Source organism: Citricoccus sp. NR2, from assembly GCF_027594385.1.
Taxonomy (GTDB): Bacteria; Actinomycetota; Actinomycetes; order Actinomycetales; family Micrococcaceae; genus CmP2.
Genome location: NZ_CP115154.1, coordinates 1200718 through 1256832, shown reverse-complemented (window position 1 = coordinate 1256832; position 56115 = coordinate 1200718). Strand labels below are relative to the sequence as shown.

Sequence of the window (56115 nt, the reverse complement as noted above, 5' to 3'; positions counted from 1 at the left end):
ACGATAACGAATAGCGAGACAACCAGCCCATGACGCATCATCACCCCACCTCCACGTCCCAGCCGCGCTTCGCAGTGATTGGCGCAGGCATCAACGGTGCCGCCGTCGCTCGAGAAATCACTCAGCGTTTCCCCCAGGGTTCGGTGACCGTGATCGACAAGGCGGACCACGTTGCCGCCCACCAGACCGGGCACAATTCCGGAGTGGTCCACGCCGGCCTGTACTACGAACCCGGCAGCCTCAAGGCCCGGCTGTGCCGTCGCGGCGTCGAGCTGATCACGGCCTACGCCCGCGAGCGCAACGTTGCCTACGAGGAGTGCGGCAAGCTCGTTGTCGCCCTCACCGAAGAAGAAGAGACCCGGCTCCACGCGATCTATGAACGCGCGGTTGCCAATGGTGTTCCCGACGTCGAACTGGTCGGCCCCGAGCGTATTCGCGACATCGAACCGAACGCCGTCGGACGGCTGGCCCTGCACTCCCCCCACACCGGGATTATCGACTTTGCCGGGGTGGCGCGTGCGCTGATTGAGGATGCACGCGCCGCCGGTGCCACCGTGCGCCTGGGGGCGGAAGTCACCGATATGTCGAACAACGACAACGGTTGCTCCATCACCACGCGCGACGCCGACGGACGGACCAGCACCGAAACGTTTGACTATGTGATTTCCTGCGCTGGACTGCAGTCCGATCGCGTCGCCGCGCTGGCCGGGGGCGCCGCCTACCCCAAGATCGTGCCGTTCTTCGGCCAGTACTCTCAGCTGGATTCCCAGTACCGCACCATCCTCAACGGTCTGGTCTACCCGGTGCCGGATCCGGCCTACCCGTTCTTGGGCGTGCACCTGACCAAACGGGTCGACGGCGAAATGCTCGTGGGGCCCAACGCTTTCCTGTCCTTCGGCCGAGAAAACTACACCGGCTGGAAGATCGGAGTGAAGGACAGCCTGGGCGTGGCCGCCAATCCCGGGTTCTGGAAATTCGCCGCACAGAACGCGAAAGCAGCCGTTCAAGAGTTCAGTGCGGTGATCTCACGCAAGAAATTCCTCGAGGGTGCGGCCGAATACGTGCCCAGCCTCGAGGGAGTACCTTCTCGCCCGATCACCCGCGGCATCCGGGCCCAGGCGATGGATGAGAATGGCGCATTGGTCGATGATTTCGTGATCGAGCACATCGGCCGGGCCACCCTCATCCGCAACGCACCGTCCCCCGGCGCCACCTCATCCCTCGCTATTGCCGAATACATTCTCGACGTCGTCGGCGAAACCCACGGCCTCACCCGGAAGGACGAGAACAACGAATGATACGGGGGTACCGCGCTGGTACGATCCGATCATGAACGAGGAGCGCGTGACGGGCTCTCAGCAGTGGGCCGCGCTATTGGACGAGCTGGCCGGCGATGAGACCATTCTCGAACAGACCGTCCACGACATCCGCGCCACCGTGCCCGGCTACGACAACGTGCCCACCGACGCGCTCAAGGCCTCCGCCTCCCGCAACATCAGCATGAGCGTGCGCACCATCCGCACCGGCCTCTCCCCCAGTCCCATCGACGTCGACGAGGCCGACACCTTGGCCGCCGAACGCTACGACCAGGGGGTGCCGCTGGGGTCCGTGCTCGCCGGATTCCGCGTCTGCCTTTCGATCATCCTGCACCGACTCCTCGAGCGCGCGCCCCGCAACGGCATCCCCACCGAGCAGGTGCTCGCCACCTCCACGTTGCTCTGGGACCTCGGCGATGCCTTTTCCGCCCGCGCCGTCGTCGTCTATCAACACCGCGAGGTGTCCCGTGCCCTGGCCGATAACGCCCACCGCGTGGCCTGGATCGGCAATGCCCTGGCCGGCACACTCCCCCAACGCGACCTGCTGCGCGGCGCCGCCCTGTACCGGGTGCCCACTGCCGAACCGCTACGCGCCATCACCCTGCGACCTGCCCCGGAGTCGTTCGTCGAGGCACGCCAACAGCTTGATTCATGGGTCGACGACGCCGACGTCCAGGTCCTCACCGCGGTCCGGGCGGGGGCGTTGGTGGGCATCCTCATCGGGGATCCCGGCGGCACCCAGCCCGACCTGAATCTTGCCATCGGCGTGGGTCGCCCCGTCCTCATCGACGACCTGCCGAGTTCCTTCGAATCCGCCACCCTGGCCCTGCAGTCGGCCGAGCGCGTCGGCCTCACCGGGTTCGCTGACCTGGAGCGACTCTCCTGGCGCCGCGCCGTCGAGGCCAGCCCCGAAACCACCGAGTACCTCACTGCCCTGCATCTCGGTCCGCTCCAGGGCACCGGCGAGTTCGGCGATCACGTCCTCGAAGCTGTCGAGGCCTACCTCGCCCACCGGCTCAGCATCCCGCTCGCCGCCCGCTCCATACCCGTGCACGTGAACACGCTGCGCTACCGTCTGCACCGCTTCAGCGAACTTACCGGCGCGGATCTTGGCGACGTCGACACCCTCATCGAACTCTCCTGGGTCCTCGCCGCCCGCCGCGGCGACCCGCGCGCCTAGCCGCGGCGCGCTACCCCGCTCACTACACCGGATGACGCGTATCTGTGGATAACCCTGTTCGCGCCCATCTCGGTCGGGCTATATTGGGAAGTCGTTTGACCTGTTGACTGATCTCGACCCGGCCCGACGCTTCACCGTAGAGGGGCCAGGAAGCCTGGACCCATGGCCCGCACTGCCCCCACCGTCAGCACATCCCGCGCGCTCCGCACTGTCCGTCCCGTTCGTCTTGCCGTGGTCGGCGCCGCGCTGAGCATGACCTTCGCCCTCACCAGCTGCAGTGACTCCGGCGGGAACAATGGCGACGACGACGCCGCCAGCCCGACCGCGTCCAGCGCCACCGCGTCCAACACCGAGTTCGTCCCTGCGTCCGCCGACGGCCCCGCCCAGAACGTCCCCGTCCCCGAGTTCCCCGACGCCGCCCGCGAACAAACCACCGAAGGCGCCGAAGCCACCCTCGAATACTGGTGGGAAGCGCTGGAGTACCTATACCTCACCGGAGACCCAGAGCCCTTCCAAAGCGTGTCCGATGAGGGCTGCGTTTTCTGTCAGAATTTCATCGATGTCGTTCCCGAACCGTACACCGACGACGGCTGGTACGTGCTTGAAAACAACTATGAGATCGATGTTCATCAACGTCGATCGTCCGATGACGATAACTCTGTTGAGTTTCAGTACACGGTGACCCAACCAGCTACCCAATCCGTCGACTCTTCCGGCAATGTCCAGGAAGAAGACAGCATCGACGAGACCCTCGTCGACCTCGATACGGTCGTATCCTTTACTCCAGATTCTGCCCAATGGGAAGTCTCACAGATGGTGCTCACCGATGAGTGAAGGTACGAAGCACAGAGACGCAAGACGATTCCCCGCGTTAGTTGCTCTCACATCGATTTACATACTGCTGACTGGGATCCCCTCGGCATCAGCCGACGAAAATTCAAACAAATATGTCGGCAGTATTGGTAAAGATTCATCGCTTCAAGTTGAAGCGAACAAGCTCTATCCGGGTTATGAAGACCGAACGAACGCAAGCGACGTAACCGAGAGCAGCGAACGAACCTCTAGTTCGAAACATCTTGTGAAGAGACCACCTTCCGCCGCGCTTGCCCCTGCGCCAGACAATATTGTGCAGAAACGGCCCGCTGGAGATGGCCAAGTACGACGAAACGCTGCGAGCTATATCGAAGGGATGAACTCGTCCTTGTGCAACACCGGCGAAATCATCCGCAATGTCCCACAGCGCACCCTCATGGAAAACGGGCTCGCTTACTGCCCGGTGAGCACCCCAGACCCCGTCGAGCCAGCCACACCCGCCGCGCAGACACCAGCCCAACCAGCCGCACAACCCGCAGCCCAGCCCGCCGTAGCAGAACCAGCTATGCCCGTGGTCACCCTGAACGATCTACAGACCATGTTCGCCCCGGAATCCGAGATCGTGATGGATCAGAACGGGTTCGGACTCATCAACGCCCACACCAACGTCTACGCCTCCACCTACCGCCCGCAAACCCAGACCCAGACGATGCTGGGCCGGCAAGTCACCCTGCGGATTACACCGGTGCGGTGGGACTGGCGATTCGGCGACGGCGCCACCCTCACCACCGACGTCCCCGGCCACCCACAGGACCGGTTCAATGAGGAGACCCCGACCAGCCACGTGTATACCGAGACCGGCACCTTCCCGGTAGATCTGACCACCACCTACGAAGGTGACTACCAGATCGACGGAGGCGGGTGGATCCCGGTTGACGGGACTATGAGCGTGTCCGCGGAAACCCAACAGGCCGATATCTGGCGGGCCAAGACCCGCAACGTCGCCGAACCCTGCACCCCAGGATCCACCGCCTGGGGCTGCACCGGATAGCAACTCGCTATCATTCACTCCCGCAGCGGTGGTGGCGGGTCGAGGTCGGCATTGCCGGGCCGATGGTAACTATTTCGTTGCGGAGTCGGATCTGGATTGAGCCAGATGGCCGGCGTAAACCATGCAACGCCGTCGACCATCTCCACGCTGTACTTATCGTGATGCACCAGCCGATGACAGCCGGGACAGAGCAGCACCAAGTTATCGAGGTCGGTTTTGCCGCCCTTTGCCCAATGCTTCACGTGGTGGCCCTGGCACCAGGACGCAGGCGCGGTACAGCCAGGGCGCGCGCAACCGCCGTCGCGGGCAATCAGTGCGTTCTTCATGGCTTGTGGCAGCAGCCGATGGTCGCGCCCTTGGGCCAGCACAACCGTCTTCTCAGGGTTCATCACCGTCGGGATGATCTGGGCATCACAACTTAGCGCCAGAATCTCCGTGGGGCTGAACGGCCCCGTGTGAGTAGCTTCAAACAGCGTGCCCCGATCTCGCAGCGGCGGGGGCTTCGAACCGGGTGACTCGCCCTCGACTTGTCGAACCAGTTCCTCGTAGTCAATGACGGCGTTGATGCGTGGAAGCAGCCCGTTGTTTTTCGGCAAATTCCCTTCCCGTGCCAACCCCTGCATTCCCGCGTAAAACGCTGCCATCAGCGCTTCCAGCTGTAGAGCTTCGCGGAGCGGTCGGTTCAGGCGGATCTGTTCGGGCGTAGCCCAGGGGTCCGGCGGTGTGAACTCCGGATCGAGTGGGTCGAGGGCAACGTTGCCCGGCTCGAGGCGGAAACCATCATCTTCCGTTCCGGACTGCGCGTCGGGTTCGGTGTTGGAATCAGCCCCTGTGGTTTCGTCGTTTCCAGCATCGGGCTCCGCCACAGGCTCTGCGGCGCTCGAATCTGCAGCAGAATCCGCGGGGGCGTCGTCGCCGTTCAGCCCTACTTCAGCTTGGTAGCGCTCGAACAGGGCATCGAGTGCTTGGGCGCGCTCCTTGACGGTGAGCGACCGCGGATTCGTGGCGGCCGAGGTCAGGGACGCCAGTAACTCGTGCAGGACATCATTGAGGCGCATCTTCCACTCATGCAACCCGTCGGCGTTGCGCCCCAGGTAGCTCAGACCGTGAGCGGGTGGCTTGCCATTCTCTTCCGGTGGCACGCCGTCCTGGTCCAGCAGGGCCTTGGTGCGCTCGACCCAAGTGGCGCAAAGGTCGCGGAATTCCTCTGCCGTACCAATGCTGACCTGCCCCGCCAGGAACTTATCACCCGAGGCGATGGCCAGATTCACCTTCTCCTGAGGCACTTTACAGCGCCGACCGTAGGTGACCACCTCCTGGAGGGAAGTGGTGATGCGCTGGGCATTCTCCGGCGCGACGGATCCAGACGTGTAGGCGCGGCCGGTGTGGCGATAACGGGGCGCGGCAGAATCGGTGACCTCCGCGAGCGCACCAGGCAGCGGGCGCGGAAGCAGATACCGACCGGCCTTCACCCGTGTCCGGGCGACGCTCTTTGACACCCCGATCAGCTCGGCCAGATACGCCGGGGCGCCGGTGTAGTCGGTTTCCTTCTCCGGAATGCCGAGCCGTTCATAGCGAGTCGCACGCAGGGAGAAGGACCGATCCACGTGAGCGGCGAGCGCGGAATTCACCGCATCGGCACTGCGCCGCAAGTCTTCAGCCACGCGCACTACCGCGGGCAGCCACGGGAGGTCGTCAGACTCGTCGGGGCGGACCCGCTCAGCCCCGGCGGCACAGGGACTTCCCGCGGCCGGGGCATCGTCGCCATCGAATGATCCTGTAGCCCACAGCGTGCCCCAGTCCAGGGGTTGCTCATCGTCGGCATGAGCGTTGAGACTCTCGAACCGCTGAATGGAGGAGGGCTCAACGACGACGTCGCGTACCTCCGCCACGAGGCGCTGGGCGAGAGCCAATTGACGGTGCAGGGGCAAGGCAGAGAGCGCGGCCAGCAACTGAGCATCATTGAGCTGCGTGAGATCGAGGCCAGCCGCGCGATCGGTGAGAGGTGCGTCCGCCAACGCCGTCATACCCTCGCCTCCTCACCCAGTTCACGACCGCATGATCTTCGTTTGCCTGTTCCCGTGATTCTAGCCTACACTTCCACACAAGTTAAGACAAGTGTACGATTTCGCCGTGCGTGAAACTGCCCATCGAGGCTGCGCGGGGCAGTCTTTGTAGCTGACTACGAAAGAACGGAGTGGACGTTGAAGATCGAGATGTAGCGCAGATCACACTACGCCCCACAGTCTGGTGTGAGACGAAAATCGTCACCCGCACCGTCAACTAGGAGACGCTATGCTCTTGGGCATCATCGGCATCATTGTGTCGCTCATTCTGCTCATCACCCTGGCGTATCGCGGCATGCCCGTGATCATTGCCGCACCCATTGCTTCCGCCGTCGCACTGATCTTTTCAGGAGCGCCCATCATGGCGTCCTACACGGAGATCTTCATGCCGGCACTCGCCGGATTCGTCGGTAGCTGGTTCCCCGTGTTCCTCACCGGCGCCATCTTCGGCGTGCTGATGACCGTGACCGGTTACGCCGAATCGATCGCGCGCAGCGTGACCAGCCTGGTCGGCTCGCGCAGCGCCATCGCGGCCACCGTGATCACCTCGGCGCTGATGACATACGGCGGCATCAGCCTGTTCGTCGTCGCGTTCGTGATGTACCCGCTGGCCCGCGAGCTCTTCCGCGTGGCGGACATCCCTCGGCGACTCATTCCGGGCACCATCGCCCTAGGTATCTTCACCTTCACGATGACGGCACTGCCCGGCTCCCCGCAGGTGCAGAACATCATTCCCGGCCAGTTCTTCGGTACCGACTCCTTCGCCGGCCCGGGCATGGGTCTCATGGGTGGCGCACTGATTTTCGGTGGCGGCCTGCTGTGGCTGGAATACCGTCGTCGTCGCCTGATTGCCGCCGGCGAGCACTTCGACAGCCCGGCCAGCGCCGTGATGTCGAGCGGTTCGAGTGAAGACGGCGCTTCTGACACCGCCGTCAAGGTAGTCGCGCCGACCAACCGCGTGGTGCCGTTCCTGCCGCTGCTCACCGTGTTCGTGGTCAACTTCGCCTGCACGCTACTGATCTTCCCGGCCCTGGATTGGTCATACCTGGAGCAGGATCAATTCGGCGGCATCACCATTGATACCCGCGCCGGCCTCTGGGCTGTGTTGCTGGGCATCGTGGCGGCGATCCTGCTGATCGTGGCGCTGAACGCGAAGAACATGAAGTCGTTGCGCACCGGGTTTGTGGACGGCGTGAAGGGTTCCATGTTGCCGATCTTCTCCACCGCATCCGAGGTGGGCTACGGCGCCGTGGTGGCCTCGGTGGCTGCGTTCGCCGTCGTGCGTGATTCGGTGTTCGGCATGGGCGCCTCCGCCCTGTGGACCTCCGTGATGTCGGTGTCGATCACCGCAGGCCTCACCGGTTCCTCCTCGGGCGGCATGACCATCGCGCTGAACGCTCTGGGCGAGGACCTGCGGATGCTGGCCGAGAATGAGGGCATGAGCATGGAGGCGATGCACCGACTGACCGCGATGGCCGCCGGCGGCCTCGACACGCTGCCGCACTCCGGCGCCGTCGTCACCCTGCTCATCGTCTGCGGGCTGACCCATCGTCAGTCCTACAAGGACATCGGTATGGTGACACTCGTGATCCCCGTTCTCGTCGTCGTGGGTATGGTCACCCTGGTGTCCTTCACCGGCGCATTCTGATCCTGACATCCGACCAGCCTGACGACCCAGACTTTCGAAGGAGCATTTGATGACCACCACAGACCTGCAGACCCCCCTCGCCGGCCGGCGGGCACTCATCACCGGCGGCGCCTCGGGCATCGGGGCGGCTTGCGCTCGGGCCTTCGCCGACGCCGGAGCCACCGTGACCGTGTGCGACCGTGACGCCGACGCAGCCCAGGCCCTGGCCGAGGAAATCGGCGGCGACACCTGGGTCGTGGATCTGGCCGAGACGACGGCGCTCGAGGACATCACGATCGACACCGACATCCTCGTTCACAACGCCGGGGTGCAGCGGGTCGCACCGATCCACGAATTCGATCCGGAGGCCTGGCGGTTCATCCACCGGCTCATGGTCGAATCCCCGTTCCTACTCACCCGCGCCGCACTGCCGGGGATGTACGAGCGCGGCTTCGGTCGCGTCATCCACCTCTCCTCCGTGCATGGGATTCGCGCCAGCGCGTTCAAGTCGGCTTATGTTTCGGCGAAGCACGCGCTGGAGGGACTCTCGAAGGTGGTGGCATTGGAGGGCGCGGAGCACGGCGTGACGTCGAACTGCATCAACCCGGCCTATGTACGCACGCCGCTGGTGGAGAAGCAGATCGCCGATCAGGCACGGATCCATGGCATCGGCGAGGACGAGGTGGTCGAGAAGATCATGCTCGCCGAATCCGCTATCAAGCAGCTCACCGACCCCTCCGAGGTGGCATCACTGGCGACCTGGCTCGCCTCGGACGCCTCCCGGATGGTCACGGGCTCGTCCTACTCGATGGACGGCGGCTGGTCCGCCAGCTGATCGCCTCCCCACCATCCCCTCGGTCCGCGTGGGGCAGTATCGTGACCAGTACCGAGAGAAGAGGAATCACACCATGACACTCGACAAGACCGTTGCCTCCGCCGCGGAGGCTGTGGCCGACATTCCCGACGGCGCCTCGCTCGCCGTCTCCGGGTTCGGGCTCTCCGGAAACCCGATCCAGCTCATTGAGGCGCTCCTCGAGCAGGGCGCCGGGAACCTGTCCATCGTTTCGAACAACTGCGGCGTGGACGGCTGGGGCCTGGGCATCCTGCTCAGCGCCGGCCGCATCGCGAAGATGACGTCGTCGTATGTGGGTGAGAACAAGGAGTTCGCACGCCAGTACTTGGAGGGCGAGCTCGAAGTGGAGCTGGTCCCGCAGGGCACCCTCGCGGAGAAGCTGCGCGCCGGCGGTGCGGGCATTCCAGGGTTCTATACCCAGACCGGCGTCGGGACCCAAGTGGCCGACGGCGGCATCCCGATGCGCTACGACACCGAGGGCAACGTGGTGAAAGAGTCTCCGGCGAAAGAGGTGCGTACGTTCAACACCTACGGCACCGAGCAGGAGTTTGCGCTGGAGGAGGCACTGGTGACCGATTTCTCCCTCGTGCACGCCGCGAAGGGAGACCGGCACGGGAACCTGGTGTTCAACAAGGCCTCCCGCCAGTTCGCACCACCGGCTGCCACCGCCGGGCGCATCTGCATCGCCCAGGTGGAGGAGCTGGTAGAGCCCGGGAAGATCGATCCCGACGAGGTACACCTGCCCGGGGTCTACGTTCACCGCGTGGTGGAGGTCGGCACCGACATCGAGAAGCCCATCGAGAAGCGCACCGTGCGAGAGGAGAACTGAAATGACGCAGCAGACCGCGCGCACTGGCTGGACCCGCCAGCAGATGGCGGCCCGCGCCGCACAGGAACTGACCGATGGCGCCTACGTCAACCTCGGCATCGGCATGCCCACGCTGATCCCGAACTACATCCCCGAAGATCGGACTATTATCCTGCAGTCTGAGAACGGGATTCTGGGCACCGGCCCGTACCCCACCGAGGACCAGATCGACCCGGATCTGATCAACGCAGGCAAGGAGACCGTCACCGTGAATCCGGGGGCGTCGTTCTTCGACTCGGCGCAGAGTTTCGCGATGATCCGCGGCGGCAAGATCGATATCGCCGTGCTGGGCGCCATGCAGGTGGCGGCCAATGGCGACCTGGCCAACTGGATGGTCCCGGGCAAGATGGTCAAGGGCATGGGCGGTGCCATGGATCTCGTGCACGGCGCGGCCCAGGTGATCATCCTGATGGACCACACCGCCAAAGACGGCACCCCGAAGATCCTGCCCGAGTGCACCCTGCCGCTGACCGGCAAGGGCGTGGTGGACCGGATCATCACCGATCTTGCGGTGATCGACGTGGTGGGCACCGCCGAGCGCCCGGAGTTGCGCTTGGTGGAGACCGCTCCCGGCGTATCCGAAGAAGAGGTCCGCGCCGCTACCGGCGTCGAACTCAGCTGAACCCGAACCGGCGCTGACCTGTTGGTTTCCGCCTCACGAGCCTCCGGCGCGGTGGTCACGACCACGGCACCGGAGGCTCAGTCGCGTTAGGATGAGGGGCAACGATGCCGCCAACCGGCAGGCACCCACGGCACCCAGCCCACCCCGGGAGATCCATGAACCCTGCAGCACCGCGCCCTCGTCGCCGCGCAGAACGCCGCGTATCCGCGGTCGCCGCCGGATGCGCGTTGTTGCTCACTCTGGCCGGCTGCGCAGAAGAGTCGTCCTCCCCCGGAGACGCCGACCCCACGTCCGCGGCCGACGAGCTCGACCTCGCCCCCGATGACGACGGCTTCGCCCCGCTTCCCCTCTACTTCGTGGCCTTGTCCGGCCAGTACCCCAGCGGTGTGACCGGCGCGCAGATCGGCTGTGAGGATTTGCTCCTCCAGGTCAACACGGTTCCCATGAAGACCGAAGATCCCGTAGAAGACGCACTCAATTTCCTGTTGCAGGACCAGCAGTACCGCCACGGTGACCCTGCGCTGACCAACTCCGTGCTGCTCTCATCTGAATCCCTCACCCTGCAGGACTATGAGATTCAGGGCGACACCGTGGAGGTCAACCTCTCCGGCAGTGTGGTCACCCGCAGCGAGTGCGAGTCCTACCGGATCCGTGCCCAGCTCGAGGCCACCGCCGCCGCGGCCGCCGGCGTCGAGGACGCTCGCATTCTGGTCGACGGCGAAGACCTCGACACCCTTCTCGGCCTAGATCCGTTCGAGCGCGGCGAGCAGATCACGACCGACTAGCCTCCTGGCGCGTCAGCTCCAGCGCAGCCGTGGCCAGCCGGGTAAATTCCGCGGCTGCTTCCGAGCTGATCCCTGCGGGGCCATCCGTGGCTGCCTGAATCACCACCACAACGCGCCGCTCGTCCTGCTCCACCAGTTCTTCGGTGGGCATCTCGGCCCTCTCGCCTTCGGCGGGTGTGCTCTTCTCCGGAGCCGCGCTGGCCGAGCTTTCTGTGTTGGCGGTGTCACTCAGCTCCTCCACGCCGCGGCAGCATTCATATTCTCAGGACCTGGGCTACCGGTTGACGCCAATTTCTCCGCCATTCCAGGGCACCTCGTTCACCAGTGCCGAATGGATGTCGGCCTCCCAGTACCGGCTCACAACTACTCGCGGTCCGATCTTCGGGGGCTCCAAGCGACCCTTCCGCCTGGCGCATACTCGCACCTCACGGCGGCCCACCTTCACAATATTGCGCTGCCTCACCAGTTGCAGGAACGCCCCGAGGTCCACATCACCATCAGGCCCACAACGTCGAGAGCCCTCCGCCAGGGCATCGTGACCCATCGAGTGCAGCTGCCTCAGGAGCAAATCCTGCACCACCACAACATCTCTTTAACGAACATCGAGCGTACCTGAGTGGATCTCGCCACCCTGTCCCACCTCAGCCTCGTGGTCGCGGGCGATTTCATGGTGACCGGCCGCGTCCAACCCGGTCACCGCCGCGCCCATCCCCTCACCACCATCAACAGCCTGAGCCACCCCTTGCCAGCAGAACCACAGATCGTATACGATCCATCGTGAGACGCATCACAGAAGCACTCCACGCACAGCCCTGTCGAGAGGTACCAGATGAGCATGCACGACGACGTCGACTTCCGCGCCCCAGACCACCGCCCAGGCAAGATCATCGCTCTGCATCTCAATTACCCTTCCCGCATCGCCCAGCGCGGCCGCTCGCCGAAGTTCCCCGGCTACTTCCTCAAAGCCACCTCCTCCATCGCCGCCACCGGCGACACCATCGAGCGCCCCGCCGGCACCGAACTGCTCGCCTACGAAGGCGAAATCGCGCTCATTCTCGGCGAAACCGTGCGCCGCGTTTCCCCCGAAGAGGGTTGGTCGAAGATCTCCGGCATCACCGCTGCCAACGACTGGGGCCTCTACGATCTACGCCACGCCGACAAGGGCTCCAACGTGAAGAACAAGTCCGGCGACGGCTACACCCCGCTGGGTCCGGCCATCATCCCGACCACCCTCGACGACGGCACAGCACTCGACCCCACTGCCCTGCGCGTGCGCACCTGGGTCAACGGCACACTGCAGCAGAACGACACCACCGCAGATCTGGTCTTCCCCTTTGGTCAGCTCGTCGCCGATCTCTCCCAGCTGATGACCCTGGAGGCCGGCGACATCATTCTCACAGGCACCCCTGCCGGCTCCTCCGTGGCCCAGCCCGGCGACATCGTCGAGGTCGAGGTCGACGCCCCTACCGCACCCGGCTCACCCACCACCGGCCGCCTCGTCACCCGGGTTGTGGCCTCCGAACACCCGATGGCGGACTACGGCCACGGCCCGCAGGTAGATGACACCCAGCGCGAAGAAGCCTGGGGTTCCCGCGAGGCCGCCGGCCTCGACGCCCCCGCCGCTTCAACAGCCCCGGCCGCGAACACCGACCTCCGCTGGGAGCCCTCGGCCCCCACGGCTGATCGCACCCTGCTCACCGAATCCCTCAAGGCCAAGATCAACGAGACCGCGGTTGCCACCATCACCGCCCAGCTGCAGAAGCGCGGCATCCAGAACGCCACCATCGACGGCCCCCGCCCCATGCACCCCGGGAAGCGCATCCTCGGCTACGCCAAAACCCTGCGCTACGTGCCCAAGCGTGAAGACCTGTTCAAGGAATTCGGCGGCGGCTTCAACGCCCAGAAGCGCGCCATGGATGACGTCAAGCCGGACGACGTCGTCGTCATGGAGGCCCGCGGCGAACCCGGCACCGGCACCCTCGGCGACGTCCTCGCCCTGCGCGCCCAGGTCGCCGGCGCCACCGCGGTCATCACCGACGGCGGAGTCCGCGATTCGGCCGCCGTTGCCGAGGTCGGCATCCCCGTGTACTACAACGCCGCCCACCCCGCCGTGCTCGGCCGCCGCCACATCCCGTGGGAGGTCGGCGGCACCATCGCTTGCGGTGGCACCACCGTGCAGCCGGGCGACATCATCATCGGCGACGACGACGGTGTCGTGGTCGTCCCGCCCGCATTGCTCCACGAGGTCATCGACGCCGCCTGGGAACAGGACCGCCAGGACGGCTGGGTCTACGACCAGGTCAAGGCCGGGCACCCGGTCGATGGCCTCTTCCCGCCGAATGCGGAGTGGAAAGCCAAGTACCAGGAATGGGTGGCCCAGCAGTGACCGCGTCCAAAGCCGACGTCGCCTACCAGGCCATCGTTGCCGGCATCCAGGCGCAGCGTTATGAACCGGGCGACCGGCTGGTGTTGGCCCAGATCGCCGCCGAACTCGACATGTCCGTGGTGCCGGTGCGGGAAGCCATCCGCCGTCTGCAGTCCGAGAACCTGGTGGCCTACGAGCGCAATGTCGGCGCCACTGTCGTGGGGATCGATCCGGTGGAGTATCAGACCACCATGGAAACACTGGCCCTGGTTGAGGGATTCTCGACGGCGCAGTGCGCACCGTTGATCACCGAGGCGGAGCTGGAAACGGCCCGAAAGATCAATGACAAGATGCGTGCCCAGGTCGATGGACGCGAGGAGTTTGATCCGCCGGAGTTCACCCAGCTGAACAAGCAGTTCCACTCCGTGCTGTTCGAGCACCACCAGAACGCCCACATTCACGATCTGGTGCACCGCGGCTGGAACCGCCTGGCCGCGTTGCGCTCCTCCACCTTCGCCTATGTACCCGGACGGGCCGAAGAATCCGTGGCCGAGCACGAGCAGCTATTGAACCTCATCAAATCCGGTGCCGCTTTCGCTGAGATAGAGAATGCCGCCCGCCAGCACCGTCTCAATACCCTGAACGCCTACCTACAGCACACCGAGCACACCACCGAAAGGAACGCCTCGTGAGCAAAGCATTCGTCCCCGCCAACCTGCCCGAGAAAATCCAGCACTACATCGGAGGCCAGCACGTCGACTCGATCGACGGCGAGACCTTCGACGTGCTCAACCCCGTCACGAACGAGCCCTATCTGAAGGCCGCTTCCGGCAAGGTGGCCGATATCGACGCCGCCGTCGCAGCCGCGAAGGACGCCTTCGAGAACGGCCCGTGGCCGGAGATGCTCCCCCGCGAGCGCTCCCGGGTGTTGCACAAGATCGCCGACATCGTCGAGTCTCGCAGCCAGGAGCTCGCCGAGATGGAGTGCTTCGACACCGGGCTGCCCATCAAGCAGGCTCGCGGCCAGGCAAACCGCGCCGCCGAGAACTTCCGCTTCTTCGCGGACCTCATTGTGGCTCAGCACGACGACGCCTTCAAGGTTCCCGGCCGCCAAGCGAACTACGTCAACCGCAAACCCATCGGCGTGGCCGGGCTGATCACCCCCTGGAACACCCCGTTCATGCTGGAGTCCTGGAAGCTGGGACCGGCCATCGCCACCGGCAACACCGTGGTGCTCAAGCCTGCCGAGTTCACTCCGCTGTCTGCTTCGCTGTGGCCCGGCATCTTCGAGGAGGCTGGGCTGCCCGCCGGCGTGTTCAACATGGTGCACGGCTACGGTGAGGAGGGCTTCGCCGGAGATTCGCTGGTCAAGCACCCCGACGTTCCACTGATTTCCTTCACCGGCGAGTCGCGCACCGGGCAGATCATTTTCGCCAATGCGGCCCCGCATCTGAAGGGCCTGTCCATGGAGCTCGGCGGTAAGTCCCCTGCCGTCGTCTTTGACGACGCCGACCTGGACGCCGCCATCGACGCCACCATCTTCGGGGTGTTCTCACTGAACGGTGAGCGCTGCACGGCCGGATCCCGCATCCTGGTCCAGCGCGGCATCTACGACGAGTTCGTGGAGCGCTACTCCGCCCAGGCCTCCCGGGTGAAGGTGGGCCTGCCCGAGGACGAGACCACCGAGGTGGGCGCCCTGGTGCACCCCGAGCACTTCGAGAAGGTCATGAGCTACGTCGAGATCGGCAAGACCGAGGCCCGGCTGACCGCCGGCGGCGGCCGCCCGGAGGAGTTCCCGACCGGCAACTTCGTCTCCCCCACGGTCTTCGCCGACGTCGCCCCGGACGCGCGCATCTTCCAGGAGGAGATCTTCGGCCCCGTCGTCGCCATCACTCCCTTCGATACCGATGAAGAGGCGTTGGAACTGGCGAACAACACCAAGTACGGCCTGGCCGCCTACATCTGGACCAACGACCTGAAGCGCTCGCACAACTTCGCGCAGTCGGTGGAGGCCGGCATGGTGTGGCTGAACTCGAACAACGTGCGCGACCTGCGTACGCCGTTTGGCGGCGTGAAGGCTTCCGGGCTGGGTCACGAGGGCGGCTACCGTTCCATCGATTTCTACACTGACCAGCAGGCCGTGCACATCAACCTCGGCGAGGTCCACAACCCCGTCTTCGGCAAGCAGCAGTAGCCAGCCGGAGCCAGCGTTCCGAGAGTGGTACCCCGTTACCTCCCTGGCGGGGTACCACTCAAACCGAAGCATCAGCGCAGTCGGTTGATCCGCTCCACCGAGGGTGCATCGCACGTACCCAGGTATTCGTGCACCCAAGCGGAAAACTCGGCGGCGCCGTCGAGGACACCCTGGATGAACACGCCGGGATCCACGAGCGTGGTTCTGCGATCGATCGAGAACAGCGCCCCGGCAGGGACTCGGCGTAACGACAACTCAACCGGCTGACCCGACAAGGTTGCTATCCGCGGCTCACCGCTGCGGAACGCTTCGACACAGTTGATGAGCGCCTCCCAGACCCCCGTCACGTCATCCCACCAGGAAGGGCCGATGAGTTCCTGCCCGTAGTAGACGATGCTGACCACCCCGTCGCCTCCGAAGGGATTGCGGCAGAGCCGTTCGGACCACAGCCGGGCCGCCGCAAGCGGCTCTTCGCTCACGCTGCAGAGATACCGTGCTGGATCGGCGACGAACGACTCGAGATCCTCCACCGTCGAGGGAATCAGAATCGCGGTGTCGCATCTGACGGGTTCCACACGCTCTGTCACCTGTGCTCCTTCTCTCAACCCTCGCCACTATTACACCCGAATTATCCCAACTACTACTCCACCCCACACGACGCAGAAACCACTTCCCACGATCCGACAAATCGTATACGATCCTGGTAGTGACTGTGTCCCAGACCACATCGTGGGCCGAACTTCGCGGCACCACGACCACAGCAAAGGAGCACCCATGACTGATTCAACACCCATCCCCACCCCATCGGTCCCGGCACCGGATATTCTGCGCTGCGCCTACATGGAGCTCGTGGTCACCGACCTGGCGAAGTCGCGCGAGTTCTACGTGGACCTGCTCGGACTCACCGTCACGGTCGAGGACGACGAGGCCATCTACCTGCGCTCCACCGATGAGTTCATCCACCACAACCTGGTGTTGCGCAAGGGCCCCGTGGCGGCAGTGGCAGCGTTCTCCTACCGCGTGCGCAGCCCCGAAGAGGTGGACGCCGCGGAGGCCTACTTCAAGGAGCTGGGCTGCGAGACCCGTCGCTCCAAGGACGGATTCGTGCGCGGCATCGGTGACTCGGTGCGCGTCATCGATCCACTGGGCTTCCCCTACGAGTTCTTCTACGAGGTCGAGCACGTGGAGAGGCTGGCCTGGCGCTACGATCTGCACAGCGCCGGTGCCCTGGTCCGCCTGGACCACTTCAACCAGGTGACCCCAGACGTGCCACGTGCTTGCCGTTACATGGAGGGCCTGGGCTTCCGGATCACCGAGGACATCTCGGACTCCGAGGGCACCGAGTATGCCGCCTGGATGCGTCGCAAGCCCACCGTGCACGACACCGCGATGACCGGCGGCAATGGTCCGCGTATGCACCACGTCGCCTTCGCCACCCACGAGAAACACAACATCCTCTACATCTGCGACAAGATGGGTGCGCTGCGGATTTCCGACCGCATCGAGCGCGGCCCCGGCCGTCACGGGGTGTCCAACGCGTTCTACCTGTACATCCTGGATCCGGACGGCCACCGCGTGGAGATCTACACCCAGGACTACTACACCGGCGACCCCGACAACCCGGTGGTGCACTGGGACGTCCACGACAACCAGCGCCGCGACTGGTGGGGCAACCCGGTGGTCCCGTCCTGGTACACGGAAGCCTCGCTGGTGCTGGATCTGGACGGCAACCCGCAGCCGATCCACGACCGCGAGCACAAGTCCGAGCTGGATGTCACCATCGGCGCCGACGGGTTCTCCTACACCCGCGCCGGCGACGACGAAGGTTCGTACCACGGTGAAGCGTCGAAGGGATTCAAGCTGGGCAACCAGCTCTGACCCCACCGGCTGATCGGGCCGGCCGTCAACATGGCAGACAGCACAGAACGGGCCCGGTTCCTGAGCGATTGCTCGGGGACCGGGCCCGTGGTGGTGTAGGCGTCAGCGCCTACCAGAGGTCAGCCTGCGGGGCGGGCCGACGCTCGTGCGCGCTTCAGAGCGGGCGGATGTTGACGGCCTGCAGGCCCTTCTGGCCCTGCTCGACGTCGAACTCGACCTTCTGGTTCTCTTCCAGGTTGCGGTAGTTGTCGCCAACGATGCCGGTGTAGTGAGCGAACAGATCGCCGGAGCCGTCTTCAGCTGCGATGAAGCCGTAGCCCTTTTCGGAGTTGAACCACTTTACGGTGCCAGTTGCCATGTTATTTTTCTTCTTTCTTTCGGGCTAACCACGTGTCTGCGGCTAGATAACCGCCCGCATGTGCGGACAGCAAACTTAAGATGTTCAGGGAGCGGGAGGCCCAGTCAGGTCGTACGGACCGAGGGCAGTGAGAAGCGGAATGCGTGCGGCCGGATGCGGCGCCAGGAGTGTGAAGCGGTGAATCTGGGAGGAATATAAAACTATCTGTGAGGCCGTCTCGAGGACCTGTCACGGTCACGACGGCGATGAATGTCGCACTTGAGAACGCGCGGGGAGCGAACACCCAGCGGCCACCGTCTGCAGAACGGGACACGTCATCGTTTTCAAGCACCTTCAACATACCACGGATCCCTCATGATCCGATATGGTCTGTCTCTGGAAAGATGAGCTCATGGCTTCTCTCCGCAGTAACTTCTGGCTTCGCGACCGGAACCGCGTCGTGACAGCGGTGGTCGTCGGGGCCGCGGTGACCCTGCTCAGCGGGTTCTGGTTCTCCGGTCCGAAGGCGCAGATGTCCTCCCCGTGGCTCACGGCCGCACTCCTCGGCTGGATCGCCTTGGTCGCAACCCATACCCTGTGGGTCACGTGGTCGGTGCGAGGCATGGATGCTGAACAGACGCGGCTGCACGCCCAGCGCGAAGATCCTCGTCGTGCGGTGCGTGATGCTCTTCATGTGGTGGCGGCCGCCGCCGCGGTGGCCGGCATGGCGGCCATGCTGGTCGCGGCGGATTCAACCTCTGTAGCCCGGGTGATCAACGCGGGGCTGGGGCTGGCAGCGGTGCTCGGCGCCTGGACCATCATCCAGATCGTCTACATGCTGCGCTACGCCGCTCTCTACTATGAGGACGCGGAAGACTCATCGCCCGCCATCGATTTCAACAGTGACGACGCACCGACCTACCTCGAGTTCGCGTATTTTGCGTTCACCATCGGGGCGTCCTTCGCTACGTCTGACGCCGCGGTCCGTGCGGCGCCGATCCGCCTGGCGGTGTTGAGGCACAGTCTGCTCAGTTTCTTTTTCGGCAGCGTGGTGCTCGCCTCTGCGACGAGCCTGATGCTGCAGCTCGTCAGCATCAACTGACCGGGGGCCGGGAGTAGACTGAGCGCGAGGTGGATCCGAGGATTCAGGAGAGTTTCCGGGACCGGATCGCCGAGCAGCGTGCCCGGGCCTCCGCCGTCGATGAGCGCCGCAACGCGGAGCTGGAAGAACAGTATCGGCTCATCCGGCACGCCCAGCTCACGGCCGAGCGCAATGTGCTGGAACGGGAGCGGCGTCGCGGGGAGTTCACCCCCGAGTCCATTTCCCGCGCCCAGCGCGTGCTCGACGACCACCAGATACAGCTCGACTCCTCACGCGGCGTGGAGCGAGTCCCCCTACCTCGACTTCTCTATGGCTCTATGGCTCTATGGCGCCGATCACACCATTTCGTATACGATTCGTAATGGACCGCTTCTCCCCCGCTACAAGGAGTGCCATGCTCGACCACGCCACCCACGTCGCCATCGCCGATGAATTGCACCGCGCGAATCTCGACCGCGTGCCCGTTCCGCTCCTCACGGCCCGCTATCCGGACATGGTGATCGAAGACTCCTACGCAGTGCAGGGCATCTGGGCGCAGCGCCAGCTCGAGGCCGGGCGCACCAAGGCCGGGCACAAAATCGGACTGACGTCGAAAGCGATGCAAGACGCCACCGGCATTGACGAGCCCGACTATGGAGTGATCTTCGACGACCAGGTTTTCGAGTCCGGCCACGTCTACGAGTGGGCCCGCTACACGCATCCGCGCATCGAGATGGAGCTGGCCTTCGTGCTGAAGGACGACCTGCGCGGTCCCGGAGTCACGATTTTCGACGTCCTGCGCGCCACCGAATACGTGGTGCCGGCCCTGGAGGTACTGGATTCGCGGATCGAGATGGAGGGACGTAGCATCGTCGACACCATCTCAGATAACGCCGCCCTGGGCTCTATGGTGATCGGCGGCACCCCGGTGGCTCCCGATGCGGTGGACCTGCGCTGGGTGGCGGGCACCCTGTCGCGCAACCAGGAGATCATCGAGACGGGCGTGGCCTCCGGGGTGCTCAATCACCCGGCCAACGGCGTGCACTGGCTGGCCAACCGGATCGCCGGGCACGATGACCAGCTCGACGCCGGAGAGATCATTCTGGCCGGCTCCTTCACCCGCCCGATGTGGGTGTACGCCGGCGACACCGTGTACGCCGACTACGGACCATTAGGAACCATCACATGTCACTTCGCCTGAGCTCCGACCCCTCGCTGAAGGACCTGTTCACCGAGCAGGCGCGCACCGAGCGGAACCGACCCGTGGCCGGCATGTTCGTCTCCGCTGGGGATGCTGGGGTGGCTGAGATTTGCGCCGGCGCCGGTCTGGATTATCTGCTCATCGACGGCGAACATTCGCCCCTGTCGCTAGAGTCGATCCAGGCGCAGCTGCGCGCCATCTCCGCCTACCCCACCCTCTCGGTGGTGCGGGTGCCGGAAAACGACGCGCGACTGATCAAGCAGTACCTCGATCTGGGCGCCCAGTCGCTCATCGTGCCGATGGTGGACACCGCCGATGACGCTCGGGCCGCCGCCCGCGCGGTGGACTATCCGCCGAACGGGGTGCGCGGACTCGGCTCCGCCCTGGCTCGTTCGGCGCGCTGGAACCGCATCCCCGATTACCTGACGACGGCGCGGGACACCATCACCCTGCTGGTACAGATCGAATCGGCCACCGCCGTCGAGAATGCCGCCGAGATTATCAGCACCGACGGCGTCGACGGGATTTTCATCGGGCCCTCGGATCTGTCCGCCTCCATGGGGCTGATCGGGCAGCAGAGTCACCCCGACGTCGTGGCCGCCGCGAAGCAGGTGATCCGGCTTGCACGCGAGGCCGGGAAGATCGTGGGCGTCAACGCCTTCGCTCAGGACCAGGCGCGAGACTACCTGGACGCCGGGGCAGATTTCGTCAACGTCGCCGCCGACGTGGCCCTGCTGGCCCGCGCTACCGAACAGCTCGCTCAGACATGGTGCGCTCCGTCGGATGCTGATGGATCAGGATCCGCCCCGGCATCGTACTGATCCTGACCCTCAGCCCCTGAGATCTCGGCCTGCCCCAAATTCACCAGGTAGGTCGTGAATGACTGCCTCACCTGGTAGGGGACCACGATGCGATAGCGCCGAGGAAAGGTCGGAGCGCCACCGGGTACCCACTGGTTCTCCTGCTCGAATTCCGCAGCCTTCCCCGTCATTGCCCGAACGTCGACCCCAGCAGCACCGAGAAGGGTCCGTTCAACGACATCGCGCATTCTGGTGCGAAACCCGTCGGTATGGACACCAACCAAGACCAGCACGATGCCCAGAGCGAGCAACACCGATCCGAGCACAACGCTCCCGGCAGATCCGAAGGCATCCTCAGTGCCGCTTAACCCATACACCCCCAACATCAGCCCCAGGAATCCTTTGGTCACGCCGACCGCCACCAGAGAATAGCCCTCCCACGTCGCCGCGGGGACGATGCGGCGGGCGATCGTCGCATTCAGATGCGTTCGAGCCGCCACCGCGGCGGCGAGGGCACGTGACGCCTGAGACCCGCCGTCGGCCGCCAATCCGGCCCGCTGGTCCAGATCATCCAGGAGTTTCAGCTCTTTGGTCCACGACTCCAGCTGATCGACTTGACGGTCATGGCGGAACCGCGCCGCGACCAGCGTGATCACCGCAGACAGTGCCCCCGAACCGAGGACAGCAACCAGAATCGTCAGCCACGCTTGATCTTCCATCCGGCAACGGTAGGCATCGCCTGTTGGTCAAATCAATGGTGGGGCCAAACATGACGCGCCCATTGCACCGGCGCCACATGTAACGCTTTCACAATGATTGACATTCACAAACAGTTCTAGTTGGATGGCTCTGTGCCCCGGACCACCAAGGAGCTGAAGACATGAGCACTTCCGCAGCGCACCCCACGTCGACGTCGTCGGCAACGGCCGCGATTGATCACCTCGACCCGGCCCAGAAAAGGCGCGAATCTCGTCGCGTGATTTTGTCCAGCTACCTGGGCTCGACCATCGAGTTCTACGACTTCTTGCTCTACGCTTCAGCCTCGGCGCTGGTGTTCCCGTACATCTTCTTCACCGGACTAGACCCGCTGGCCGCGACGATCGCCTCGTACGGCACCTTCGCCGCCGGCTATCTGGCGCGACCCTTGGGCGGGCGATTTTCGGCCACTTCGGCGACAAGCTGGGCCGCAAGAAAATGCTCGTGCTCTCCATGTTCATCATGGGCGGGGCGTCCACGCTGATCGGCCTCGTGCCACCGGCCGAGCTGATCGGCTCCTGGGGTGCCGTGATTCTGGTACTGCTACGCATGTGCCAGGGTATCGCCGTCGGCGGTGAATCGGGTGGCGCTGCGCTGATGGCGCTGGAGCACTCCGAGAAGGGCCGGCGCGGATTTGCGGCGTCGTTTACCAACGCTGGCGCACCCAGCGGTGCGGCTCTGGGCACCTTCGTGCTCGGCACTTTCGCCGCCGTGCTGCCGCAGGACCAGTTCCTCGCGTGGGGCTGGCGCGTGCCGTTCCTGCTGTCGTTCGTGTTGCTGATCATCGGCATGATCGTGCGCTCGAAGATCTCCGAATCGCCGATTTTCAGCGCGGCCATGGAGCAGGCGGACCAGCAGAAGAAGGAGAAGCCGAAGCTACCGATCTTGCAGGTGCTGCTCTCCACCTTCTCGGTCAGCTACGCCACCGACTACGGCGCCGAACGCTCCCACGTGCTCTACGCCTTCGCGATCGCCTCGGTCGCCTCGATCTTCTTCGTCGTCTTCTTTGCCCATATTTCCGACAAGGTGGGACGCCGCCCGGTCATGCTCGTGGGCGTGGTGCTGTTCGTAGCGTTCTTGTACCCGATGTTCGGGCTGCTGCGGTCGGGCAGCTGGGCGCTGATTCTGCTGGCGTTCACCATTGCGCTGGCCCTGCACGCGGTGATCTACGGCCCGCTGGCCGCGTTTATTTCGGAGCAGTTCGGTACCGGAGCACGCTACACGGGCGCTTCGCTGGGCTACCAGTTCGCCACCCTGATCGGTGCGGGTTTCACCCCCACCATCCTGGCCTCGCTGTACGCCTCCACCGGAGGCGTCTCGGTGACGCCGGTGATCTGGTTCCTGGCCGGGATGGCGGTGGTCTCCGCCGTCGCGATCATCCTGACCCGGGAGTCTAAGAACCTGGATCTGGAGACCCACGAACACTGAGTCAGCACAGCAAACAGCACCGCGGTGGAGCCCCTGGCTGGAACCCCACCGCGGTGCTGTTTTAGCCTCGATCCACCGACGCGGGTTCAGGCCGGAGTGTGATTCCGGAAGCACCGGGTGAATCGATTTTGGGCGTGAGGAAGTAACCGGCCTCGCTGCCGGTGGTGTTCCACTGTTGGTCCTTCGGTCGTGCCGGGGCGCAGCGTTCGGTCGGTTGGCTATGCCGATTGTGGTGGCGGGTGGATGGCGGTGAAGAGCCGTTCGAGTCCCTGTTGCCAGGGCCAGGCCTCGGGCAGTCTGATTCGAATTTTGCGGGCGCTGGAGGCGATTCGGGCCGGGATGTTCACGAGTCTGGCCCGGATGGTGCCGGTGCGGGCTTTGGTGAAGGTGCCGGCGGCGAGGATCCCGGCGGTGCGGGTGAGGTTGTAGGCCATCACCGCGCAGACCAGCCAGGCGCTGTTGGCCCCGAAGTGGCCGGAGGGCAGGTGGGCCAGGGCGCTGTCTTTCAGGTCGGCGTTGACTTGCTCGATGATCGCGTGTTGCCGGTGGGTCCGGTCCGCGGCCACCGTGTCCAACACTTCCGGATCCACGGTGGTGAAGAAGGCGTGGAACCGGTGCGTGTCGAACAACGTCGGCTGCCCGTCGTCCTGCCTGAGGTTCAGTTCTGGGATGCGGCGCACCACCAGCCGTCCGGGGATCCGTTCGGCTTTCTTTCTCGAGGTGAACGCGGTGAAGGACACCTCGGCGACCTCGGCTTTGGAGGCCCAGGTGCCGGTGGTCTCGTCGTAGATCGCCTCGGGGTATTCGATGCCGGTCCAGGCATCGTCGGCGATGGTGGCGATGGCGGCCTTGACCGCCAGATTCATCCGCACGGTGACCGAGACGTCGGCACCGGCTTTCAACGCGGTGGCCACGGTGGCGTGCCCGTAGAAAGCCGAGTCGGCACGGACCAACATCCGGGCGCCAGAGTCCGGAGGCAGTCGCTTGAGCGTGGCCAGCGCGTCGGCGATCAACCGGCAGGCCCCGCGTGGGGAGCCCACCGCTCCGCGACGCAGACGCTGACCCAAGATCACCGGGGCCGCAGTCTCGGTGCTCGCCGTGGCCAGCAAGGCGTTGAGTCCACGCACGCCCGAGTATCCGTACCCGGAGCCCTGCTTCTGATAGCCGTGGACCTCGATGATCGTGTCGTCCACATCCACATAGACGAACTGTCCGGCGCCGGGGCTTCCCAGCACCGATGCCCTGACGGAGAGGTTGGCCAACAGTCCGGAGGCGACCGCGTCGAGCTGGCGGACGTGCCCGAAGGTGAACGCACGCAGGAACGAACCCAGGGTCGAGGGCGCGTAGCAGGCGTTGAAGATTCGTTTCATCGCCCCGTGGCGCAGGATGGCCATGTCGTCGATCGAGTCGGCTCCGGCGCACATGCCGGCCACCAGGGCCGCGATCTTGGCCCCGGCGTTGGCGCCCTTGTCGGTCGGCACCGTCAATCGCCCCTTGGCCAGCTGGTGCAGGCCGGCCTCGGCGGCCAGCTCCATCATCGGGACCAGTCCGGCGGAGCCGATGAGGTTCGGCTCGTCGAAGGAAGCTGACAGTGCGGAACGGGTGTGGGAAACTTGCATCTGCGAGATGCCCTCTCATCGCGGTGGAACGGAACCCTGAACAAGTGCCATTCTTCCCGGTCAGACGGGCATTTCGTTCTTAATTACGTACCAGTACCAAGCATGCTCATCGGTGGATCAAGGTTTAGTCACTTCTTGAGTGACGTGTGTTGAGTGAGTTGAGCTAGCGGTCAGCTCACCCGGCGACGACGGGCCCGCAACAAGAGCACGAGCGGGATAGCCAGGAGCACCAGCGGCACCAGGAGCAACAGACCGGACGGGGATTCCGTCACCGACGCGGCCCGGGTGGAGCCCTCGAGGCGCTCGGTGCCCGAGGCCAGCTCGGTCGATCCGCTCGCGAGCTGGGTGGTCCCGTCGGCGAGAGCCTGGTTGCCTTCAGCGAGTTCATCGGCTCCGGCATGGAGCCGCGTCGTCCCCTCTCCGAGATCACCGGCGCCGGTGTCGAGCTTCTTCAGGCCGTCTTCGAGCTTGCCGGAGCCTTCGGTGAGCCGGTCGGCACCGTCCTGGAGCTGCAGCGCGCCCTCGAAGAGCTGTGCATTGCCGTTCTGCAGTTCGCTGGCGCCATCGCGCAGCTTGAGCGCTCCGGCAGCCGCGTCGTCCGCACCCTTCTTCAGGTCCGGGGTCTTGGACGCGAGCTCGGAAGTACCGGACCGCAACGTGCCAGCACCTTCGGCGATGGCGCCGTTGCCTTCGGCGAGTTCGTGAGCACCCGCGGTCAAGCGTCCCGCACCGGCTTGCAGCTCGCCCGTACCTGCAACCAGGGCACCCGAGCCGGTCTTCAGCTCGCCGGTACCCGCCTTGAGCTGGGTTGCACCGTCGGCAAGGCGACCTGCGCCCTGGGCCAGCTGGTCGGTGCCGGCGACGAGTTCGCCCGCGCCCTGACCCAACGCACCGGTGCCTTCGCGCAGTTTGCCGGCACCGCTGGCCAGTTCACCGTTACCCTCAGCAAGCTGGGTTGAACCCTCAGCCAGCTGCGCGGTGCCGGCCAGCAGGCCCGGGTTCTCGTCGCCGTCGCCGACGAATCCTGCCTGGATCTGAGCCAGACCGGCGTCGAGCGCGCCTGCACCCTCGGCGGCTTCCGCACCGCCAGCATTGAGCTCCTTCAGCCCTGCCGACAGGTCGCCTGAACCGGCTTCGAGACGAGCGGCTCCGGCGTCGACCTCTTCCAGGCCAGCGGCGAGCTGAGAGGTTCCGTCCTGCAACTGCCCGCTACCCGCGGCGAGCTGTGCGGCACCGTCAGCGACCTGGCCTGCACCGCTGTTCAGCTCCTCGAGCTGAGCGAGGAGCATGCCCACCGGAACGGCCGGGTTGTCTTTGGCGAACTGCAAGAGCTCCGCCGTACCAGCGCTGACCTGAGCCGCACCGTCGCTGAGTCGCTGGGACCCCGGACCGGCCTCGGCCGCACCGGCGGCGAGCTGGCGCGCGCCATCGAGAGCGGCCGCGGTACCGGCCTTGAGTTCTGTCGAACCGGCAGCAAGCTCGTCTGCACCGGTGGAAGCCTGTCCGATTCCGGCCGACAACGTATCGAGGCCTTCCTTCAGGTCGCCGGAACCCGTCTTGGCGGAATCCACACCGGCGCCAAGCTGCTGCGCGCCGTCGTTGACCTGGGCGGCACCACCGGCAAGGGTGCCAGCACCCTCGGCAGCGGCCTGCGCACCTTCGGCCAGGCTCGCGGCACCGGCGTCAACCTGCGATACACCGTCCGCGAGTCGGCCAGCGCCGTCCTTGAGTTCACCGGCCCCGGCACCCAGTTCCTGTCCGCCGTCAGCGAGAGACTTAGCCCCGGCGTCGACCTGGCCAACACCCTCATCGAGCCGACCCGCGCCGTTCGCGAGGACGCCTACGCCCTCGCCGAGCTCTGCTGCTCCGGCACCCAGCTGGTTCGCACCCTCGTGAGCCGAGGTAGCACCGGTCACCAGTCGACCGGCCCCGTCGTCGAGCTTCTTCGCGGCAACATCTGCACGCCCCGCGCCATCGGCAACCTTCGCCACGCCCGTACCAAGTGCCTGGCCGCCTTCGGCGAGCGCCGCGGCACCCTCCGCCGCGCGACCCGCTCCATCAGACAGCGACGTTGATCCTTCGGCCAGGGCTTCCGCACCCGCAGTCACGCTTTGAGATCCGCGGTGCGCAGTGCTCGTGCCGTCCTTGAGGTCGGCGGCTCCGTCATTGAGGTCGGAGGCGCCCTGGGCCAGCTCGGATGCACCCTCAGCGGCCCGGCCGGCTCCGTCGTCGAGTTCACTGATGCCATCCTTGGCCTGACCCATCCCCTCGTTCAGCTGGGCGGCTCCCTTGGATACCTGGCCACTGAACAAGGCGAAGAGGGCAAGGCCTGCGATGAGGAATAAGGCTAGGAGCACGGTGATGACGGTATGCATCAACCCTTGCTGCCGTGCGGCATGGTGTGCGTTCATGAGATTCCTAAAGAAAGTCGGACAGCGACGACCGGCAACACGAAAGTGACGCCCGCCACAGGTCGGTGTGACCTGGGTTACATCTAACCTTCTCTCGAGTAACTTAGCAACTCCGCGATCGGAATTTCTTGGAAACGGTGATTCTCCGTGACCTCGAACTCAGTATTTTTCGTGGATGCTGTACTCCTCGCCGAGGGCAAAGCACGGGCTCCAGGCGTTGACGTTGAGCAGCGGGTCGCCGTCGCGGTCAGAGCGGGCGCGGATGGTGATGAGGTAGCCGTCATCAGTGGTGAGGCTGCGGCTGGCCTGTTCCTCACCGTCGACGGTGACGGTGCGTTCGGAGGCAGTCCAGCCTTCGTCCTGTTCCAGTGCGTCCAGCAGGTCCTCGGCCAGGGCCTCCCCGTCGGCGTCGTCGGTCAACCGCAGCGAGGCCCCGGCTGGATAGGTGACCCCACGTTCCTCGGTAGAGCTGGAATTGACATCACTGCCCAGCAGGTCCTCGCAGGTGATCAGACTGCGCTCGATTTCGCCCGGACGCGGCAGCGGCTCAGCGTCATCGATCGCCTCGGCGGGCACCCGAGCCTGGATCTGTTCGAGTAACTCAACGCTGCCATCGCGCGCCTGCTGAGGGGTGAGCTGCGCCAGCTCTTCTGCCTCGTTCGGGGTGGATCCGATGCTGCAGCCGGCCAACACCAGTGCGGTCAGGCCCAGGACGAGCAGAGCACCCTGGGAATGTAGTGGGCGTCGACGTCGAGAACGGGGGAAGGACATGGCGGGTCAGTACTTTCGGTGCGGGGAAAAATCGACGGGCGGAGTGAATCCGGGGCTCAGCACGGAAACCCGGATGAATGGCTGCTGCGTCTCCGCACGCATCGGCAGCACCGAGACCGCGTAGCCGCCGGGGGCTGTGAGAATTCGCTGATCGCTCAGATGGGCGGAGGGCTGTGAGCGCTGCTGGGCGGACCAACCGGGGCGCTGTTCGAGCTCGTCGATGATCTCGGTGGCCAGGCGGTGGACGTCGGTGCCGGGGAGCACCGTCACGGAGCCGCCGCCGGGGTATTGGTAGCGTCGGGCTCCCTCGGCTTCGGACCGGTTCTGGGGCCCGTCCAGCACATCGCCGGGCACCAGGGTGCGGGCCACTTCACCGGGGCGGGGCGGTTGCTGATCGGCTGCGGCTCGCACCGATTCCGGGACGAGCGCTAGCGCCTCAGCCACCAGCTCGAGCGCGGTGTTCCGTGCCTGTGGCAACGTGAGCGGCTCGCCGCCGGGGGGTTGCGACGTCGTCATCAGTTCATCGCCTCCAGATAGATCTGATCGAGCACTTCCTGGTTCGTGGCCGGGCCCTGCTGCATGCGCGTGTGGTGCTCTACTCCGCGGGGGAAGATCCAGAAGCGGTTCGGCTCCCCCTCGAAATGGTGCTGTTCGAAAGTATCGGTCATCTGGTGCGGTGTGTTGGACTTGGCCACGTCCACGGCGTTGATGGCGTCCCAACCGTACTGCATGTGATCGTATTCGGTGGTGGGGTTCGCTTCCCAGTCGTTCACGGTGTAGGAGCCGGCCAGCGAGATGACGTTGTCATAGTGCGATCCGGCTTGTTCCGCCCCGGAGAGCACGGTCATCCCCGCACTGTGCCCGGTGCCGGTGGTTTCGGCGTCGCGGAAACTGTTCTCGAGTCCCGCGGCGTCGGTGAAGCTGTGCACCCGGTCGCCGAGCTCCTGCATGCTGTTGCTGCTGATATTGCTGCGCTCGCCCGTCCAGGTCACCCACGGGCCATCTTTGACGGCGAACCCGACGACGTTCTGCCCATCCTCGGCGCCGGTTTCCACCATGTACTGCGGAATGTTCTGCACCGAACCGTCGACGAAACTCTCCCAGGTGGTGGAGGTGCCCGGCACATGTGTGATGACCTCGTCGGCGGGTTGGGTGAGATCCCCCATCACCTGGATGATCCGGTCGTTGTCGCGGTCGAAAAGCACTGCGCCACTACCCGGGGCCAGCAGACTGTTCAGATAATCGCGCTCGGGGATGAGCTCGTCGAGGCGCCCCTCCAGATCGTTTTTCGTGTTGACGTACTCGTACGCGTCGGCCCGGTTGGTGATCGTGGTGAGATCCAGTTCGTCCAGTTGCTGCTGGATGTCCTCAATCTCGATGTCGATCTCCCCCACCGTTTCGTCGATGGTGATGCTATTTGCGGTGACCCGGTCCTGGAAGGGGATCCCGTCGAGGTTGCCGAGCACCTCGGGATGCTCCTCGAGCAAGCGCTGCTGGGTGGTGGCGTCCAGACTATCCCAGACCCCGCGCACCTCGGCTGCAGTGCCCGCGTCGGTGAGCAGACTCAGATCCGGTAGCTGGTTCGGGGTGAGCTGAGAGGTCTCGACGGCGGTGTCGCTGGCGTTACCGTCGGCCAAAGAGTCCAACGCAGTGGCCAGGTCTGTGTCGACGTCGTCGGCGGTGCCCAGCAGCCGTTCGATCCGCTCTTCCAGCGAGATGCGGTGGCTGATGGCGATCGTCAGTGCCGGGGTGTGTTCCACCGGCATCGAGTACCCGTACTCTTCGGACATCCGCTCACTCTGCTCGCGCGCCCTGGCGAAGGTCGACTCGGCGATGGATACTCGTCCGTCGTCGTGCAGCACGAGGCCCTGTTCGGTGGCACTCGCATAGCATTCGCGCACGTGCTGCTCGATCTCCCCGACCCCCTGGCTGGCCACCAGCAGTGCCGTCACCCCGTCGCTGAGTAGCGCCTCGATCAGGTCGGAATCGGCGCGCAGCTCGGTCAGCCGGGTGCGCAGCGCCGTGGCCGTCTCCCCGGTCGAGACGATGCTTCCGGCCATGCGAAACAGGTCCTGGCCTGCGGTTTCGGCTGTTCCTTCGCGCAGAAGAAATTCGTCGTAGGCTCGCAGCAGTGGCTCGGCGTTCCAGCGGCGCACGTCTTCCCACCTCATGGGGTGGGCCCCGTTCCCACCCCAGGGAACAGCCGGGTCACACCGGCCTGGTCCTGGCTGAGCAAGTCAACCTCGGCGAACTCTGCGTTGCCTGCGGTCTCTGTGACCCCCTCCGCCAGTGCGGAAACCGCCTCGTTGACGGCGGTTAAGGCCTGGCTGTAGCTGGCGCGGGCCCGCGATCCGGGCATGGCCGTGCTGACCGCGCCGTCCACGCCCACCAGGGCACCGTCGGATTCGAGATCCGCGGCAATCAGCCCGGCACGTCCGGCCACCGTGCGCAGCTCTCCGTCCTCGAGCGAGAGATTCTCCACCGGGGGCATCGACCCTCCTCTGTATACCGTTCCCGGTGTGAGTCTAGCGGTTGACCGCGGGTCTACGATGGCCGTATGGCTGTTTCCAGCGCCCCGATCACCTTGAGCGCCCGCTTCGCGCAGGCGTTTCCCGAGCTGTCCATTCCGTGGCAGGCCGAGGCCACGCACGACCCGGGGCTGGTGATCCTCAACGAGGAGCTGGCTCAGGATCTGGGGCTCGACGTCGAATGGCTGCGCACCGCGGACGGGCTGCGCTTTCTGACAGGAGAGGCGTTGCCTGAGGATGCTCAACCGGTGGCGCAGGGCTATGCGGGCCACCAGTTCGGCATGTACTCGCCGCGGCTGGGTGATGGCCGGGCGCTGTTGCTCGGTGAGATCACCGACGCCGAGGGGCGCACCCTGGACCTGCATCTGAAGGGCTCGGGGCGCAGCCCCTTCGCCCGGGGTGCCGCTGACGGGCAGGCCGTGCTCGGCCCGATGTTGCGCGAGTACCTGATCAGCGAAGCCATGCACGCGCTCGGCGTGCCCACCACCCGCGCCCTGGCGGTGATCACCACCGGCCGCGAGGTGTACCGAGACACCGGCGGTCCCGGGGCCATGCTGGTGCGGGTCGCGTCCAGCCACCTGAGGGTCGGCAGCTTCCAATATGCTCACGCCCTGGAGTCCAGTGCTGAGAACGCCGAGAGTTCTGGGCTGGTCGCACGACTGGTCGAGGAGTCGCTGCACCGGCACTACCCGAACGCCGTCGCACAGCATCCCGAGGATCCGGCAGCACTCACTCTGTTCCGGGAGGTCGCTCACCGCCAGGCGAAACTGGTTGCACAGTGGATGCAGCTCGGCTTTATCCACGGGGTCATGAACACCGACAACATGACGATCTCCGGGGAAACCATCGACTACGGGCCGTGCGCGTTCATGGACGAATTCGATCCGCGCACCGTGTTCTCCTCGATCGACCACCAGGGGCGCTACGCCTTCGGCAACCAGCCGCCCATCGCCGAATGGAATCTGGCCCGCCTCGGGGAGACTTTACTACCGCTCATCGACGACGACCCGAACCGCGCCATCGAGGCCGCCCAGCAGGTGCTGAATGACTTTGCCGAGGCGCACCGGCAGGCATGGTTTGACGGGATGCGCACCAAGCTCGGGTTGAGTGCGACAACAAACGACGATGTGCTCAAGCATCTCACCGATCGGCTGTTCGCCCTGATGGCCCAGCACCGCACCGACTACACCTCGTTCTTCCGCATCCTCGCCACGGCGGCACAGGTGCCCGCCGACCAGATTCCGGCCACGCTGGCACAGGTAGTTCCCGACGACGCAGAATTTCACGCCTGGGTGGAGGACTGGCAGCAGCTGGGCCCGGATCCGGAGCTGATGGACCGGACCAACCCGATCTACATTCCGCGCAACCACCTGGTCGAGGACGCCCTGGCCGCAGCCACCGGCGAGCTGGACTTCGGGGATACCGCCGAGCGTGATCTGGCGCCGTTCCTCAGTCTGTTGGAGGTCCAACGGTACCCGTTCGCGGAGCAGCCGGGCCGCGAGCGCTACGCTTTGCCAGCCCCGGAGACGTTCGGGCGGTTCGTCACCTACTGCGGGACCTGAGCGAGCCTGCGGAAGTACCACCAGACACCGACGCCGAACAGCACACCGAGCGCGGGAAACACGGACGCCACCATACGTGTCTCCGGGTACAAGACCTGTTCCCCCATCAAGACCGGCGCATCGGGCAAGTAACGCGGGGCCGGTAGACTGGTACGCACTGACGCACCGAGCACCCTGTTGACGAGGACTTCCCCATGACACTCGCACCCGCCCCTGTTCAACGTGCCCCACGACGACGGCGCGCTGCGCTGTCCACCTGCGCCCTCGCCTCCGTTGCCGCCCTGGCGCTGACCGGTTGCGGCGAAGCCCTGGAAGGTCTCGACAACCTCGACGACTTCAGCAACGCCACCCCGTCGACTTCCCCCAGCGCGGACGCTGAGTCTTCCTCCACTGCCGAACCGTCGGCGAGCGCGGACTCTTCCGAAGACGCCGCCCAGTCCACCAACGGGTTGGTCTCGTTCGACGACGAAGCCACAGAATTTCTGCAGCTGCGCCCGGCCGAACAGCACGCAGCCGAGGCGCTCCCCGCACTGACCACCATGGTGGAGTCCATGATCGACGCCGGTGGCGAGAGCCTACGCATGCCGCTACCGAACAACCGCCCCTACCGGGTGATCTCCTGCGACGTGCCCGACGAGGTACTCGACGCCGCGGGCTCGGCGTCCCCCACTCCCACCACCACCCCGAGCGCGCCCAGCGAGTCCGGGGAGCCCTCAGACAGCACCACCCTCGGCATGACCACCGCCGATCATGGCGCCCTGCCCACCGAGGCCGCCCGCATCGTGATGGACAACCTCTCAGTACAGGATCTCGATCCGGTGCTCGTGGCCGACACCGGTGATGACCTCTTCGGCGCGGTGGGCTACAGTGAGGCGGACAGACCCGCATCCATGGCCGGATACACCACGCTCACCTGGCTGGACGAGGAAAACGGGGGCGAGATCGTCTCGCTCACCTCCGAGGGCAGTCACACCGCGCTCAACGCCCGCAGCTCGTGCCTTCCGGCCCACGACCTCAACGCGCTCGAAGATCAGGTCCAGGAGCTCAACGACGAGTTCCACACCCGGATCTTCGACACGGACGACAGCGAGGAGTCACCGGAATGATCGTTGCCATCACCGCAGACACCGGACTCGTGGTGGAGCAGAAGCACGACCTCAAAGCCCTGGCCGTGCAGGCACGCGGCGTCACGATGGACGACGTCGACCAGGTGCTCACCAGCACCGGCCTGGGCCGCCTCGACGGCGAGCACGCCTGGCTGAGCATTTCCGAGCTGCGCGATCACGCCCGCATCGATGACCCTGAGTGGGATGAGGAGTTCGACGCGATGATCAACTACGCCCGTTCACAGTCCTGGCTCGACGAGACCGGCACCGCCGTCCGCGCCCACGTGGACCATTCAGCTACTCACTAAGCTCAGTTCGCGAGGCGACGGTTGATCCACCGCACGCTGTCGGCCATTCCGCCGAACGGGTACAGGTGGAACAGCACGTCACCTCGATCCTCGTTGCTCAAGCGGTTCAGGCCCGCGGTAAGGTCATCCAAGAATTGGTCGGCGCCGAACTGTCGGTCACCGTCGAATTCCCTATCGCCATCAACGGTAGCCACGCCATATCGTTCCGCCGCATCGTCCGTGATGTTCACCCCGAACTGACGCGCGTAACCCACGATAGTACTGGCCTTCGCCGGCCCCGGCACACCGATCCGCACGGGAACGGTGATCCCTTCGGAGCGCAGGCTCTTCAGCCATTCCACGATGGACTCTGGGTCAAGCGCGTACTGCGTGGTGATCTCGACGTCTCGCCCGGCATCCTGCAGGAAGCCGAGTTTCCAACGCAGACTGTCCCAGAGTATGTCCGTTTCGATTTTCGGGTGTCCTTCTGGATACGCGACGATACCGACCTGCTGGATGTCGTACTCGTCCAGGAATGCGGTGGACATGAGCTCCATCGAGTTCTCGAAGGGACCCGCCTGCAGGTCAGGATCTCCACCGACCAGCAGGATCCGACTCGGCGACGCGACGGCGAACAGTGCGTCGATGAGCTGATCTCGATCTTCTCCGGAGCGCAGACGGCGGGAGGAAATGATCGGGACCGGCTCAAACCCGCCAGCGCGAATCACGCTGGCCGCGTTGACACGTTGGCTGTGGTGCTCATTTCCAAGGAACGCGATATTGATCGGGGTTCCCGCGGGAATCGCGTCCTTCGCGTCCTCGATCTGTGCAATGGCCTTACCGGTGACTTCCAAGGTGTATGGAGCTCGAGTGTCGTGCATGTCCCTCACCAAATTCTCTCTCAAGAGCAGTGTGCAAGACCACACGGCGGTCTCACCTTAGAGTTATTCTATCGACCGTAGAAAAACTCGTGTAGCCCCGGCGCCTTGCTACTCGCAGCCCACTCCGTCGCCGTCGCCATCGAATTTGGTCTGCCACCCCGGGTCCCCGGGGTAGATCGGGTCGGCACCGGCGGCACGCACTTCGGAGCAGTTCTGGTAGTACACGTCCGCAGCCGGGGCTGGAGCAGGCTGTACCGCACGTGAGGTAGCGGGCGCCGGACGAGGGTCGGTCGTGGCCGCCTGGGCTGGCGCCTGCGGTGCAGTCTGAGCTGAGTTAGCGGCGATCGGCACCGCAACTCCCCCGGTATCTTCCGGGACCGGCTGGTCCGGGCACGAGGTGGTCAGAATGCGGTGGATCGCATCATGCTCGGCCTGAGTCATCCAGAGATGGTGCTTGGCTTTCACCGCGGTCTGCAACGCCACGTATTCACAACGGAATGCCCGGTTCGGCGGCAGCCAGGTGGCGGCGTCGGAGTCGCTCTTGGCCATATTGGTGGGACCGTCGACGGCGAGCAGGTTCAGCGGGTCGTTCGCGAAGACTTCACGCTGTTCCAGGGAGAGCTGCTGGGCGCCCTTCTGCCAGGCGTCCGACAGGGCCACCACGTGGTCGATCTGCACCAGAACCGAGGTGTCGTTGCCGCGCACGAAATCGATGCGGGTGCCGGTGAAGGGATCGTGCAGCACTCCGGATGCCACCACGCACCCCTGGGTCCCCGGACGGTGCACTACCTCGGTGAGATCTCGATTGAGCATGTCGTTGCGGGCATCGCAGCCGTTGCGATCTGGATCTTTCCAGCCTCGGCCGAACAGATCACGGTCATACCCGGTCCGGGGCGCGCGCCCCTTGATCTCGATCGTCTCGAGTTGCGCCAGCGCTGTTCCCTGAGAGGGCTCTGCACTCGTACTCGGGAACGCACTGGTCTCCGAAAGGGAGGGAGCCGGTTCCTCGCTCAGGGTGGGAGATTCGCTCGCCTCGGTCGGTGACGGGCTGGAAGCGCTCGTTTCACTCGGCTCGACGCTCTCGGCCGGGGAGGCTTGAGTCGCGGACGGTGAAGCGGAGACAGCCGAGCCTGAGGCAGTGGTTTCATCATCCGTGTCCGGCAGGGTGGATCCGAAAGCCACCGTCGCCACCAGGAACATCACGACGCTCGCGCCCAGCGCCTTGCCAGCGGTTTGCGGACGACGCAGACCCATCCAGCTCGGGCGGCGCAGCACCAGGGCATAGAGCGCGCTGATCCCCACTAACACCGCGAACACCACTGCGGTCAGCGCGATTCCGGCAACCCCCTGATTGGTCACCATCGTGACCAGAAGGGACAGGAAAGCCAGCAACACGATCCATCGCGACGTCGACGGGCCTCTCCGCTTTTTCGAGGGCCGCACCGGAGTCGAATGGTCAAACGCTTTCCGCTTGCTCACAGCGCGATTCGGTTCCTTTCATCCGAGTATCCATCCACGTACTCTCGGAATGATCACTGTTTGAAATTTTACCGAAGTCTACGGACGCGATAGACCGCCCCTCACTCTACGATGTCGGTCTCCAAGGGGAAGAGGCTGAGATAGATGCGGACACGTTGCGCCTGATCCGAGGCCGCAGCATTCGGTGCAGCCTCGGCGGCTTCGGTGTGCCGCTCCAGCACCTCCATTAGCTCTTGAGTGAGTGCTCGCGCCTGCTCGGGAGTCATCGTTGCCGTGCTGGTCGACAAAATAGATGCCTCTACCCATTCTTGCGGCGCCGAGTCCATGGTGGTCAGCCAGTGTCGCAGCTTTTCCGAACGATCCCGCACCTGCTCGTTGATCAACAGATTCATCGCCGGATCCGATCCCGAATCTCCCTGGATGAGGTGACGACGCAGGGAGTAACCAACGGGTTTCCACCAGCGCTCACGACCGGACCCTCGCTCTGTATCTTCTTCTACCAGCCCATGCTTTTCGAGCTGACGCAGGTGATAGCTCGTTTGGCCGGTGCTCTCATTGAGCTCCTCAGCCAGCCTGGTCGCGGTGGCTGATCCGTGGTCTGACAGGAAGGTGTACATCCGCATGCGCAGGGGGTGCGCAAAAGCCTTCATCGTCTTCGCATTCATCTGCAGATCAGACTCCCCCGGAAGCGCGTCATAGGGGTCTTGTACAGGGGTCTTGTCTTCAGCCATAAACAGAGGTACCTTTGCATAACAACCTTTGCAAAGGGTTCTTTGCAAAGTGATCTCTACACCAGTCTACGAAGGACCCCGCCATGACACACCCCCTCCATCCCCTGATCCCTTGGATTCCTCGGACCGCCTTGCTGATCCTAGCCATGTTCCTATGGTTCCTCGGAGCACCGGCCTGGTCGCTGATCTTGCTCGCCGTTGGCCTCATGCACTTGCTCGGCAGCGCGCATCGATCACAGATGGCGCCGCGCGACACGGTCGACTCTCTGGCATTGGCACGGGAAGCAGGACGCTGACCCGGCGCCCGTCGCCATCACCATCAGGGCGCCGCGCCCCATCATCGGACACGGTTCCACACGCTCGAGATCTGTGATACGTTTTTCTGTGGAACGCATCACACTTCACTGCGATTCCATCACCACATGCTCGGGTTTGATCTCGACGCTCTTCAGCTGGAAGGGCTCGAACAGCACCCAGAGCAAGAAAGCAGGGCAGATTCATGATGACAAAGGTCTTTTCCTAAAATTCCGCGAGGCTAGAGCCGTTGCTCTCACCGCCGTGACGAGATGCGCGCACGCCGCCGTCTCACCTGCTCCCCCTGCTGACGTTATGACAGGACCCGATTTCGGGGACCTGAGCGGCATCCACCATCATGGTCCGTACTGCGGACGACGCTGGACCGCGCCCCAGACCGTCCCAGCCGACGAGTAGGCCTGTCTTCAGGTCACTGGCTCGCACCGTTCCTCGCATCCCGCTCCCTGCCACACCTCTCGTGTGCCCGGTGATCTCGCCCGGCACGTGACTCTTCCGAAACGCACACGCCGTGATGTCGTGCGCCCAATTTCGGAAAGGGGCTCGGTGATGGATCTCAGGGCTGGCTCTTCTGCGCCTTCATGCGGGTACACCACCAACCCTCCCTCTCCTGAACGAACAAAGGAATTTCATCGTGGGACATCTCCCCCGACGCGTATGCCTCTGGTCTGGCCGCCTGATCGCCCTCGGCATCGCCGCAGCACTGTGGATCCTCGGCGCACCGGCACTGTCGGTTCTGCTGCTGGCCACCGTCGTGCTGACGCTGAACTGTGGTCTGCCGCGCCCTGACATGGCGCCACGACGTGACGCTGACCTGATGGCGCTGGCTCGTGAAGCCGGTCGCTGACCAGAGGAAACGCATCCAGCAAACAGAACCGACTGTCCACCTCGACCAAAGCGCATCACGCCGGTGGGCGGCACCCTCCTCGCGAGGCTGTCGCCCGCCGGCGTTTCTCTGCACGGCGCCAACGCCGGTTGAGCACCGATTCGGACTCATCGATTTCTCACCGTGCTCTCACAGCTGCTTCACGATGCCTGTTTATCTTCAAGGGTCGCCGGAGATGTCCTCCGGGACATCTCCTTGAAAGGACCTGGCCATGAACAAGGGAAACGTCATTGCCGGTGCTGCCGTCGCTGCTCTGCTCCTGACCGCGACTCCCTCCCTCGCTGTGGCTGATGACAACGTTAGCCGCACGGGCAACTACACCGTGCCGGCAGGCAAAAAGATCGACGGAAACCTGACCGCGCGCAGCGGCACCGTCACCATCCGCGGCGAAGTCGACGGCAAGATCTCCGCGAACGGCGCCGACGTCCGCCGCAACCTCTGACCCCGTATCAGCCCTCACAACTCAATAACCACAACGGCAACGGCCGGGCCGCGCAGTGATGCGCGACCCGGCCGACGTCGTTCACGGAGTAACCGTGATCTGGGGGATCAGTCTTCGAGCAGCTCGAATTCGACGCCGCGGTGGGCGTCCTTCAGCTCATCGAAGGTGATGCCATGCAGCTCGCGGACCTTGACCACACCGGTCTCGTCCAGTAACAGCACCGCTTTGTCGGAGTAGATGCGGGAGACGCAGCCCACACCGGTGAGCGGGAAGGTGCACTCGGGCAGCAGCTTCACGTCGCCCTTCTTGGTGAACAGGTCCATCATCACGTAGGTGTCTTTCGCACCGATGGCCAGATCCATGGCCCCACCCACCGCGGGGATCGCACCGGGCTTGCCGGTGGACCAGTTCGCCAGGTCGCCCTTGGCGGAGACCTGGTAGGCACCGAGCACGCAGACGTCCAAGTGGCCGCCGCGCATCATCGCGAACGAGTCAGCGTGATGGAAGTAGCTGGCGCCCGGCAACTCGGTGACCGGGATCTTGCCGGCGTTGATCAGGTCTTCGTCGATCTGGTCGCCGGTGGCCTGCGGTCCCATGCCCAGCATGCCGTTTTCGGTGTGCAGGGTGACCCGCTTCTCGGCGTCCAGGTAATTCGACACCTTGGTGGGCTGGCCGATGCCGAGGTTGACGAACGAGTGGGGCTGAATGTCATCGGCGATGACCTTGGCCAGGGCGTCCTGGTCCAGCGGAGTATCAGTGATAGTTGCCATGGTGTCCTCTCCTCGCGTCAGTTCTGCTGTCCGGCGCTGGGGGCGCAGGGCTTGGGCTGTCCGGCAGCGACCGCGGCATCTTCGGCGCGCTGCTTCTCACCCGATGCGGTCGGGATGGTCACGATAGTGTCGGTGTAGATGCCCGGGGTCACCACGTTCTCCGGGTCCAGGCACCCCTCGACCACCTCGTCGACCTGCACGATCGTGTGCTCGGCTGCCGTGGCCATGACCGGGCCGAAGTTGCGGGCGGTCTTGCGGTAGCGCAGGTTGCCGTACTGGTCTGCCTGGTATGCCTTGATCAGGGCGAAGTCGCCGCGGATCGGGTGTTCCAGCACGTAGTGCTTACCGTCGATCTCGCGGACTTCCTTGCCCTCGGCCAGCTCGGTGCCGTAGCCGGTGGGGCCGAAGAACGCGCCGATGCCGGCACCGGCGGCGCGCATGCGCTCGGCCAGGTTGCCCTGGGGCACCAGCTCGAGCTCGATCTCGCCATTGCGGTACGCCTCATCGAAGTGCCACGAGTCGGACTGGCGGGGGAAAGAGCAGATGATCTTGGCGACGCGGCGTTCCTTGATGAGCAACGCAAGCCCGGCGTCGGCCTGGCCGGCGTTGTTGTTGACGACGGTCAGGTTGGTCGCGCCCGAGTCGAGCAGGGCGTCGATCAGCTCCATGGGCTGGCCGGCGTTGCCGAAACCACCGATGAGCACGGTGGAGTCATCGGTGATGCGGGAGACGGCTTCTTTTGCGGAATCTACGAATTCCAGCATGTGTCCTCCTGAAGGGGAATGGGGAGACCCGGGGGCCTCGTGGGTCTCGGTCAGCGGGCGGTGACATTCTCGATGACGACGGCGATGCCCTGGCCGACACCGATGCACAGCGCGGCCACGCCCCAGCGGTCGCCCGATTCCTCGAGTCGGCGGGCCAGGGTGCCCAGCACGCGGGTGCCGGAGGCGCCGAGCGGGTGACCGATGGCGATGGCACCGCCCCAGGCGTTGACGATCTCCAGGTCCACGCCCCAGGCGTCCGTGCAGGTCAGTGACTGGGCTGCGAAGGCTTCATTAAGTTCCACAGCGGCGACGTCATCCCAGGTGATGCCGGCCCGCTTCAGCGCCAGGTTCGCGGCATCCACCGGGGCGTAGCCGAAGTACTGCGGCTCGTTGGCGGCGGTGGCGCGGCCGGCAATGCGGGCCAGAGGCTGCAGGCCGAGGATGTCGGCGCCCTTCTCGGATCCCAGCCAGGCGGCGGAGGCGCCGTCGTTCATGGGAGACGAATTGCCAGCAGTGACCATGCCGTTCTCCTTGCGGAACACGGTGCGCAGCCCGGACAGCGACTCGGCGGTGGAGTCGGGGCGGATGGTTTCATCTCGGGCCAGGTCGACGTCGGGAACCTGAACGGTGAGGTTGTCGTACTTGCCGGCCTCCCAGGCCTGGGCAGCGAGCTGGTGGGAGTTCGCGGCGAACTCGTCCATCCGCTCGCGGGTGATCCCGTACTTCTCGCGCAGTTGCTCGGTGGCCTCGCCGAGGGAGACGGTCCATTCCTTCGGCATGTTCTTGTTGATCAGCCGCCAACCCAGGGTGGTGTTGGCCAGCTCGAGGTTGTGCATGGGAAAGGGGCGCTCGGTCTTAGGCAGCACCCAGGGGGCACGGGACATGGATTCTGCGCCACCGACGAGCACGACGTCGGCCTCACCGGTGTTGATCTGGCGGGAGCCGATGATGGCGGCGTCGAGAGAGGATCCGCAGAGCCGGTTCACGGTGGTGCCGGGAATAGAGGTGTCGAGTCCGGCGAGCAGGGTGGCCATGCGGGCGACGTTGCGGTTCTCCTCGCCGGCGCCGTTGGCGTTGCCGAGGATCACCTCATCGACGCCGATGCCGTTGTCGGCCAGGGCCGGGGCACGCTTCACGGATTCGCCGACCATCAGGGCCGCCAGGTCGTCGGGTCGGGTCTTGGCCAGGGCGCCACCCACCTTGCCGAAGGGGGTGCGGACGGCGTCGTAAATATATGCGTCGGTCAATTCGGTCATCGGGCCGATCCTTTCAGGAGGAGACGAGGGAAAGACAGGGGGCGAAGGAGGTGGGGTTCAGAGTTCTTTGCCGGCGGCGAGGTCCTCGTCCACCTGGGCGAAGACCTCCTGGGCGAGTTTGAAGGCCACGTTGGCAGCGGGCACGGAGGAGTAGATGGCGGTCTGGAGCAGGATCTCTTTGATTTCCTCGCGGCTCAGGCCGTTGCGCAGGGCGGCGCGCAGGTGCATGGCGCACTCTTCCCAGTACCCGCCGGAGACCATGGCGGAGATGGTCACCGCTGAGCGCATGCGGCGGTCGAGGCCGGGGCGAGTCCAGATGGTGCCCCAGGCGTACCGGGTGATGAGGTTCTGGAAGTCCTCAGTGGTCTCGTCTTTTTTGGACTCGGCGCGGTCGACGTGGGCGTTGCCGAGCACTTCACGGCGGACCTCCATGCCGGCGTCGTAGACCTCTTGGGAGGTGCGGTCCATCTGGTGGCCGACGGGGGTCTGCGCGTCGGCGGGGTTCTGCTCAGTCATGCGGTGGGTGCTCTTCTCTGTGTCTGTCTCGGGTCAGGCGAAGCGGGTACGCAGCAGCTCGGCCACGACTTCGGGCTTCTCGACGGGCGCCTGGTGGGCCACGCCGTCGACGACCTCGGCGGTACCGTGCTGGACGTTCTCGGCGATGAAGGCGCCGTCGTCCACCGAGCAGACCTGATCATCGCTGCCCTGGATGGAGACGATCGGGGTGGAGATCTCACCGAGGCGCTCGCGCACGTCAAAACCGGCAAGGGCCTCGCACAGCCGGGCGTAGGAGTGCCGGTCGGCATTCTGCAGGGTGTGCAGCAGGGTGGTGGCACGGGTGGGCTGGGCCTCGATGAACCCTTCGGCGAACCAGCGGGCAGCGGAGCCAGCGACCATGGTGGGGGTGCCGGCCTTCTCCACGAGTTCGGCGCGTTCCTTCCATGCGGCAGGCTCTCCGATTTTCGCACCGGTGCAGATGGGGGCGATGCCGTCGAAGAGATCGCCGTGGTCGAGCCCGAGCTGCAGGGCGACCGCGCCGTTGATGGAGACGCCGGCGTAGTAGACCTTCGCGCCGGGGGCGATGGACCCGGTCTCGTGCTGGGAGCGCACCAGGTCGGCCACCGCCTGGGCCAGGTCGCTGATGGACAGCTCATCGGTGTGGGCCGGGGAGGCGTCGTGACCGGGCAGGTCCCAACCCACCACGTGGAAGCGGTCGGTGAGATGCTGGGCGGTTTCGCCCCAGAGCCCCTGGACGCCGGTGCCCAGTCCGGCTCCCACGAAGAGCACATCGGTGACGGTGTCGGCGGGGGCGTCGTTCAGGCGCAGGGCGGTGATCTGGGGGACGGTCATGCTCGGCTCCATTCCTCATATTCGGCGGTGAGGCGATCCACCAGGGTGGCGGCTTCGCCGGTGTATTGGGCGACGTCGAGCAGATCGGCCAGCTCGGCGTCGGAGACCGTATCCGGGGTGATCTCGCGCAGCAAGACGGCGAAGTCGGCCCCCTCGGCCAGCGACCGATCCACCACCTCTTGGATGCGGGACTTGCCCGCCCCGGCCTCACCGGCGGCGGCATCGATGACCGGGGCCAGCTCGGCCATGATGCGCTCGGAGACCAGCAGCGGGCCGGTGCGTTCCAGGTTGTGCCGCATGGCATCGGTGTGCACGCGCAGCCCGGAGGCCAGCTCGGTGGTCATCTGGGTGGCCCCGCCGGCCAGCCGCAGCAGCTGGCGCAGGGCCGGCCACTCGGTGTGCCAGGCGCCGTCGGGGCGCTCCTCGTTGGCAGCACCGGCACCGGTGTAGAGCTGGGCGAGCAGCCCGGGGGCCGAGAGCGCGGCGGAGTGGATGAGCACCGAGAGCACGGGGTTCTGCTTGTGCGGCATGGCGGAGGAGCCGCCGCGGCCTTCCGCCAGGGGCTCGCCGAGCTCACCGTTTTCGATGCGAGCGGAAATCAGCACATCGTTGGCGATCTTGCCGCAGGCCACCACGGTGTCGGCCAGCGCGGAGCCCAGGCGGGTGACCACCAGACGGTTGGTGTCCCAAGGGGCGGGCGGGGCCTGCAGGCCCAGCTTTTCGGCGAGGCGGTCGACCAGGTCGAAGACGGTGATGCCGGCGTCGAGTCGGCCGGTGCGGTGGGCTCGGGCCACCCGGCCGGAGAGGTTGGCCATGGTTCCGGCGGCGCCACCCCACTGCACGGGCAGCTGGGCGGAGGCTTGCTCGAGGTGCTGGCCGGCCTGAGCAAGACCGGCGGCCCAGCCGGCCACTCGCAGCCCGAAGGTGGAGGGCAGCGAATGCTGGGCCAGGGAGCGGGCCACCATGGGAGTCTCGCGGTGGGTGCGCGCCAGGTCGATCAGCGCGGCGACGGCGGTCTTGATATCGGTCAGGATCGCGGCGGAGACCCGGGAGGACATCACCATCAGGGCGGTGTCGATAATGTCCTGGCTGGTGGCACCCATGTGCAGCGACGTCGAGGCGCTGCCCACGCGGGAGCGCATGGCCTTGAGCACCGGGATCAGCGGGTTGCCGCCACCCTGGGCTTCACGGGCGAGGGCGACAAGATCATAACTGGCGGGATCCGTGGCCGAACGGGCCGCTTCGGCCTGTTCCACGGAGACCATGCCGACGTCGGCCAGCACCTCGGTCCAGCAGGCTTCGACGTCGAGCAGGGTTTTCAGGAAGGAGTGATCGGAGGTCATCCCCGCCACCACGGAAGCAGCCCATCCGGGGTTGAGCAACCCGGCGTCCACGGATGCGGATGAGGGATGATCGATCATGTCGAGCGCGGCTCCTGTGCAACCGATTTCATCGTGGTTTCCCACAGGGAATCGGTCATCGTTGGGGTCTGATGTGTCCAAGGGTAGCGTGTTGGCGCACACGCGGGCGCGGTGGGCCGGTCACAGCCTGTCATCTTGAACGAGGCTGCGACCGACCCGCCGGGCGGCAGTGTCAGTCGTGCACCGGGTATTCGATACCGGGGAACTCCAGGAACACCGTCTCCTTGTCGGCGTGCTCGCCGGTCGCCTGGATCCAGACGTCGAAGTGCAGGGCACCCTCGTCGTCACGCCGGGCGATCAGGGTCTGACGCCGGGTCTCATCGAGCGAGCTCAGCAGCGGATCCTGGGCCAGTGCGGCTTCGTCGTCGGGAAGGTAGATCCGGGTGTGCAGCTTGTTCAGCAGACCGCGGGCAAAGATCACCAGGTGGATGAACGGCGCCTTGCCCTCTTCGGTGGCTCCGGGGTTCACGGTGGAGAAGGTGTAGGTGCCCTCGTTGTCCACGGTGCCGCGGCCCCAGCCGGTGAAGGTGAAGCCGTCACGCACCAGCGAGCCCGACTTCTGCGGGATCTCGCCGTTCTCGTCGGCCTGCCAGATCTCCAGCATGGCGTCCGGAATGGGGTCGCCGTTGCCGTCGTACACGGTACCGGTGAGGCGCACGGCCTTCGGGTGGGCGGGATTGATCAGCAGGTTGCCGTCGCGCCAGGGCAGGTGCACCTGCTCGTAGCCGGAAGCGTAGCCGAAGAACGGGCCAATGGTCTGTCCCGGGGTGGGGAACAGCTTGCCGTTGGCCATCCGCTCGGTGGTCTCATCGATGCGCATCAGTGATCCCCCTCTTCATCTTCCATCCAGGTGCGGTTCGAGCCGGTCAGCACGATGTCGAAGGTGTAGCCGGTGTTCCACTCGTGGCTGGTGACCGAATGGTCATAGGTGCCCACCAGGCGGTCGCGCGCCTTCTGATCGGTGATGCCCTGGTAGATCGGGTCCAGCGCGAACAGCGGATCGCCCGGGAAGTACATCTGGGTGATCATCCGCTGCGTGAAGTCGGTGCCGAACAGCGAGAAATGGATGTGAGCCGGGCGCCACGCGTTGTGGTGGTTCTTCCACGGGTAGGGTGCCGGCTTGATGGTGGTGAACTCGTACGAGCCGTCGTCACCGGTGATGGTGCGGCCGACTCCGGCGAAGTTCGGGTCCAACGGGGCCGGGTGCTGGTCGCGCTTATGCACGTAACGACCGGCGGCGTTGGCCTGCCAGATCTCCACGAGCTGACCGCGCACGGGGCGGCCGTCGCCATCGAGAACGCGACCGCGGACCTTGATGCGCTCACCGATCGGCTCGCCATTACCCTGGATGGTCAGGTCCGATTCCAGAGTGTGCACGTCACGGTGACCAAAAGCAGGGGACCACAGTTCGATGGTCTCCGGGTCGGTGTGGTGCATGTTCTTGGTGGGGTGACGGAACACGGAGGACTTGTACGGCGGGTAGTTCAGCCGTGGCTGGGTCTCCCCCGACGTCGTCGCTGCGATGTCGTTGATCTGCTGGGTGATGCTCTCCTGGGAGTCCTGCGTGGCGGCAGGGTCCAGCACGTGGCTGTTGTTGAAGGTCTCCTCAACGGAGGTGTCTTGACTCACGGGCTGCTCCTTTCTACTCATGGCTCGGTGCGGGTGCGGTGCGCGAGTGGTGGTTCTTTCAGTGTGACGCGGGATACGCCGCCCGTCATCAGGATTCTCATCTGGCGAGAATCGCATGAGATCGGTCACACTCAGGGGCGGGAGTTGGGCCAGCCGGTGTAACACTCGGCCAGGTACTGACGCCCGTAGACCGAGGAGGTCACGGACTCCAGGTCACCCAGGGAACGGCGGGTGGAGAAGGGGTTCTCCTCGGCGGTGGTGTGCAGCATGGTGGTCATCCAGTACGAGAAGTTCTGGGCTTTCCAGACCCGACGCAGCGCGGTGTCGGAGTAGGAATCCAGCAGTGCCCGGGAGCCGGTGGAGTAGAACGAATCGAGCGCTTCGAAGAGCACCCGGACGTCGGCGAAGGCCAGGTTGAGGCCCTTCGCACCGGTGGGCGGCACGGTGTGGGCGGCGTCGCCGGCCAAGAACAGGTTCCCGTGGCTCATCGGCTCGCGGACGAAGGAGCGGAACGGCAGCACCGTTTTGTCGAAAATCGGGCCGGTCTTGAGCTCGAAGCCGTCGGGGCCGGCCACGCGGGACTGCAGTTCATCCCAGATCCGGTCCTCGGACCAATCGTCCACGTTGGTGTTCGGGTCGCACTGGAAGTACATGCGCTGCACGGTTTCGGAGCGCTGGGAAATCAGGGCGAAGCCGCGCGGGGAGTTGGCGTAAATCAGCTCGGGGAAGGATTTCGGCGCCTCGCAGAGAATGCCGAACCAGGCGAAGGGGTATTCGGTGGTGAAATCCTGATGGCCAGGCTCATCGCGCACGGCGCGACGGCAGAAGGACCGGGACCCGTCCGCCCCGACCAGGATGTCGCAGTGCACTTCCTGCAGCGCGTCCGGGTCGGCCCCTTCGGCCACGGAGCGGTAGCGGAATTTCGGGGTGTCGGTTTTCAGGTCAAAGATCTCGGTGACTTCGGATTCGTAGCGCACGTCGCCGCCGTCGCGGGCGCGGGCCGCGGCGAGGTCAATGAAGACCTCGTTCTGAGCGTAGAGGGTGACGGTGGCGTCGACCAGCTCCGGGAAGTTCAGCAGGTGCGACTCCCCCTTGAACCGCAGGTTGATGCCCTCGTGCTCGTCGCCGACGGTGAGGACGCGACCGTCAACACCGGTGTCGGTGAGCATGGCCACGCTAGGTTGCTCCAGGATGCCGGCGCGGTGAGTGTTGGCGATCGTGTCGTGGTCACGCGATTCGATGACGACGTTGCTGATGCCCTGCTTGGCCAGCAGGTGCGAGAGCATGAGCCCGGCGGGGCCGCCGCCCACGATGCCGACCTGGGTGCGAGTGACGTTCATGAGCCTGCCTTTCACAGCGTTGCTTTCTCGTCTTCAGTGTGATGCAGCTTACCCAGCCGCGCACCCGGTTTCTTACTCAGTGAGAATCGTTGTTCTGGGCCAGGGTGCGGGTGATGCCGCGGGCGGCGGCCATGAGCATGGGTGCCAGTCCGGGGGCGAGCTCGGAGTGGGCGGGCACGACGACGCCGAGGGCGGCCACAGTGTCTCGGCCGACCGCGTCAGGGAGCACGCCAGCGGCGCCGACGGCGGTGCGGTGGGACAGTTCGATGGGCACGGCCACGCCGGTGGTGTCGACATCGAGGCGACCGTGCACGGTGGCATAGCCGGTGCGGCGCACCTCGGCCAGCAGGGCGCGCAGCTCGGATTCGGTGGGGTTGACCACGCCGACGGCGGTGCCGTGTTCGCCGGCCGGGCGGCGTACCGGCATGCCCAGGCGGTGCTGGTGGCGCTCGATCAGGGTTTCGGCGATGTGCGGGCGGGAAAACGCCATCAGGGTGAGTCCCATGGAGGTGGTGAACAGGGGCAGCCGCCCCGCCACAGTCGCTTGATTGGCTACGGCCCCGCGCGCGGAGAGCCGCTCGAGCACGAGCACCCCGTCGTCGTCGAGCACCGCCAACTGGGTGTGTTGGCGCAGCACCGCGTGGACGTCGTCGAGGTAGGGCATGGCGGCGGCGCGCAGCGAAGAAGTGGGCGAGGAGCGAGCGGCCAGCTCCCACAACCGCAACCCGGGGCCCACCGTGCCGTCTCGGTGGCGACGCAGCAGCCCGGAGCCGTGCAGCCGCTCCACCCAGCGATACGCCGTGGGCAGCGGCAGATCCGCTCGCACGGCCAGCTCCGCCACCGTGAGTTGCGGCGCGGTGGCGTCGAAGGCCTCGAGGATCCGGATCAGCCGGTCCAGAGTGGTGTCGGGGGCGGTCATGGTCACAGCGGCTCAGTCGAGCAGCAGAGCCGGCTCCTCCATGATCGCAGCGACGTCCGCCATGAACCGGGCGGAGAGGTCTCCGTCTACCACACGGTGGTCGAAGGATCCGCCCAGGGTGGTGATCCAGCGCGGGATGACCTCCCCGGAGACCACCCACGGTTTCTGCCGGATGGTACCGAAGGCGACGATAGCCACTTCCCCGGGGTTGAGGATGGGGGTGCCGGTGTCAATGCCCAGGGCGCCGATGTTGGTGATGGAGATGGTCCCGTCGGACATGTCGGCGGGCTGCATCTTGCCGTCGCGGGCGCGCTTGGTCAGCGTGGAGAGCGCGTGGGCGAGCTCGCGTAGCGACATCTCGTGGGCGTTCTTGATGTTGGGCACCAGCAGTCCACGCGGGGTGGCGGCAGCGATGCCGAGGTTCATGTAGTGCTTAACGAGGATCTCTTCGTCGGTCCACGAGGCGTTGACGTGCGGATTCCGCGCCGCGGCCCAGATCACCGCTTTGGCCAGGATCAGCAGCGGGGTGACCTTCACGCCCTCGAAGTCGGGGTTGTCTTTGAGCCGCTTGACGAATTCCATGGTGCGGGTAGCGTCGACGTCGACGTAGATGGAGACGTGCGGAGCTTCCGTGTAGGACTTCACCATCGCCTTCGCGGTGGCCTTGCGCACCCCCTTGACCTGGATCCGCTCGGTGCGCTGGGCATTATCCCCGGTGTCGGGCATCCAGAAACCGGCGGACTGCTCGATGTAGGTGTCGCGCTCCTTGAGGTAATTCTCGACGTCGGTGCGAGTGACCTCGCCGTAGGCGCCGGTGGGGGTGACCTGGGTGAGGTCGACGCCGAGCTCCTTGGCGATCCGGCGCACTGGCGGCTTGGCGAGCACCCGCTGCCAGAGCCCGGCCACTTCCGCAGTGCGTTCGCGGACGTTGGTGACCAGCTTGTTCGCTGGGCGAGCGGGTGCCGCGAGTGCCGGTGCGGGCTCGGGTTCAGCCGGCGGGGTTGGCTGAACGGGCGCAGCGGGCTGGGCCGACGCAGCGGGCGCGGCAGTGCTGACGCGACGACGGCGACCGGCGCGGTCGGCCACCGGGCCGGAGCCCACCAGGGCCTCGGACTCGACCGATGCTGGTGGTTCCGGCTCCGGTTCCACCTCGTCTTGGGCCGTCTCCGCATCGTCGGGACCCACCTGCGCGGCGGCCGCGGTTCCGGAGTCAGCGTCGGTGTCCGGTGAATCAGCAGTAGCAATGCCGATCAAAGGCTCACCCACGTTGAGGGTCTGGCCTTCTTCGGCGAAGCGCTGCACCACGGTGCCAGCGTAGGGGCTGGGCAACTCGACCAGGGACTTCGCCGTCTCGATCTCCACGAGCACGTCGTTGACCGCAACCGTATCGCCCACGTTCACGCGCCACTCGGCAATGTCGGCCTCGGTGAGACCCTCGCCGACGTCGGGAAGGTTGAAAATCTCCATGTGAGCTATCTCTTCTCTGCTCGCTGCGTCCGGGGTGGTCAGTAGGTGAACAAGCGGTCGACGGCGTCGAGGATCTTGTCCAGATCGGGCAGGTACTGCTCCTCCACCCGGGAAGGCGGGTAGGGCAGGTGAAAGCCGCCGACCCGCACGATCGGGGCTTCCAGTGCCAGGAAAGCTCGCTCGGTGAGCCGGGCGCTGATCTCCCCGCCGAGTCCGCCGAAGGTCGGGGCCTCGTGGGCCACCACCATGCGGCCGGTCTTACGCAACGAGGTTTCCAGGGCGTCAAAGTCGATGGGTGAGAGCGATCGCAGGTCGATCACCTCGAGCTGGCGGCCCTCAGAGGCTGCAGTCTCGGCCGCGGCCAGAGCCACCGGAACCAGCGGGCCCCAGGCCACCACGGTGGCGTCGGTGCCGCGGCGCACCACCTGCGCGGTGAACGGATTGTCGGCGGCGCCCGGGTTCTCGCGGTCCACCTCGCCTTTGAGCCAGTACCGGCGCTTGGGCTCGAGGATGATCACCGGATCTTGGGACTGGATGCCCTTGCGAGTCAGCCAGTACGCATCATGCGCGGAGGACGGGGTGAGGATGCGCAACCCTGCGGTGTGGGCGAACAGTGCTTCCGGCGACTCCGAATGGTGCTCCACCGAGCCGATGCCGCCGCCGTACGGGATGCGGATGGTCACCGGGACCTGCCGGGTGCCCGCGGTGCGTGCCCGCATTTTCGCCAGCTGCGTGGTGATCTGGTTGAACCCGGGGAACACGAAACCGTCGAACTGGATCTCTGCCACCGGGCGGTAGCCGCGCATGGCCAGGCCGATGGACGTGCCGATGATGCCGGATTCGGCCAGCGGGGAATCCACCACGCGCTGCGCACCAAACTCGGCTTTCAGCCCCTCGGTCACCCGGTAGACCCCGCCCAGGGAGCCGATATCTTCACCAAGCAGCATGGTTTTGTCGTCGGCGCGCAGCTCGTCGGCCAGGCCGGCGGTAATCGCTTTGGCGATGGTGAGCTTCTCGGTGCTCATCGGTTCTCCCCCTCGGTCTCGGCGAATCCGGCTTCCCAGGTGTGGTGCCATGCCCGCTCGGCCTCCACCAGGGGGTGCGGTTCGGCGTAGGCGTGGGCGAACACGTCGTCGAGCGCCGGGATGGTCTCGGCGGTCATGGACAGCACCGCCTGCCGGGTTTGCGCGGCCAGATCTTCGGCTTCCTCGTCGACGGCGGAGAAGAAGGCGTCGTCGCCGAGGTCCTGGGCCGTCAGGTAGCTGCGCATCCGGGTGATCGGGTCCAGGGCCGACCAGCTCTGCTCTTCGTCCCGGCCGCGGTATTTGGTCGGGTCATCCGCGGTGGTGTGCGCGCCCATGCGGTAGGTGTGCGCCTCCACGAGCACGGGACCGGTGCCAGAGCGGGCTTGCTCTGCAGCCCACGCTGTCACGGCGTACGTGGCCAGCGGGTCGTTGCCGTCCACGGTGACGCCGTCGAACCCATAGCCGGCGGCACGACGGGCGATCGGCACGCGTGACTGCACCTCGAAGGGCACCGAAATGGCCCAGTGGTTGTTCTGGCAGAAGAAAACGACGGGCGCATCGTAAGACGCAGCGAACACCATCGACTCGTGAATATCACCCTCGGAGGAAGCGCCGTCGCCAAAGCAGGCCAGCACCACTTCACCGTTCTCGGCGCGCTGCTGCGAGGTCCAGTCGCACTGGTCCAGCCCCACCCCCCAGGCGTAGCCGGTGGCGTGCAGCGCCTGGGCGGCGAGCACCAGCGTGTAGGGGTGCACCCGGTAGTCCTGGGCGTTCCAGCCGGAGTGGGCGGCACCGCGGAAGAGCAGCAACAGCTCGCGCGGAGTGACCCCCCGACCCAGGGCCATGGCGTGCTCACGATAAGTGGGGAAAATCCAGTCCTGCGGGGCCAGCGCGGCCAAAGCACCCGCCTGGGCGCCCTCCTGTCCGGACGACGGAACCCAGAGCACCAGCTGACCCTGACGCTGCAGCGCGGTCGCCTCCTGGTCCACACGGCGGGTGGTGACCATGGTGCGGTAGATGTTCTGTGCCGCCTCGGCATTCAAGCGCTGCAGATACGGCAGGAACCGCTCGGAGGCCTCGTTGAGCGCGGACGGCGGCGCGCCCTGCGGGGTCATCAGCTGCACGGCCTCAGGGGGCAGCGGCTGGGGCACAGTCTGTGCGTCGGACACCATCAGTTCCTTCCTCGCCGAAGAGCGCGGGGGTTCCCGCCGGCATCCTCCAGCTTAACCGTCTTCTCCCCCTCCGCCGTCGAGCATCACGTGATGTTGCCGACCTCAGCGGACGCCGAACTCACTCATCATCCGCAGTAGACGATCGTTCGCTTCGACTTCGCCCACCGACACCCGGGCGCCCTCGGTACCGAATCCGCGCACCGACAACGCCTGAGATCCGGCAGCGTCCACCAGTTCCGGGGTGCGCTCGCCCAGCGGCAGCCAGAAGAAGTTGCCTTCCGATTGAGGCACCTCGAAGCCGAGTTCCCGCAGCGAGGCGACAACGCGCTCGCGCTCATCCACCACCCGCTGCACGCGCTCCTGCACCTCGTCGAGATGATCCAGCGACGCCATCGCGGCTTGTTCCGCGAGCGAGGACACAGCGAAGGGGGTGGCCATCACGCGCAGGTACTGGGTGATCTCAGGCCGGGAGATGGAGTAGCCGACCCTCAGGTTCGCCAGGCCGTGGGCCTTAGAGAAAGTACGCAGCACGACGACGTTGGGGTACCGACGGTACACGTCCACCCCGTCGACAGCGTCGGAGGCGCGGTTGAATTCGATGTAAGCCTCGTCGATGACAACCATGATGTGCGGTGGCACGGTGGCCAGGAAACCCTCTACCTCGGCGGTGCTCAGCGAGGGCCCGGTGGGGTTGTTCGGAGTGCACAGCAGGATCACGCGGGTGCGGTCGGTGATGGCCGCGGTCATGGCTTCCAGATCGTGGCGGTGGTCTGCGGTGAGCGGGACCTGTACGTCCTGGGCCCCGGCGGCACGCACCACGATCGGGTAGGCTTCAAACGAGCGCCAGGCGAAGATGACCTCGTCCTTCTGACCGTCCTCTCCCGCCCCGGCGAAGGTGGAAATGATCTGCATCAGCGCCCCCAGGGAGCCGGCGCCGGCCACGACGTCGTCGGGCTCGACCCCAAAAGTTTCACCGATGCGCCCCCGCAGCGCGGAGCAGGTGGTCTCCGGGTACCGGCAGGTCTGACCCGACTCCGCGTAGCGGCGAATCACGTCCACCACGGCCGGCACCGGACCGAAGGGGTTCTCGTTCGAGGAGAGCTTGTAGGCGGTGAGTCCCTCGATCACGGCGGGGGGCTTGCCAGCAGCGTAGGGCGGCATCTGCCCCAGCACCGGGCGCGGGTAGACGGCATCAGTGGTGGAAGTGCTCATGAGACCAGAGTAATGCCCGTCACAATAACTGACCAGTTGGTCAGGCTCAGGAGTGATCACCGAGGCGGGCGCGCACTTGTTCGGCACCCCGATGCAATCGGGCGGCCACGGCCTCGATGTCCTTGTCCTGGGTCGGATACACGACGGCGAGCGCAGCGGGTAGTTGCCCCGGCATCTGCAACGGGACTGCCACCGCCGAAACCCCTGGGATCACCTCATTGCCGGAGGTGGCGTAGCCGGTCTCGCGCATGCGCTCCAGACGTTCCAGCCGCTCCGCGTCGAGGTTCATCTCGGCCACCGCAGCCTCGTCGAGCTGGCTGAGCACCACGAGCCCAGGCGCCCCGCGCTCCAGTGGGTGACGAGTGCCGGGGCGCTGGGTCACCGCGTGCGCCCGAGCCGGCTCCACGGTCACCAGGGTGTAGCAGTCGCCATGCTCGGCGACTGCAATAAAAGCGGACATGTCCAGCTCGTTAGCCACCTCGGTGAGCACCGGCAGTGCCGCCGCCTGCACGCTAGATTCCACCGCCAGAGCCAGGGGTGCCAAGCCAATACCGGGGCGAATCCGACCAGTGTCATCCCGACGCAGCAGCGCCTCCTGCTCCAATGTGCGCAAAATCCGGTAGACGATCGAACGGTGCACGCCCATCTGCTCGGAGACCTCGGCAATGGTGGGCGCGACGGGCGCCTCGGCGACCAGCTTCAGCAGGCGCACCCCGCGGGCCAGGGTCTGGGAAGGTGCGGCGTTCGCGCTCATGAGGACTCCTTGGTTCACGACAGGCGGGCGGTCAGCATGTGAGATCGCCACAAGGCCTTGTGATCGCGATCACGTGACGGTACTCTCATCAGTAATGTTCTTTAGTAGAACACAGTGTTCAACTATAGAACAACCCCTTCGATCTCAGGAGCGCACCGACCATGCATTTCCACCACCAGGGCTATGTCTCCACCGACCCGCGCATCAAACCGGCGGCCGGGACGGGCCTGGATCGACCCGAAGAGCTTCCCGACGAAATGGACGTGTTGATCGTCGGCACCGGCCCCGGCGGCATGTCCACTGCCGCCACCCTGGCCGCCTACCCCGAGGTGCACACCCGGATCATCGATCGTCGCCCCCACCGCCTGGAGATCGGTCAGGCCGACGGCATCCAGGCCCGTTCGGTCGAGACCTTCCAGGCCTTCGGATTCGCCGAGCGCATCATCTCCGAGGCCTACTGGCTGACCGAGATGAACTTCTGGAAGCCGAACCCCGAGAACCCCCGGGAGATCTACCGTTCGGCCCGCACCCCGGATGACCCGGAGGGCGTCTCCGAGTTCCCGCACCTGATTGTCAACCAGGCCCGCGTGCTCGACTACTTCGCCGAGGCTGCCTATAACGCCCCCACCCGACTTACCCCGGATTTCGGCTACGAGTTTGTCTCCCTGGAGATCGATCGCAGCCAGGAGTACCCGGTCGCCGCCACCTTGCGCTGCACCGCCGGCGAACGCGAAGGCGAGGAGCGTGTGGTGCGCACCAAGTACCTGGTGGGGGCCGATGGCGCCCGGTCCAAGGTCCGCGACGGCATCGGCCGCAAAGCTATCGGTGATGTCGCCAACCACGCCTGGGGTGTGCTCGACATCCTGGCCGACACGGATTTCCCGGACATCCGCACCAAGTGCGCCATCCAGTCCCACGACGGCGGCTCTATCCTGCTCATCCCCCGCGAGGGCGGGCACCTGTTCCGGCTCTACGTCGACCTCGGCGAAGTGTCCCAGGACGACAACCGCGCCGTCCGCAACACTCCGCACGACGAGATCGTGGCGCGTGCCAACAAGATCATGCACCCCTACACGGTGGAGGTGAAGGAGACCGCCTGGTGGTCCGTCTACGAGGTCGGCCACCGCGTCACCGACAAGTTCGACGACGTCGCCGAGGGCGAGGAAGACACCGTCACCCCGCGGGTCTTCATCACCGGCGATGCCTGCCACACCCACTCCGCCAAGGCCGGCCAGGGCATGAACGTGTCCATGCAGGACGGTTTCAACGTGGGATGGAAACTGGGCCAGGTGCTCTCCGGGCTCTCCGCCGAATCGTTGCTGCACACCTACTCCGGTGAGCGTCAGGAGATCGCGCAGAACCTCATCGATTTCGATAAGGAGTGGTCGTCGCTGATGGCCGCGAAGCCGGAGGACCTACCGGAACCCTCCTATTTGGAGGACTTCTACATGAAGACGGCTGAATTTCCCGCCGGGTTCATGACGGAGTACAAGCCCTCCGAGCTGACCCTGGGCACCGAGCACCAGGAGCTAGCCACCGGATTCCCCGTGGGCAAACGGTTCAAGTCGGCCCGGGTAGCCCGAGTGTCCGACACCAACCCGCTGCACCTGGGGCACCTGGCCGAGGCCGACGGTCGCTGGCGGATCTACGTCTTCGCCGACGCTCCGGCACCCACCGAAGACTCGCAAGTCAACGACCTGGCTCGCTGGCTGGCCGAGGATCCGGCGTCACCGGTGGCGAAGTACACTCGGGCCGGCACGGATGACGATTCGCTGTTCGATCTGAAGGTGATCTACCAACAGTCCCACCATGACCTGCAGACCACCGACGTCCCGGAGGTGTTCCGCCCGCGGGTGGGTCCGTTCCGGCTGGAGAACCGCAACAAGATCTTCGGCACGCTCGCCGACGACGACATTTTCGAAGCCCGCGGCATCTCCCGCGACGGCGCCATCGTGGTAGTCCGCCCGGACCAGTACGTCTCCGCGGTGCTGCCGCTGAGCGCCCACGATGAACTCGCCCGGTTCTTCGACGGCGTGCTGGTCGAGGGCTGAGCCACCACCACTTGCCGTGGGGCCGGTCAGCCATGGAACGATAGAGGGCATGAGCTTCCTTCTTCGCATCCTGGCGACCGGCCTCGGCTTCGCGGCCGCTCTCTGGATCATTCCCGGCTTCCAACTGCTGCACAATGGCGCACCCATCGGCGCCGACCGCGACACCGGCACCGCTGCACTGGCGGTCGGTGTTCTCGCACTGATTTTCGGCGTGATCAACGCGACCGTTCGCCCCGTGATCGCTTTCCTTTCCCTGCCCATCACCTGCCTGACCCTGGGGTTGTTCACCCTGGTGATCAACGCCGCGATGCTTGCGTTGACCGCCTGGCTGTCCAACCTGTTGTTTCCGTTCCAGCTCGACATCTCCGGATTCTGGGCCGCCCTGTTTGCCGCCCTGGTGATCTCACTCGTCTCCGCGATCGCCAACCGCTTCATTGCGGCCATCACGGCCCCGGTACGCGCCTGAGCAAATGCTCCCGACGGGCCCGCTGCTCCAGGACATCTCAGTGCGCGCGCGTGGGAGGTAGAGAAGAGCTGGAACCAGACAACGGGTTCCGCGGCGGATCGGGTTTCTCACGGCGCAAGGTAAACGCCGTCGCCACCGCAGGGCCCGCCGTCACCGCCATCAGATGATCCAGGGTCGGATGAATCTGCTCGACGACGCCCGGATCCTGCAGCGAGGTCTCCACATGGTGGGTGTAGGTGTCGAATCCGTGGGCGGCGCCGAAGAATCCGGCCTCTTGGGGTGA

56 protein-coding genes and 1 pseudogene (1 of these 57 only partly in view) are annotated in these 56115 nt (G+C 65.5%); 27 read left to right on the top strand and 30 right to left on the bottom strand.

Annotated features, from left to right (window positions below):
* Window positions 1-29: 29 nt before the first annotated feature.
* From lhgO to O1A05_RS05830, 4 genes are all read left to right on the top strand, one after another.
* Window positions 30-1298 carry an L-2-hydroxyglutarate oxidase gene (gene lhgO, locus O1A05_RS05845; protein ID WP_270107111.1) on the top strand — a complete coding sequence of 423 codons (1269 nt, stop codon included), beginning with the start codon at window positions 30-32 and terminating at the stop codon, window positions 1296-1298.
* Between the two features lie 31 nt (window positions 1299-1329).
* Entirely contained in the window at window positions 1330-2496 is a 1167-nt protein-coding gene (locus O1A05_RS05840) for a PucR family transcriptional regulator (protein ID WP_270107110.1), read from the top strand.
* A gap of 162 nt (window positions 2497-2658) precedes the next feature.
* Window positions 2659-3330, top strand: coding sequence for a DUF6318 family protein (locus O1A05_RS05835; RefSeq protein ID WP_270107109.1), 672 nt, complete (start codon window positions 2659-2661; stop codon window positions 3328-3330).
* A gap of 355 nt (window positions 3331-3685) precedes the next feature.
* Window positions 3686-4360 carry a PKD domain-containing protein gene (locus O1A05_RS05830; protein WP_270107108.1) on the top strand — a complete coding sequence of 225 codons (675 nt, stop codon included), beginning with the start codon at window positions 3686-3688 and terminating at the stop codon, window positions 4358-4360.
* A gap of 14 nt (window positions 4361-4374) precedes the next feature.
* Here the strand turns inward: O1A05_RS05830 and O1A05_RS05825 are convergent, their stop codons facing one another.
* A complete protein-coding gene (locus O1A05_RS05825) occupies window positions 4375-6387 on the bottom strand; it encodes an HNH endonuclease signature motif containing protein (RefSeq protein ID WP_270107107.1) in 2013 nt (670 codons plus the stop codon).
* Between the two features lie 268 nt (window positions 6388-6655).
* Here O1A05_RS05825 and O1A05_RS05820 point away from each other — a divergent pair, with 268 nt between their 5' ends.
* The 5 genes from O1A05_RS05820 to O1A05_RS05800 all read left to right on the top strand — a co-directional run bounded on the left by O1A05_RS05820 (window position 6656) and on the right by O1A05_RS05800 (window position 11181).
* Window positions 6656-8074: a GntP family permease gene (locus O1A05_RS05820; RefSeq protein ID WP_270107106.1), complete on the top strand. Its 1419-nt coding sequence runs from the start codon at window positions 6656-6658 to the stop codon at window positions 8072-8074.
* A 49-nt stretch (window positions 8075-8123) separates the two neighbouring features.
* Window positions 8124-8888: a 3-hydroxybutyrate dehydrogenase gene (locus tag O1A05_RS05815; protein ID WP_270107105.1), complete on the top strand. Its 765-nt coding sequence runs from the start codon at window positions 8124-8126 to the stop codon at window positions 8886-8888.
* A gap of 73 nt (window positions 8889-8961) precedes the next feature.
* Complete coding sequence (locus O1A05_RS05810) at window positions 8962-9735, top strand: CoA transferase subunit A (RefSeq protein ID WP_270107104.1); 774 nt, start codon at window positions 8962-8964, stop codon at window positions 9733-9735.
* 1 nt (window position 9736) lies between these two features.
* Window positions 9737-10396, top strand: coding sequence for a CoA transferase subunit B (locus tag O1A05_RS05805; RefSeq protein ID WP_270107103.1), 660 nt, complete (start codon window positions 9737-9739; stop codon window positions 10394-10396).
* 155 nt (window positions 10397-10551) lie between these two features.
* Window positions 10552-11181, top strand: a complete 630-nt coding sequence (locus tag O1A05_RS05800) for a GerMN domain-containing protein (protein ID WP_270107102.1) — start codon at window positions 10552-10554, stop codon at window positions 11179-11181.
* On the opposite strand, the gene O1A05_RS05795 is transcribed toward O1A05_RS05800, so the two are convergent.
* Window positions 11168-11422, bottom strand: coding sequence for a hypothetical protein (locus O1A05_RS05795; protein WP_270107101.1), 255 nt, complete (start codon window positions 11420-11422; stop codon window positions 11168-11170). The genes O1A05_RS05800 and O1A05_RS05795 overlap by 14 nt on opposite strands.
* Window positions 11423-11797: 375 nt before the next feature.
* Here O1A05_RS05795 and O1A05_RS05790 point away from each other — a divergent pair, with 375 nt between their 5' ends.
* From O1A05_RS05790 to hpaE, 4 genes are read left to right on the top strand one after another with little or no spacing between them, the layout of a single operon-like run.
* Window positions 11798-11962 (top strand): hypothetical protein, encoded by a 165-nt coding sequence (locus O1A05_RS05790; protein ID WP_270107100.1) that lies wholly within the window; start codon window positions 11798-11800, stop codon window positions 11960-11962.
* Window positions 11963-12010: 48 nt separating this feature from the next.
* On the top strand, window positions 12011-13567 hold the full coding sequence (locus tag O1A05_RS05785; protein WP_270107099.1) for a fumarylacetoacetate hydrolase family protein: 1557 nt from the start codon (window positions 12011-12013) through the stop codon (window positions 13565-13567).
* Window positions 13549-14238 carry a GntR family transcriptional regulator gene (locus tag O1A05_RS05780; protein WP_270107098.1) on the top strand — a complete coding sequence of 230 codons (690 nt, stop codon included), beginning with the start codon at window positions 13549-13551 and terminating at the stop codon, window positions 14236-14238. The genes O1A05_RS05785 and O1A05_RS05780 overlap by 19 nt, the downstream gene beginning before the upstream one ends.
* Complete coding sequence (hpaE, locus tag O1A05_RS05775; protein WP_270107097.1) at window positions 14235-15740, top strand: 5-carboxymethyl-2-hydroxymuconate semialdehyde dehydrogenase; 1506 nt, start codon at window positions 14235-14237, stop codon at window positions 15738-15740. The genes O1A05_RS05780 and hpaE overlap by 4 nt, the downstream gene beginning before the upstream one ends.
* A gap of 71 nt (window positions 15741-15811) precedes the next feature.
* On the opposite strand, the gene O1A05_RS05770 is transcribed toward hpaE, so the two are convergent.
* Window positions 15812-16327 (bottom strand): hypothetical protein, encoded by a 516-nt coding sequence (locus O1A05_RS05770; RefSeq protein ID WP_270107096.1) that lies wholly within the window; start codon window positions 16325-16327, stop codon window positions 15812-15814.
* A 187-nt stretch (window positions 16328-16514) separates the two neighbouring features.
* On the opposite strand from O1A05_RS05770, the gene hpaD reads away from it, so the two are divergent.
* Window positions 16515-17618, top strand: a complete 1104-nt coding sequence (gene hpaD, locus O1A05_RS05765) for a 3,4-dihydroxyphenylacetate 2,3-dioxygenase (RefSeq protein ID WP_270107095.1) — start codon at window positions 16515-16517, stop codon at window positions 17616-17618.
* Between the two features lie 154 nt (window positions 17619-17772).
* Here the strand turns inward: hpaD and O1A05_RS05760 are convergent, their stop codons facing one another.
* Window positions 17773-17976 carry a cold-shock protein gene (locus O1A05_RS05760; protein WP_270107094.1) on the bottom strand — a complete coding sequence of 68 codons (204 nt, stop codon included), beginning with the start codon at window positions 17974-17976 and terminating at the stop codon, window positions 17773-17775.
* Between the two features lie 391 nt (window positions 17977-18367).
* Here O1A05_RS05760 and O1A05_RS05755 point away from each other — a divergent pair, with 391 nt between their 5' ends.
* From O1A05_RS05755 to O1A05_RS05740, 4 genes are read left to right on the top strand one after another with little or no spacing between them, the layout of a single operon-like run.
* Window positions 18368-19057, top strand: coding sequence for a DUF1345 domain-containing protein (locus tag O1A05_RS05755; RefSeq protein ID WP_270107093.1), 690 nt, complete (start codon window positions 18368-18370; stop codon window positions 19055-19057).
* A gap of 29 nt (window positions 19058-19086) precedes the next feature.
* On the top strand, window positions 19087-19419 hold the full coding sequence (locus tag O1A05_RS05750) for a hypothetical protein (protein ID WP_270107092.1): 333 nt from the start codon (window positions 19087-19089) through the stop codon (window positions 19417-19419).
* 32 nt (window positions 19420-19451) lie between these two features.
* On the top strand, window positions 19452-20237 hold the full coding sequence (locus tag O1A05_RS05745; RefSeq protein WP_270107091.1) for a fumarylacetoacetate hydrolase family protein: 786 nt from the start codon (window positions 19452-19454) through the stop codon (window positions 20235-20237).
* The gene (locus O1A05_RS05740) at window positions 20222-21058 is read left to right on the top strand and encodes an HpcH/HpaI aldolase family protein (RefSeq protein ID WP_270107090.1); all 837 of its coding nucleotides are present in this window, start codon (window positions 20222-20224) and stop codon (window positions 21056-21058) included. Before O1A05_RS05745 ends, O1A05_RS05740 begins: the two co-directional genes overlap by 16 nt.
* On the opposite strand, the gene O1A05_RS05735 is transcribed toward O1A05_RS05740, so the two are convergent.
* Complete coding sequence (locus O1A05_RS05735; protein ID WP_270107089.1) at window positions 20998-21756, bottom strand: hypothetical protein; 759 nt, start codon at window positions 21754-21756, stop codon at window positions 20998-21000. The two genes, O1A05_RS05740 and O1A05_RS05735, sit on opposite strands and share 61 nt — an antisense overlap.
* A gap of 161 nt (window positions 21757-21917) precedes the next feature.
* Here O1A05_RS05735 and O1A05_RS05730 point away from each other — a divergent pair.
* Window positions 21918-23221 (top strand): annotated as a pseudogene (locus tag O1A05_RS05730) (MFS transporter).
* A gap of 218 nt (window positions 23222-23439) precedes the next feature.
* Here O1A05_RS05730 and O1A05_RS05725 read toward each other — a convergent pair.
* From O1A05_RS05725 to O1A05_RS05700, 6 genes are all read right to left on the bottom strand, one after another.
* Entirely contained in the window at window positions 23440-24840 is a 1401-nt protein-coding gene (locus tag O1A05_RS05725) for an IS1380 family transposase (protein WP_270105289.1), read from the bottom strand.
* Between the two features lie 170 nt (window positions 24841-25010).
* On the bottom strand, window positions 25011-27251 hold the full coding sequence (locus O1A05_RS05720; protein WP_270107088.1) for a hypothetical protein: 2241 nt from the start codon (window positions 27249-27251) through the stop codon (window positions 25011-25013).
* 159 nt (window positions 27252-27410) lie between these two features.
* Window positions 27411-28022: a hypothetical protein gene (locus tag O1A05_RS05715; protein WP_270107087.1), complete on the bottom strand. Its 612-nt coding sequence runs from the start codon at window positions 28020-28022 to the stop codon at window positions 27411-27413.
* Between the two features lie 6 nt (window positions 28023-28028).
* Window positions 28029-28538, bottom strand: coding sequence for a hypothetical protein (locus O1A05_RS05710; protein ID WP_270107086.1), 510 nt, complete (start codon window positions 28536-28538; stop codon window positions 28029-28031).
* Complete coding sequence (locus tag O1A05_RS05705) at window positions 28538-30193, bottom strand: hypothetical protein (RefSeq protein WP_270107085.1); 1656 nt, start codon at window positions 30191-30193, stop codon at window positions 28538-28540. The genes O1A05_RS05710 and O1A05_RS05705 overlap by 1 nt, the downstream gene beginning before the upstream one ends.
* Window positions 30190-30513: a hypothetical protein gene (locus O1A05_RS05700; RefSeq protein WP_270107084.1), complete on the bottom strand. Its 324-nt coding sequence runs from the start codon at window positions 30511-30513 to the stop codon at window positions 30190-30192. Before O1A05_RS05700 ends, O1A05_RS05705 begins: the two co-directional genes overlap by 4 nt.
* A gap of 66 nt (window positions 30514-30579) precedes the next feature.
* Between O1A05_RS05700 and O1A05_RS05695 the strand changes: the two genes are divergently transcribed.
* From O1A05_RS05695 to O1A05_RS05685, 3 genes are all read left to right on the top strand, one after another.
* Window positions 30580-32112: a protein adenylyltransferase SelO gene (locus O1A05_RS05695; protein ID WP_270107083.1), complete on the top strand. Its 1533-nt coding sequence runs from the start codon at window positions 30580-30582 to the stop codon at window positions 32110-32112.
* Between the two features lie 194 nt (window positions 32113-32306).
* Window positions 32307-33218 (top strand): hypothetical protein, encoded by a 912-nt coding sequence (locus O1A05_RS05690; protein WP_270107082.1) that lies wholly within the window; start codon window positions 32307-32309, stop codon window positions 33216-33218.
* Window positions 33215-33526 (top strand): hypothetical protein, encoded by a 312-nt coding sequence (locus O1A05_RS05685; protein ID WP_270107081.1) that lies wholly within the window; start codon window positions 33215-33217, stop codon window positions 33524-33526. The genes O1A05_RS05690 and O1A05_RS05685 overlap by 4 nt, the downstream gene beginning before the upstream one ends.
* A gap of 2 nt (window positions 33527-33528) precedes the next feature.
* Here O1A05_RS05685 and O1A05_RS05680 read toward each other — a convergent pair whose 3' ends face one another.
* The 3 genes from O1A05_RS05680 to O1A05_RS05670 all read right to left on the bottom strand — a co-directional run bounded on the left by O1A05_RS05680 (window position 33529) and on the right by O1A05_RS05670 (window position 36596).
* Window positions 33529-34386, bottom strand: a complete 858-nt coding sequence (locus tag O1A05_RS05680; RefSeq protein WP_270107080.1) for a methylenetetrahydrofolate reductase — start codon at window positions 34384-34386, stop codon at window positions 33529-33531.
* A 108-nt stretch (window positions 34387-34494) separates the two neighbouring features.
* The gene (locus O1A05_RS05675) at window positions 34495-35748 is read right to left on the bottom strand and encodes a GmrSD restriction endonuclease domain-containing protein (protein WP_270107079.1); all 1254 of its coding nucleotides are present in this window, start codon (window positions 35746-35748) and stop codon (window positions 34495-34497) included.
* Window positions 35749-35966: 218 nt separating this feature from the next.
* Window positions 35967-36596, bottom strand: coding sequence for a winged helix-turn-helix domain-containing protein (locus O1A05_RS05670; RefSeq protein ID WP_270107078.1), 630 nt, complete (start codon window positions 36594-36596; stop codon window positions 35967-35969).
* A gap of 83 nt (window positions 36597-36679) precedes the next feature.
* Between O1A05_RS05670 and O1A05_RS05665 the strand changes: the two genes are divergently transcribed.
* The 3 genes from O1A05_RS05665 to O1A05_RS05655 all read left to right on the top strand — a co-directional run bounded on the left by O1A05_RS05665 (window position 36680) and on the right by O1A05_RS05655 (window position 38236).
* Window positions 36680-36892 carry a hypothetical protein gene (locus O1A05_RS05665; protein WP_270107077.1) on the top strand — a complete coding sequence of 71 codons (213 nt, stop codon included), beginning with the start codon at window positions 36680-36682 and terminating at the stop codon, window positions 36890-36892.
* A 650-nt stretch (window positions 36893-37542) separates the two neighbouring features.
* A complete protein-coding gene (locus O1A05_RS05660) occupies window positions 37543-37755 on the top strand; it encodes a hypothetical protein (protein ID WP_270107076.1) in 213 nt (70 codons plus the stop codon).
* Between the two features lie 250 nt (window positions 37756-38005).
* Complete coding sequence (locus O1A05_RS05655) at window positions 38006-38236, top strand: hypothetical protein (RefSeq protein WP_270107075.1); 231 nt, start codon at window positions 38006-38008, stop codon at window positions 38234-38236.
* A 107-nt stretch (window positions 38237-38343) separates the two neighbouring features.
* On the opposite strand, the gene O1A05_RS05650 is transcribed toward O1A05_RS05655, so the two are convergent.
* The 15 genes from O1A05_RS05650 to O1A05_RS05580 form a co-directional block, all read right to left on the bottom strand.
* Window positions 38344-39006: a 3-oxoacid CoA-transferase subunit B gene (locus O1A05_RS05650; protein WP_270107074.1), complete on the bottom strand. Its 663-nt coding sequence runs from the start codon at window positions 39004-39006 to the stop codon at window positions 38344-38346.
* A 17-nt stretch (window positions 39007-39023) separates the two neighbouring features.
* Window positions 39024-39770, bottom strand: coding sequence for a 3-oxoacid CoA-transferase subunit A (locus O1A05_RS05645; RefSeq protein WP_270107073.1), 747 nt, complete (start codon window positions 39768-39770; stop codon window positions 39024-39026).
* A 50-nt stretch (window positions 39771-39820) separates the two neighbouring features.
* The gene (locus tag O1A05_RS05640; RefSeq protein ID WP_431521116.1) at window positions 39821-41026 is read right to left on the bottom strand and encodes a thiolase family protein; all 1206 of its coding nucleotides are present in this window, start codon (window positions 41024-41026) and stop codon (window positions 39821-39823) included.
* A 57-nt stretch (window positions 41027-41083) separates the two neighbouring features.
* Window positions 41084-41542: a 4-carboxymuconolactone decarboxylase gene (pcaC, locus tag O1A05_RS05635; RefSeq protein WP_270107072.1), complete on the bottom strand. Its 459-nt coding sequence runs from the start codon at window positions 41540-41542 to the stop codon at window positions 41084-41086.
* Between the two features lie 33 nt (window positions 41543-41575).
* Entirely contained in the window at window positions 41576-42376 is an 801-nt protein-coding gene (locus tag O1A05_RS05630) for an alpha/beta fold hydrolase (RefSeq protein WP_270107071.1), read from the bottom strand.
* On the bottom strand, window positions 42373-43797 hold the full coding sequence (locus tag O1A05_RS05625; protein ID WP_270107070.1) for a lyase family protein: 1425 nt from the start codon (window positions 43795-43797) through the stop codon (window positions 42373-42375). Before O1A05_RS05625 ends, O1A05_RS05630 begins: the two co-directional genes overlap by 4 nt.
* A gap of 172 nt (window positions 43798-43969) precedes the next feature.
* The gene (pcaG, locus tag O1A05_RS05620) at window positions 43970-44617 is read right to left on the bottom strand and encodes a protocatechuate 3,4-dioxygenase subunit alpha (protein ID WP_270107069.1); all 648 of its coding nucleotides are present in this window, start codon (window positions 44615-44617) and stop codon (window positions 43970-43972) included.
* Window positions 44617-45447, bottom strand: a complete 831-nt coding sequence (gene pcaH, locus O1A05_RS05615) for a protocatechuate 3,4-dioxygenase subunit beta (RefSeq protein WP_431521117.1) — start codon at window positions 45445-45447, stop codon at window positions 44617-44619. Before pcaH ends, pcaG begins: the two co-directional genes overlap by 1 nt.
* 110 nt (window positions 45448-45557) lie before the next feature.
* Window positions 45558-46766: a 4-hydroxybenzoate 3-monooxygenase gene (locus O1A05_RS05610; RefSeq protein ID WP_270107067.1), complete on the bottom strand. Its 1209-nt coding sequence runs from the start codon at window positions 46764-46766 to the stop codon at window positions 45558-45560.
* 76 nt (window positions 46767-46842) lie between these two features.
* Window positions 46843-47685, bottom strand: a complete 843-nt coding sequence (locus tag O1A05_RS05605) for an IclR family transcriptional regulator (protein ID WP_270107066.1) — start codon at window positions 47683-47685, stop codon at window positions 46843-46845.
* Window positions 47686-47697: 12 nt separating this feature from the next.
* Window positions 47698-49152, bottom strand: a complete 1455-nt coding sequence (locus tag O1A05_RS05600) for a dihydrolipoamide acetyltransferase family protein (RefSeq protein WP_270107065.1) — start codon at window positions 49150-49152, stop codon at window positions 47698-47700.
* A 38-nt stretch (window positions 49153-49190) separates the two neighbouring features.
* Window positions 49191-50177, bottom strand: a complete 987-nt coding sequence (locus O1A05_RS05595) for an alpha-ketoacid dehydrogenase subunit beta (protein WP_270107064.1) — start codon at window positions 50175-50177, stop codon at window positions 49191-49193.
* The gene (locus tag O1A05_RS05590; protein ID WP_270107063.1) at window positions 50174-51349 is read right to left on the bottom strand and encodes a thiamine pyrophosphate-dependent enzyme; all 1176 of its coding nucleotides are present in this window, start codon (window positions 51347-51349) and stop codon (window positions 50174-50176) included. Before O1A05_RS05590 ends, O1A05_RS05595 begins: the two co-directional genes overlap by 4 nt.
* A 102-nt stretch (window positions 51350-51451) precedes the next feature.
* Complete coding sequence (locus O1A05_RS05585) at window positions 51452-52561, bottom strand: histidinol-phosphate transaminase (RefSeq protein ID WP_270107062.1); 1110 nt, start codon at window positions 52559-52561, stop codon at window positions 51452-51454.
* 46 nt (window positions 52562-52607) lie between these two features.
* On the bottom strand, window positions 52608-53315 hold the full coding sequence (locus O1A05_RS05580; protein ID WP_270107061.1) for an IclR family transcriptional regulator: 708 nt from the start codon (window positions 53313-53315) through the stop codon (window positions 52608-52610).
* A 161-nt stretch (window positions 53316-53476) separates the two neighbouring features.
* Here O1A05_RS05580 and O1A05_RS05575 point away from each other — a divergent pair, with 161 nt between their 5' ends.
* Window positions 53477-55366: an FAD-binding monooxygenase gene (locus tag O1A05_RS05575; RefSeq protein WP_270107060.1), complete on the top strand. Its 1890-nt coding sequence runs from the start codon at window positions 53477-53479 to the stop codon at window positions 55364-55366.
* A gap of 49 nt (window positions 55367-55415) precedes the next feature.
* Window positions 55416-55832 carry a phage holin family protein gene (locus O1A05_RS05570; protein ID WP_270107059.1) on the top strand — a complete coding sequence of 139 codons (417 nt, stop codon included), beginning with the start codon at window positions 55416-55418 and terminating at the stop codon, window positions 55830-55832.
* Between the two features lie 37 nt (window positions 55833-55869).
* Here O1A05_RS05570 and O1A05_RS05565 read toward each other — a convergent pair whose 3' ends face one another.
* Window positions 55870-56115 carry the 3' end of a hypothetical protein gene (locus O1A05_RS05565; protein ID WP_270107058.1) on the bottom strand. It continues 1287 nt past the right edge of the window, so only the last 246 of its 1533 coding nucleotides appear in the window; its start codon lies off the right edge, out of view; the stop codon is at window positions 55870-55872.

Coding starts and splice junctions, on each gene's coding strand:
- lhgO (WP_270107111.1), top strand. CDS start 30: ATGACGCATCATCACCCCACCTCCACGTCCCAGCCGCGCTTCGCAGTG.
- O1A05_RS05840 (WP_270107110.1), top strand. CDS start 1,330: ATGAACGAGGAGCGCGTGACGGGCTCTCAGCAGTGGGCCGCGCTATTG.
- O1A05_RS05835 (WP_270107109.1), top strand. CDS start 2,659: ATGGCCCGCACTGCCCCCACCGTCAGCACATCCCGCGCGCTCCGCACT.
- O1A05_RS05830 (WP_270107108.1), top strand. CDS start 3,686: ATGAACTCGTCCTTGTGCAACACCGGCGAAATCATCCGCAATGTCCCA.
- O1A05_RS05825 (WP_270107107.1), bottom strand. CDS start 6,387: ATGACGGCGTTGGCGGACGCACCTCTCACCGATCGCGCGGCTGGCCTC.
- O1A05_RS05820 (WP_270107106.1), top strand. CDS start 6,656: ATGCTCTTGGGCATCATCGGCATCATTGTGTCGCTCATTCTGCTCATC.
- O1A05_RS05815 (WP_270107105.1), top strand. CDS start 8,124: ATGACCACCACAGACCTGCAGACCCCCCTCGCCGGCCGGCGGGCACTC.
- O1A05_RS05810 (WP_270107104.1), top strand. CDS start 8,962: ATGACACTCGACAAGACCGTTGCCTCCGCCGCGGAGGCTGTGGCCGAC.
- O1A05_RS05805 (WP_270107103.1), top strand. CDS start 9,737: ATGACGCAGCAGACCGCGCGCACTGGCTGGACCCGCCAGCAGATGGCG.
- O1A05_RS05800 (WP_270107102.1), top strand. CDS start 10,552: ATGAACCCTGCAGCACCGCGCCCTCGTCGCCGCGCAGAACGCCGCGTA.
- O1A05_RS05785 (WP_270107099.1), top strand. CDS start 12,011: ATGAGCATGCACGACGACGTCGACTTCCGCGCCCCAGACCACCGCCCA.
- O1A05_RS05780 (WP_270107098.1), top strand. CDS start 13,549: ATGGGTGGCCCAGCAGTGACCGCGTCCAAAGCCGACGTCGCCTACCAG.
- hpaD (WP_270107095.1), top strand. CDS start 16,515: ATGACTGATTCAACACCCATCCCCACCCCATCGGTCCCGGCACCGGAT.
- O1A05_RS05760 (WP_270107094.1), bottom strand. CDS start 17,976: ATGGCAACTGGCACCGTAAAGTGGTTCAACTCCGAAAAGGGCTACGGC.
- O1A05_RS05755 (WP_270107093.1), top strand. CDS start 18,368: ATGGCTTCTCTCCGCAGTAACTTCTGGCTTCGCGACCGGAACCGCGTC.
- O1A05_RS05745 (WP_270107091.1), top strand. CDS start 19,452: ATGCTCGACCACGCCACCCACGTCGCCATCGCCGATGAATTGCACCGC.
- O1A05_RS05740 (WP_270107090.1), top strand. CDS start 20,222: ATGTCACTTCGCCTGAGCTCCGACCCCTCGCTGAAGGACCTGTTCACC.
- O1A05_RS05735 (WP_270107089.1), bottom strand. CDS start 21,756: ATGGAAGATCAAGCGTGGCTGACGATTCTGGTTGCTGTCCTCGGTTCG.
- O1A05_RS05725 (WP_270105289.1), bottom strand. CDS start 24,840: ATGCAAGTTTCCCACACCCGTTCCGCACTGTCAGCTTCCTTCGACGAG.
- O1A05_RS05720 (WP_270107088.1), bottom strand. CDS start 27,251: ATGAACGCACACCATGCCGCACGGCAGCAAGGGTTGATGCATACCGTC.
- O1A05_RS05715 (WP_270107087.1), bottom strand. CDS start 28,022: ATGTCCTTCCCCCGTTCTCGACGTCGACGCCCACTACATTCCCAGGGT.
- O1A05_RS05710 (WP_270107086.1), bottom strand. CDS start 28,538: ATGACGACGTCGCAACCCCCCGGCGGCGAGCCGCTCACGTTGCCACAG.
- O1A05_RS05705 (WP_270107085.1), bottom strand. CDS start 30,193: ATGAGGTGGGAAGACGTGCGCCGCTGGAACGCCGAGCCACTGCTGCGA.
- O1A05_RS05700 (WP_270107084.1), bottom strand. CDS start 30,513: ATGCCCCCGGTGGAGAATCTCTCGCTCGAGGACGGAGAGCTGCGCACG.
- O1A05_RS05695 (WP_270107083.1), top strand. CDS start 30,580: ATGGCTGTTTCCAGCGCCCCGATCACCTTGAGCGCCCGCTTCGCGCAG.
- O1A05_RS05690 (WP_270107082.1), top strand. CDS start 32,307: ATGACACTCGCACCCGCCCCTGTTCAACGTGCCCCACGACGACGGCGC.
- O1A05_RS05685 (WP_270107081.1), top strand. CDS start 33,215: ATGATCGTTGCCATCACCGCAGACACCGGACTCGTGGTGGAGCAGAAG.
- O1A05_RS05680 (WP_270107080.1), bottom strand. CDS start 34,386: ATGCACGACACTCGAGCTCCATACACCTTGGAAGTCACCGGTAAGGCC.
- O1A05_RS05675 (WP_270107079.1), bottom strand. CDS start 35,748: ATGGTGACCAATCAGGGGGTTGCCGGAATCGCGCTGACCGCAGTGGTG.
- O1A05_RS05670 (WP_270107078.1), bottom strand. CDS start 36,596: ATGGCTGAAGACAAGACCCCTGTACAAGACCCCTATGACGCGCTTCCG.
- O1A05_RS05665 (WP_270107077.1), top strand. CDS start 36,680: ATGACACACCCCCTCCATCCCCTGATCCCTTGGATTCCTCGGACCGCC.
- O1A05_RS05655 (WP_270107075.1), top strand. CDS start 38,006: ATGAACAAGGGAAACGTCATTGCCGGTGCTGCCGTCGCTGCTCTGCTC.
- O1A05_RS05650 (WP_270107074.1), bottom strand. CDS start 39,006: ATGGCAACTATCACTGATACTCCGCTGGACCAGGACGCCCTGGCCAAG.
- O1A05_RS05645 (WP_270107073.1), bottom strand. CDS start 39,770: ATGCTGGAATTCGTAGATTCCGCAAAAGAAGCCGTCTCCCGCATCACC.
- O1A05_RS05640 (WP_431521116.1), bottom strand. CDS start 41,026: ATGACCGAATTGACCGACGCATATATTTACGACGCCGTCCGCACCCCC.
- pcaC (WP_270107072.1), bottom strand. CDS start 41,542: ATGACTGAGCAGAACCCCGCCGACGCGCAGACCCCCGTCGGCCACCAG.
- O1A05_RS05630 (WP_270107071.1), bottom strand. CDS start 42,376: ATGACCGTCCCCCAGATCACCGCCCTGCGCCTGAACGACGCCCCCGCC.
- O1A05_RS05625 (WP_270107070.1), bottom strand. CDS start 43,797: ATGATCGATCATCCCTCATCCGCATCCGTGGACGCCGGGTTGCTCAAC.
- pcaG (WP_270107069.1), bottom strand. CDS start 44,617: ATGCGCATCGATGAGACCACCGAGCGGATGGCCAACGGCAAGCTGTTC.
- pcaH (WP_431521117.1), bottom strand. CDS start 45,447: ATGAGTAGAAAGGAGCAGCCCGTGAGTCAAGACACCTCCGTTGAGGAG.
- O1A05_RS05610 (WP_270107067.1), bottom strand. CDS start 46,766: ATGAACGTCACTCGCACCCAGGTCGGCATCGTGGGCGGCGGCCCCGCC.
- O1A05_RS05605 (WP_270107066.1), bottom strand. CDS start 47,685: ATGACCGCCCCCGACACCACTCTGGACCGGCTGATCCGGATCCTCGAG.
- O1A05_RS05600 (WP_270107065.1), bottom strand. CDS start 49,152: ATGGAGATTTTCAACCTTCCCGACGTCGGCGAGGGTCTCACCGAGGCC.
- O1A05_RS05595 (WP_270107064.1), bottom strand. CDS start 50,177: ATGAGCACCGAGAAGCTCACCATCGCCAAAGCGATTACCGCCGGCCTG.
- O1A05_RS05590 (WP_270107063.1), bottom strand. CDS start 51,349: ATGGTGTCCGACGCACAGACTGTGCCCCAGCCGCTGCCCCCTGAGGCC.
- O1A05_RS05585 (WP_270107062.1), bottom strand. CDS start 52,561: ATGAGCACTTCCACCACTGATGCCGTCTACCCGCGCCCGGTGCTGGGG.
- O1A05_RS05580 (WP_270107061.1), bottom strand. CDS start 53,315: ATGAGCGCGAACGCCGCACCTTCCCAGACCCTGGCCCGCGGGGTGCGC.
- O1A05_RS05575 (WP_270107060.1), top strand. CDS start 53,477: ATGCATTTCCACCACCAGGGCTATGTCTCCACCGACCCGCGCATCAAA.
- O1A05_RS05570 (WP_270107059.1), top strand. CDS start 55,416: ATGAGCTTCCTTCTTCGCATCCTGGCGACCGGCCTCGGCTTCGCGGCC.